Origin of the sequence: Streptomyces sp. NRRL S-87, from assembly GCF_000719335.1 — a bacterium.
GTDB lineage: Bacteria > Actinomycetota > Actinomycetes > Streptomycetales > Streptomycetaceae > Streptomyces.
The window spans coordinates 229,496-285,130 of sequence record NZ_JOGB01000003.1 but is presented as its reverse complement, the minus strand read 5'-3'; the positions used below and the strand labels follow the sequence as shown (position 1 = coordinate 285,130).

General features: G+C 72.4%; 53 protein-coding genes, 4 tRNA genes, 1 other RNA gene and 2 pseudogenes (2 of these 60 only partly in view). 39 read left to right on the top strand and 21 right to left on the bottom strand.

Going from position 1 to position 55,635, the window contains the following annotated elements:
* A protein-coding gene (locus IF43_RS0103520) for a DNA polymerase III subunit gamma and tau (RefSeq protein WP_030193583.1) crosses the window boundary here: on the bottom strand, positions 1 to 267 show its 5' portion. Its footprint begins 2,007 nt before the window's first position; 267 of the gene's 2,274 nt are visible here — the first part of the coding sequence; it begins with the start codon at positions 265 to 267; its stop codon lies beyond the left edge, outside the window.
* A 114-nt stretch (positions 268 to 381) separates the two neighbouring features.
* An RNA gene (ffs, locus tag IF43_RS38650) (signal recognition particle sRNA small type) lies at positions 382 to 480 on the bottom strand.
* A gap of 97 nt (positions 481 to 577) precedes the next feature.
* On the opposite strand from ffs, the gene IF43_RS0103515 reads away from it, so the two are divergent.
* The 16 genes and pseudogenes from IF43_RS0103515 to IF43_RS38895 form a co-directional block, all read left to right on the top strand.
* Positions 578 to 665 (top strand) — tRNA-Ser (locus tag IF43_RS0103515).
* 885 nt (positions 666 to 1,550) lie between these two features.
* Positions 1,551 to 1,814, top strand: a complete 264-nt coding sequence (tvaA, locus tag IF43_RS0103510) for a thioviridamide family RiPP peptide (RefSeq protein WP_107048385.1) — start codon at positions 1,551 to 1,553, stop codon at positions 1,812 to 1,814.
* A gap of 176 nt (positions 1,815 to 1,990) precedes the next feature.
* On the top strand, positions 1,991 to 2,989 hold the full coding sequence (locus IF43_RS0103505; protein ID WP_030193576.1) for a phosphotransferase family protein: 999 nt from the start codon (positions 1,991 to 1,993) through the stop codon (positions 2,987 to 2,989).
* Positions 2,986 to 3,993, top strand: a complete 1,008-nt coding sequence (locus tag IF43_RS0103500) for a T3SS effector HopA1 family protein (protein ID WP_030193573.1) — start codon at positions 2,986 to 2,988, stop codon at positions 3,991 to 3,993. Before IF43_RS0103505 ends, IF43_RS0103500 begins: the two co-directional genes overlap by 4 nt.
* A complete protein-coding gene (locus tag IF43_RS40355; RefSeq protein ID WP_107048384.1) occupies positions 3,990 to 4,934 on the top strand; it encodes a phosphotransferase in 945 nt (314 codons plus the stop codon). Before IF43_RS0103500 ends, IF43_RS40355 begins: the two co-directional genes overlap by 4 nt.
* Positions 4,931 to 5,536, top strand: coding sequence for a flavoprotein (locus tag IF43_RS40350; RefSeq protein WP_051794611.1), 606 nt, complete (start codon positions 4,931 to 4,933; stop codon positions 5,534 to 5,536). Before IF43_RS40355 ends, IF43_RS40350 begins: the two co-directional genes overlap by 4 nt.
* Before the next feature lie 7 nt (positions 5,537 to 5,543).
* A complete protein-coding gene (locus IF43_RS0103485; RefSeq protein ID WP_234331922.1) occupies positions 5,544 to 6,761 on the top strand; it encodes a 50S ribosomal protein L11 methyltransferase in 1,218 nt (405 codons plus the stop codon).
* Positions 6,762 to 6,798: 37 nt separating this feature from the next.
* Entirely contained in the window at positions 6,799 to 8,151 is a 1,353-nt protein-coding gene (locus tag IF43_RS0103480; RefSeq protein ID WP_030193566.1) for a YcaO-like family protein, read from the top strand.
* A gap of 14 nt (positions 8,152 to 8,165) precedes the next feature.
* Positions 8,166 to 8,855 carry a TfuA-like protein gene (locus tag IF43_RS0103475; protein WP_030193564.1) on the top strand — a complete coding sequence of 230 codons (690 nt, stop codon included), beginning with the start codon at positions 8,166 to 8,168 and terminating at the stop codon, positions 8,853 to 8,855.
* Positions 8,855 to 9,733 (top strand): phytanoyl-CoA dioxygenase family protein, encoded by an 879-nt coding sequence (locus tag IF43_RS0103470; RefSeq protein WP_051794609.1) that lies wholly within the window; start codon positions 8,855 to 8,857, stop codon positions 9,731 to 9,733. Before IF43_RS0103475 ends, IF43_RS0103470 begins: the two co-directional genes overlap by 1 nt.
* Positions 9,730 to 10,560 (top strand): C1 family peptidase, encoded by an 831-nt coding sequence (locus IF43_RS0103465; protein ID WP_078909879.1) that lies wholly within the window; start codon positions 9,730 to 9,732, stop codon positions 10,558 to 10,560. The genes IF43_RS0103470 and IF43_RS0103465 overlap by 4 nt, the downstream gene beginning before the upstream one ends.
* Before the next feature lie 146 nt (positions 10,561 to 10,706).
* Entirely contained in the window at positions 10,707 to 11,543 is an 837-nt protein-coding gene (locus tag IF43_RS0103460) for a hypothetical protein (protein WP_234331921.1), read from the top strand.
* 323 nt (positions 11,544 to 11,866) lie between these two features.
* The gene (locus tag IF43_RS0103455; RefSeq protein WP_030193556.1) at positions 11,867 to 14,293 is read left to right on the top strand and encodes a helicase C-terminal domain-containing protein; all 2,427 of its coding nucleotides are present in this window, start codon (positions 11,867 to 11,869) and stop codon (positions 14,291 to 14,293) included.
* A gap of 94 nt (positions 14,294 to 14,387) precedes the next feature.
* Positions 14,388 to 14,603: a type II toxin-antitoxin system VapB family antitoxin gene (locus IF43_RS0103450; protein ID WP_030193554.1), complete on the top strand. Its 216-nt coding sequence runs from the start codon at positions 14,388 to 14,390 to the stop codon at positions 14,601 to 14,603.
* Entirely contained in the window at positions 14,600 to 15,022 is a 423-nt protein-coding gene (locus IF43_RS0103445) for a PIN domain nuclease (protein WP_030193552.1), read from the top strand. Before IF43_RS0103450 ends, IF43_RS0103445 begins: the two co-directional genes overlap by 4 nt.
* Positions 15,023 to 15,258: 236 nt before the next feature.
* Positions 15,259 to 15,511 (top strand): annotated as a pseudogene (locus tag IF43_RS38895) (ArsR/SmtB family transcription factor); the annotation flags it as partial.
* Between the two features lie 106 nt (positions 15,512 to 15,617).
* On the opposite strand, the gene IF43_RS0103435 reads toward IF43_RS38895, so the two are convergent.
* Positions 15,618 to 16,415, bottom strand: coding sequence for a VOC family protein (locus IF43_RS0103435; protein WP_030193551.1), 798 nt, complete (start codon positions 16,413 to 16,415; stop codon positions 15,618 to 15,620).
* Between the two features lie 121 nt (positions 16,416 to 16,536).
* On the opposite strand from IF43_RS0103435, the pseudogene IF43_RS0103430 reads away from it, so the two are divergent.
* Together IF43_RS0103430 and opcA are read left to right on the top strand one after the other, a co-directional pair.
* Positions 16,537 to 17,118, top strand: a pseudogene (locus IF43_RS0103430) (HhH-GPD-type base excision DNA repair protein); the annotation flags it as partial.
* 196 nt (positions 17,119 to 17,314) lie between these two features.
* A complete protein-coding gene (opcA, locus tag IF43_RS0103425; protein WP_030193548.1) occupies positions 17,315 to 18,238 on the top strand; it encodes a glucose-6-phosphate dehydrogenase assembly protein OpcA in 924 nt (307 codons plus the stop codon).
* Between the two features lie 12 nt (positions 18,239 to 18,250).
* Here the strand turns inward: opcA and IF43_RS0103420 are convergent, their stop codons facing one another.
* Complete coding sequence (locus IF43_RS0103420) at positions 18,251 to 19,882, bottom strand: helicase HerA-like domain-containing protein (protein ID WP_030193546.1); 1,632 nt, start codon at positions 19,880 to 19,882, stop codon at positions 18,251 to 18,253.
* Positions 19,883 to 19,970: 88 nt separating this feature from the next.
* Here IF43_RS0103420 and IF43_RS0103415 point away from each other — a divergent pair, with 88 nt between their 5' ends.
* Positions 19,971 to 20,267, top strand: coding sequence for a type II toxin-antitoxin system VapB family antitoxin (locus tag IF43_RS0103415; RefSeq protein WP_003955420.1), 297 nt, complete (start codon positions 19,971 to 19,973; stop codon positions 20,265 to 20,267).
* A 104-nt stretch (positions 20,268 to 20,371) separates the two neighbouring features.
* On the top strand, positions 20,372 to 21,010 hold the full coding sequence (locus IF43_RS0103410) for a LytR C-terminal domain-containing protein (protein WP_037887244.1): 639 nt from the start codon (positions 20,372 to 20,374) through the stop codon (positions 21,008 to 21,010).
* A gap of 4 nt (positions 21,011 to 21,014) precedes the next feature.
* On the opposite strand, the gene upp is transcribed toward IF43_RS0103410, so the two are convergent.
* Complete coding sequence (gene upp, locus IF43_RS0103405; RefSeq protein ID WP_030193540.1) at positions 21,015 to 21,650, bottom strand: uracil phosphoribosyltransferase; 636 nt, start codon at positions 21,648 to 21,650, stop codon at positions 21,015 to 21,017.
* Positions 21,651 to 21,790: 140 nt separating this feature from the next.
* Here upp and IF43_RS0103400 point away from each other — a divergent pair, with 140 nt between their 5' ends.
* From IF43_RS0103400 to IF43_RS42010, 9 genes are all read left to right on the top strand, one after another.
* Complete coding sequence (locus IF43_RS0103400) at positions 21,791 to 21,994, top strand: hypothetical protein (protein ID WP_030193539.1); 204 nt, start codon at positions 21,791 to 21,793, stop codon at positions 21,992 to 21,994.
* A gap of 436 nt (positions 21,995 to 22,430) precedes the next feature.
* Positions 22,431 to 22,982, top strand: a complete 552-nt coding sequence (locus tag IF43_RS0103395) for a hypothetical protein (RefSeq protein ID WP_030193538.1) — start codon at positions 22,431 to 22,433, stop codon at positions 22,980 to 22,982.
* Positions 22,983 to 23,062: 80 nt separating this feature from the next.
* On the top strand, positions 23,063 to 23,491 hold the full coding sequence (tadA, locus tag IF43_RS0103390; protein ID WP_030193537.1) for a tRNA adenosine(34) deaminase TadA: 429 nt from the start codon (positions 23,063 to 23,065) through the stop codon (positions 23,489 to 23,491).
* A 115-nt stretch (positions 23,492 to 23,606) separates the two neighbouring features.
* Positions 23,607 to 23,691: transfer RNA gene (locus IF43_RS0103385), tRNA-Ser, on the top strand.
* Between the two features lie 79 nt (positions 23,692 to 23,770).
* Positions 23,771 to 24,055, top strand: a complete 285-nt coding sequence (locus tag IF43_RS0103380) for a hypothetical protein (RefSeq protein ID WP_030193536.1) — start codon at positions 23,771 to 23,773, stop codon at positions 24,053 to 24,055.
* Between the two features lie 474 nt (positions 24,056 to 24,529).
* Entirely contained in the window at positions 24,530 to 24,691 is a 162-nt protein-coding gene (locus IF43_RS42015) for a hypothetical protein (RefSeq protein WP_199922668.1), read from the top strand.
* 209 nt (positions 24,692 to 24,900) lie between these two features.
* The gene (locus tag IF43_RS0103370) at positions 24,901 to 25,758 is read left to right on the top strand and encodes an RNA polymerase sigma factor SigF (RefSeq protein WP_078909889.1); all 858 of its coding nucleotides are present in this window, start codon (positions 24,901 to 24,903) and stop codon (positions 25,756 to 25,758) included.
* Positions 25,759 to 25,978: 220 nt separating this feature from the next.
* Positions 25,979 to 26,818 (top strand): RNA polymerase sigma factor SigF, encoded by an 840-nt coding sequence (locus IF43_RS0103365; RefSeq protein ID WP_030193534.1) that lies wholly within the window; start codon positions 25,979 to 25,981, stop codon positions 26,816 to 26,818.
* A gap of 254 nt (positions 26,819 to 27,072) precedes the next feature.
* Positions 27,073 to 28,065: a hypothetical protein gene (locus IF43_RS42010; protein ID WP_051794603.1), complete on the top strand. Its 993-nt coding sequence runs from the start codon at positions 27,073 to 27,075 to the stop codon at positions 28,063 to 28,065.
* Between the two features lie 37 nt (positions 28,066 to 28,102).
* Here IF43_RS42010 and IF43_RS0103355 read toward each other — a convergent pair whose 3' ends face one another.
* On the bottom strand, positions 28,103 to 28,300 hold the full coding sequence (locus IF43_RS0103355; RefSeq protein WP_030193532.1) for a hypothetical protein: 198 nt from the start codon (positions 28,298 to 28,300) through the stop codon (positions 28,103 to 28,105).
* 154 nt (positions 28,301 to 28,454) lie between these two features.
* On the opposite strand from IF43_RS0103355, the gene IF43_RS0103350 reads away from it, so the two are divergent.
* Together IF43_RS0103350 and IF43_RS0103345 are read left to right on the top strand one after the other, a co-directional pair.
* Positions 28,455 to 28,874 carry a MarR family winged helix-turn-helix transcriptional regulator gene (locus tag IF43_RS0103350; RefSeq protein ID WP_030193531.1) on the top strand — a complete coding sequence of 140 codons (420 nt, stop codon included), beginning with the start codon at positions 28,455 to 28,457 and terminating at the stop codon, positions 28,872 to 28,874.
* A gap of 85 nt (positions 28,875 to 28,959) precedes the next feature.
* On the top strand, positions 28,960 to 30,564 hold the full coding sequence (locus tag IF43_RS0103345) for an MDR family MFS transporter (protein ID WP_030193530.1): 1,605 nt from the start codon (positions 28,960 to 28,962) through the stop codon (positions 30,562 to 30,564).
* 42 nt (positions 30,565 to 30,606) lie between these two features.
* Here IF43_RS0103345 and IF43_RS0103340 read toward each other — a convergent pair whose 3' ends face one another.
* The 5 genes from IF43_RS0103340 to IF43_RS0103320 all read right to left on the bottom strand — a co-directional run bounded on the left by IF43_RS0103340 (position 30,607) and on the right by IF43_RS0103320 (position 37,372).
* Positions 30,607 to 31,209: a TetR/AcrR family transcriptional regulator gene (locus IF43_RS0103340; protein WP_030193529.1), complete on the bottom strand. Its 603-nt coding sequence runs from the start codon at positions 31,207 to 31,209 to the stop codon at positions 30,607 to 30,609.
* A gap of 95 nt (positions 31,210 to 31,304) precedes the next feature.
* The gene (locus IF43_RS0103335; RefSeq protein ID WP_030193528.1) at positions 31,305 to 33,569 is read right to left on the bottom strand and encodes a glycosyltransferase family 39 protein; all 2,265 of its coding nucleotides are present in this window, start codon (positions 33,567 to 33,569) and stop codon (positions 31,305 to 31,307) included.
* Positions 33,566 to 34,861: a glycosyltransferase gene (locus IF43_RS0103330; protein WP_030193527.1), complete on the bottom strand. Its 1,296-nt coding sequence runs from the start codon at positions 34,859 to 34,861 to the stop codon at positions 33,566 to 33,568. The genes IF43_RS0103335 and IF43_RS0103330 overlap by 4 nt, the downstream gene beginning before the upstream one ends.
* A gap of 202 nt (positions 34,862 to 35,063) precedes the next feature.
* A complete protein-coding gene (locus tag IF43_RS0103325) occupies positions 35,064 to 36,602 on the bottom strand; it encodes a cell wall metabolism sensor histidine kinase WalK (protein WP_051794600.1) in 1,539 nt (512 codons plus the stop codon).
* Complete coding sequence (locus tag IF43_RS0103320) at positions 36,602 to 37,372, bottom strand: response regulator transcription factor (protein ID WP_030193525.1); 771 nt, start codon at positions 37,370 to 37,372, stop codon at positions 36,602 to 36,604. Before IF43_RS0103320 ends, IF43_RS0103325 begins: the two co-directional genes overlap by 1 nt.
* 167 nt (positions 37,373 to 37,539) lie before the next feature.
* Here IF43_RS0103320 and IF43_RS0103315 point away from each other — a divergent pair, with 167 nt between their 5' ends.
* Together IF43_RS0103315 and IF43_RS0103310 are read left to right on the top strand one after the other, a co-directional pair.
* A complete protein-coding gene (locus IF43_RS0103315; RefSeq protein ID WP_030193524.1) occupies positions 37,540 to 37,878 on the top strand; it encodes an antibiotic biosynthesis monooxygenase in 339 nt (112 codons plus the stop codon).
* 76 nt (positions 37,879 to 37,954) lie between these two features.
* Positions 37,955 to 38,815, top strand: a complete 861-nt coding sequence (locus IF43_RS0103310; protein ID WP_030193522.1) for an amidohydrolase family protein — start codon at positions 37,955 to 37,957, stop codon at positions 38,813 to 38,815.
* A gap of 2 nt (positions 38,816 to 38,817) precedes the next feature.
* Here the strand turns inward: IF43_RS0103310 and IF43_RS0103305 are convergent, their stop codons facing one another.
* Positions 38,818 to 39,723 carry a DUF2797 domain-containing protein gene (locus tag IF43_RS0103305; RefSeq protein WP_037887242.1) on the bottom strand — a complete coding sequence of 302 codons (906 nt, stop codon included), beginning with the start codon at positions 39,721 to 39,723 and terminating at the stop codon, positions 38,818 to 38,820.
* A gap of 27 nt (positions 39,724 to 39,750) precedes the next feature.
* On the opposite strand from IF43_RS0103305, the gene IF43_RS0103300 reads away from it, so the two are divergent.
* Positions 39,751 to 40,602, top strand: coding sequence for a helix-turn-helix transcriptional regulator (locus IF43_RS0103300; protein ID WP_030193517.1), 852 nt, complete (start codon positions 39,751 to 39,753; stop codon positions 40,600 to 40,602).
* A gap of 24 nt (positions 40,603 to 40,626) precedes the next feature.
* Here IF43_RS0103300 and IF43_RS0103295 read toward each other — a convergent pair whose 3' ends face one another.
* Entirely contained in the window at positions 40,627 to 41,061 is a 435-nt protein-coding gene (locus tag IF43_RS0103295; protein WP_030193515.1) for an Lrp/AsnC family transcriptional regulator, read from the bottom strand.
* 110 nt (positions 41,062 to 41,171) lie between these two features.
* On the opposite strand from IF43_RS0103295, the gene IF43_RS0103290 reads away from it, so the two are divergent.
* Both IF43_RS0103290 and IF43_RS42005 read left to right on the top strand, forming a co-directional pair.
* A complete protein-coding gene (locus IF43_RS0103290; RefSeq protein ID WP_030193513.1) occupies positions 41,172 to 42,110 on the top strand; it encodes an SMP-30/gluconolactonase/LRE family protein in 939 nt (312 codons plus the stop codon).
* Between the two features lie 111 nt (positions 42,111 to 42,221).
* The gene (locus tag IF43_RS42005) at positions 42,222 to 42,746 is read left to right on the top strand and encodes a hypothetical protein (protein WP_199922667.1); all 525 of its coding nucleotides are present in this window, start codon (positions 42,222 to 42,224) and stop codon (positions 42,744 to 42,746) included.
* A 218-nt stretch (positions 42,747 to 42,964) separates the two neighbouring features.
* Here the strand turns inward: IF43_RS42005 and IF43_RS0103280 are convergent.
* A tRNA-Arg gene (locus tag IF43_RS0103280) sits at positions 42,965 to 43,037 on the bottom strand.
* Positions 43,038 to 43,462: 425 nt separating this feature from the next.
* Positions 43,463 to 43,553: transfer RNA gene (locus IF43_RS0103275), tRNA-Ser, on the bottom strand.
* Between the two features lie 279 nt (positions 43,554 to 43,832).
* Here IF43_RS0103275 and IF43_RS0103270 point away from each other — a divergent pair.
* The 3 genes from IF43_RS0103270 (at position 43,833) to IF43_RS0103260 (ending at position 49,365) form a co-directional block, all read left to right on the top strand.
* Complete coding sequence (locus tag IF43_RS0103270) at positions 43,833 to 44,345, top strand: SSI family serine proteinase inhibitor (RefSeq protein ID WP_030193509.1); 513 nt, start codon at positions 43,833 to 43,835, stop codon at positions 44,343 to 44,345.
* 125 nt (positions 44,346 to 44,470) lie between these two features.
* A complete protein-coding gene (locus IF43_RS0103265) occupies positions 44,471 to 48,724 on the top strand; it encodes a hybrid sensor histidine kinase/response regulator (RefSeq protein WP_030193507.1) in 4,254 nt (1,417 codons plus the stop codon).
* Positions 48,725 to 48,738: 14 nt separating this feature from the next.
* On the top strand, positions 48,739 to 49,365 hold the full coding sequence (locus IF43_RS0103260) for an antibiotic biosynthesis monooxygenase (protein WP_078909874.1): 627 nt from the start codon (positions 48,739 to 48,741) through the stop codon (positions 49,363 to 49,365).
* Between the two features lie 94 nt (positions 49,366 to 49,459).
* Here IF43_RS0103260 and IF43_RS0103255 read toward each other — a convergent pair whose 3' ends face one another.
* The 6 genes from IF43_RS0103255 to IF43_RS0103230 all read right to left on the bottom strand — a co-directional run.
* Positions 49,460 to 51,109 (bottom strand): long-chain fatty acid--CoA ligase, encoded by a 1,650-nt coding sequence (locus tag IF43_RS0103255; protein WP_030193504.1) that lies wholly within the window; start codon positions 51,107 to 51,109, stop codon positions 49,460 to 49,462.
* Between the two features lie 207 nt (positions 51,110 to 51,316).
* A complete protein-coding gene (locus tag IF43_RS0103250) occupies positions 51,317 to 51,847 on the bottom strand; it encodes a SigE family RNA polymerase sigma factor (protein WP_030193502.1) in 531 nt (176 codons plus the stop codon).
* A 170-nt stretch (positions 51,848 to 52,017) separates the two neighbouring features.
* Positions 52,018 to 53,184, bottom strand: a complete 1,167-nt coding sequence (locus IF43_RS0103245) for a lipid-transfer protein (protein ID WP_030193500.1) — start codon at positions 53,182 to 53,184, stop codon at positions 52,018 to 52,020.
* A complete protein-coding gene (locus tag IF43_RS0103240) occupies positions 53,181 to 53,654 on the bottom strand; it encodes a MaoC family dehydratase (RefSeq protein WP_051794597.1) in 474 nt (157 codons plus the stop codon). Before IF43_RS0103240 ends, IF43_RS0103245 begins: the two co-directional genes overlap by 4 nt.
* Complete coding sequence (locus tag IF43_RS0103235) at positions 53,651 to 54,706, bottom strand: acyl-CoA dehydrogenase family protein (protein WP_030193497.1); 1,056 nt, start codon at positions 54,704 to 54,706, stop codon at positions 53,651 to 53,653. The genes IF43_RS0103240 and IF43_RS0103235 overlap by 4 nt, the downstream gene beginning before the upstream one ends.
* Positions 54,706 to 55,635, bottom strand: the 3' portion of a protein-coding gene (locus IF43_RS0103230; protein ID WP_051794638.1) for a bifunctional MaoC family dehydratase N-terminal/OB-fold nucleic acid binding domain-containing protein. The gene runs 9 nt beyond the window's last position; the window shows 930 of its 939 coding nt (coding positions 10-939); its start codon lies off the right edge, out of view; the stop codon is at positions 54,706 to 54,708. The genes IF43_RS0103235 and IF43_RS0103230 overlap by 1 nt, the downstream gene beginning before the upstream one ends.

The following is a 55,635-nucleotide window of genomic DNA, read 5'->3' as shown; positions in this document are numbered from 1 at the left end:
CGAGCCCGGTCCGTTGCGCGCCAGGTCGCGGCAGGACTGGCACTCCCCGCAGGGGGTGGGGGTGGGACCTTGCTCACAGTTCAGGCAGCGGGCCAGGATGCGCGCACTGGTCGTCTTTCCGCAGCCGCGCGGACCGCTGAACAGGTACGCGTGGTTCACCCGGTTGTTCCGCAGGGCCTGCATCAGGGGTGCAGTGACATGCTCCTGCCCGATGACCTCGGCGAACGACTCGGGGCGATAGCGGCGGTACAGCGCAAGGGACGACACGTTTACGAGGTTATCCGGGCCCGCCGACAACCGGCTCCCGCCGGCGCCCCTCGACCCCTCGACGCCCGTACGTCCGGCACGCGACCGCCGGCCCCGCGGTGCGGGCCGCCCGGGAACGCAAGCGCCCCCCACGCACCCGCCAGAGCCCACTTACCCTTGCTGCCTTCCGGCCCTGGGGGAGTTGGGTGAGATAGCGCCACGTGAGGGGCTGGCCCCAGAGTAGCGGATGAAACGCCCGGCAATCGAGCCTCCCGCCCTCCCGAGCGATCACGTTCGCGAGCACCCCTCAACGTCTTGTATTGTTTGCCGCGGAGGATTCGCCTAGAGGCCTAGGGCGCACGCTTGGAAAGCGTGTTGGGGGCAACCCCTCACGAGTTCGAATCTCGTATCCTCCGCCACGGCTGACCAGCCGAAACGAAGGTCCCGACCGCACTGCGGCCGGGACCTTCGTCGTTCCGTGGTTGCAGTTTTGGTTGCAGTTGCCGATCTACGCCCTCGCTGCCTCGGGATGGCCGAGGCCCGGCAGGGTTCCCAGGCCGCCGACGCGTTCCGCCAGAGCGACACATCAGCTTGCAGCACCCGACGCATGGACCGGCCACAGCGCACCCCAAGGCGCACGCGGCGATCTTGGCGGCCCGCAACGGCGCGAGGTCACGCTCCATCGCCTTGGCCGATCGGGATTCCAGGGCCTGTCACCAGGACACCGATGACGTGGGCCAGATCCCAGGTGGAACGCGCCGCCCGTCCTGACCCGTTGTGACGCCGCCCACACCTGCACATGAGGTGGCTGAAGGATCAATCAGATGCCCAGTCGGCAGCCGTATGTCACTTTCAGTCAAATTGGCTACGTGCACAGCCCGTCATGCCTGCACAGCCAGCAGGAACCGAGGAGCACACGCCAAGGAACGTCTTAATCTTTACGGCCCGACCGATAAGCCCCCTACCGGAGGGAATGGCCTGCGCATAGCCTCCAGGGGATGACTGGGTCATCCAACGGGGGCTTCTGATGACTTTCTCGCCATGCGTGCAACTAGATTTCTGGCCACCCTTGGCCTTGTGAGCCGTGCGGCCACGCAACCCTTTACCCACACTTAAATACAGAGATCTATAAGTGCCCGCCGAAAGCGATGTCGGCAGGCCCGTTCGCATGTCCCGAATAAGGCATCCATGACATAAACGGAACCCTTGAAACCTGTTGACAGGCCGGGGCGGAATTCTGTTTAGATCATGACCGTCCATTCGATTCCCCGGCCAACCGGCAGGGGACGAATCAGGAGGATCAAATGTCTGAAGCAATGGCTTCCGCGGTCGACGAGGCCGCGTTCGCCGACCTCGTCAGTAAGATCCAGGCCGCCGAGGCGTCGATGACCGACGAGCAGCGCGCGGTCATCGACCCCGCGGCTGGCGAGAAGGCCCTGGAGGAGCTCGCCGGCGTCAGCCCGGAGGAGCTGCAGGCCTTCCTCGAAGAGAAGGCGGGCATCTCGCCCGACGAGGAGGCGCAGGGCAGCGTGATGGCCGCTGCCGCCACGGTGGCCTTCCACTGTTGATCTGAGTCGTTCACCTCATGATGACCAGCGCTTCGCACAGCCCGGCCGGCATTGCGTCACCGGAGGGCGGCAGTACCTCTTCGCCTTGGCGCGGAGCGCTGCCGAACGAGTCCGGGCCCTCAAAGGCCCGGACTCGTTCCTGGCTCGCTTCGCTCGGTATCGACCGAGGCGCCATTGTGCATATCCAGACCTTCGCGGCACGCAACAGCGTAGCAATGCTGCACTTCGAGGACGGCACCGCACTCTTCCTGAAACAGGTGGATCCGGCAACCGCCAGGGCCGTTGGTACGGCAACGGGTAACGAGGAGACCATGCTGAGGCTGATACCCGAGGCTGGCATTCCATATTTCGCCGGCTCGGCAGTTCCTCGTTTCATCGCAACTGACCCGGACACCGAAACCCTCATCATGGAGGGGAAGACCGGCTTCACGTCGATGCGGGAAGCCACTCGGAACTCCCCGGAAATCCCTGTCCAGGTGCTGGCCGCACTGGCATCAGTGACAGCCGGGATTCATTCCACACCCGTGGACCACATCATCGCGGATTCGAGATTCAGCGAGCAGCTCATCGTCTTCCCCTTCGCGTCCTTCGTAGCGCTAACCCCTGGCGAACTCGCGAGCGGGCCCGGAATGGACTACTCCGACTATGCGGCTGCCATGCAGTCGGTCGACGAAAGCGTGGCGCAGCTGCGGGACGGATGGGGCCCGAAGGGATTAGTCCACTTCGACCTGCGAGACGACAACATCCTGCTCAAGGACGCCGACAGTAGGCATCCCACGGTTGCACTGGTCGACTGGGAGCTGGCCGGGTTCGGCGACCCGATGCTGGACGTGGGCACGATCGTCGGCCAACTGCTGATCCAGTGGCTGCACACGCTGCGGGGCGATGCCGGCCGTCTCTCCGACTCAGGCAGCTGGACCACCGTGCGACGCAACGTCGGCCTCTTCCTCGCCGCCTACGAACACAGCACTCCGCTCTCGGCCGAGCAGCGGGCTGCGGTCTTCCGCTACGCCGGGTTATCCACCCTGATGTACGCGGCCGGGCGGCTCGAACAGATCGGCTCACTGGGCCGGATCGGGCACCTGTGCCTTCTCGTCGGCTGCAAGTTGTTGAACGACCCACAGGGCCTGGCCAGGCTCCTCGCGCCCGGCCGACCCCGGGAGGCGCAGGCGTGAACCAGTACAAAGCAGCGTTCTCCTTGATCGCCCAAGACGTGGAGGTCCTGAGCGAGTCGGCCTTCCATCACCGCGAGTGGGGCGAGCTCCGGCCCGCACCCGGCGTCGAGTCCGCCCCCGGGGACCTCCCCGTCCTGCCTCACCTGTCCCGCTTCCTTTACCTGAGCTACTACGCCGGTGATACCCGCGCTGCGCGCTGGCTGATCGACGGCGCGCCAGTGGTGCTGGGCACCCGAAGGCGTGAGGACCCAGCCGTGGCACGCGCGCTTGCCGAGGCCAACCAAGGCAGCGGCTACTGGGACGCCGGCTGGGAGGCGGTCGCGTCTGGGCCCGAGGGCTGCCGCCGGGTGCGTAAGAACGGCCTGACCCTGACCGTCACCGCGGAGGAATCTTTGCCCTCGGCAGCCGCGCTCGGTCAGCGGGTGAGTGTCAGGTTCCCCCCGGACCGCCCATACACGTATCCCGGCTGGTACCTCGCCATCGGCGACGAGGGCATGCCCCACCACGGCGACAGACCCGTCGTGCGCCTGTACTACGCGCCCCGGGACTCCGCGGCCGCGGCAAGCCTGATCCGCGAGATCACCGGGCGGCTGTGCACCGCGCGAGTCCCGTACCAGCTGAAGGCGGCCAACCATCCGGAGGGGTATGAGCGGCGGGATGCGGTGGTCCTCTACCTGTACCGGGACGACTGGCACCGCCAAGAGCGGGAGCTGGCGGACATCCACCGCGACCACATCGACGCACTCCGCGACACAGGACCCGCACTCGCGCTGGAACTGGGGAGAGGCTGGTGGCTGGCGGACGAGCCCGAACAGCGCCAAGGCCGGCTCATGAGCTTCGGACAACACCGCTGTCTGCTGGTCGCCGAGGGGCTGGTGACGGCCTGGCGGAACGGCCGCACGACTGCGTCAGACCGGCTACGCGCCATTGAGGACCGATACCGAGCGGAGCGACTCGACCCCGCGAAGCCCTACCTCAACGCCCCAGAGAGCAGCGCCCGATGACCCAATCCGCCGTGCGGACCGGACAGCCGGTCCGTTCGCTTCCCGGCCCGTTCGTCAACCGCGTCTGCCTCCGGGTCGACAGTGGTTACCGCTGGGGAGAAAGCGTCCCTGTAGCCGCACCCGCCTATCTCGACGCAGCGGCCTTGCGCAATCTCGCGGAAGCGATCGCTCCGACGCAGGCCGCCCAGTACGCATGTATCCCTGCGCTGATCGACGACCGCACGGCCATCCACCCGGTGGTGACCACCCCCAGGCTGCTCAGCGACACCGTGTTCGAAAGCCCGGCCAGCGCTGTTGTCCCGCAGGTGGAGCAGACCTTCAGCGAACTCGGCGGCTTCCTCGCCCGGCTGCATTCCATCCCTCTCGAGCGGGTGGCGGCCCTGCCCACCCGAACCCGTCCGGCCTGGCTGCAAGCGGCGCCACAGGCAGCGGACGGTATCCGCGCCGCCCGCGACCGCCTCGACAAGGACGCGGCCCCAGGGATCCAGCGTCTCGCCGGTGCAGGGGCAGCGGAAGCGCCCGAGGTGTTCCCACGGACCGTGGTGCACGGTCGGCTGTCGACCGCTTCCTGCGTCCCCGGCCCGGCACCGCGCGTGCTCGGCTGGCGGGAGGCCGGCATCGCCGACCCCATGGCCGATCTCGCGTTCCTGCTGCGAGACCTCGTGCAGTCGGCAGCGGCCATGGGCGCGCAGCAGCTCCAGGAACAGCGAGCCCGGCTCACAGCCGAGGGCTACGAGGCGGCCCGAGGCACCCAGCTGAGCGACGACGAGCACACACGTCTTGCAGGTCACCTCGCCTCCGGCATCCTCCAGCACGTAGCCCTGCGCGCCTGGTCGGCGTCCGACCCAGAAGGTGCCGATGCGCTCCTGCGACGGGCCGAACGGTCTCTTCCGGGCATCCTCGGCGCCTTCGGAGCCCCCCGGGAGGTGACCGGCCGATGACCGACCACGCCACCGGCCCGCAGCAGGCACTGGCGGGGGTTCGGTTGTTGTGGGGCGTGTGCGGCTCCTTCTCCGCTGTTGCGGTCCCCCACGTGAACGCATGGCTGCGTGGCACCGTCGGGGTCCGGGAGATCCGCACCATCATGACCACGCAGGCACACGCCCTCATGGGGCCGCGCATGATCGAGGCTGTCACCGGCCATATGCCGGTGACCGGCTGGGAGGACCACAAGGGCGGAGGCGCCGCCCACGTCGCCCTCGGCACCTGGGCGGACGTGCTGGTGGTCTTGCCGGCCACCGCCAATTTCCTGGCCAAGGCAGCACACGGCATCGCGGACGACGTCCTGACAGCCACACTGCTCGCCACCGAGTGCCCCGTGGTGATCGCCCCCGTCATGAACGCGGCCATGTGGTCCAAACCCGCCGTACGCCGCAACGTCGATCAGCTCCGCGAAGACGGCTACCAGATCGTCGAGCCGAAGGAGGGCATCTCCCTCACCGAGGGCCGACGGGAAGCCGGTTCACTCGGCGACTTCCAGCCGGCAATCTCCGCCGCTCTGGTCCAGGCAGCTGCACGACGCACCCACCCACAAGGACAGTGATCAGCACATGCCGAAACTCTCACCTGACACCGTGCTCCACAGGACGCCCTCCTTCATAGCCGAGGTCGACACCAGTAACGAAGTGAAGATCCACTTCGAGAGTCGGATTCTCAAGCTGGGCCATGACGCGCTCGGGCTCCTCGATCTCTTCCACCAGCCGCGCACGGTCGGACAGGCACTGACCCTGCTCGGGCCCCGGCTGAAGGGGCCCCGGGCCGCGCAGGAGGCGCTGGCAACCGTGGTCTCACTCCACCAGGCCGGGCTGCTGCGCAGCGAGCCGACCGAGGGCTTCAGTAATCAGCCCTTCCCCAAGGGGGGGTACGACGCCGCGCTCGTCCACATCGCCATGTTGGAAGATCCAGTACGCAAGGCCGCCTTCCAGCAAGCGGTCCGAGAAACGGTGCGTGCGGGCGATGTGGTCCTCGATCTGGGAACCGGGTCCGGCATCCTGGCAATCACCGCGGCCCAGGCGGGGGCCCGCAAGGTCTACGCGGTCGAGCCGGCCGGCATGGTCCACCTCGCCCAGCGGATCGCCGAGCGCAACGGTGTGGCCGACCGCATCGAGTTCATCCGCGGCTGGTCGCCCCAGCTCGAACTCCCCGAGCGGGCCGATGTCCTGCTGACGGACATCGTCGGCAACGAGGCGCTGGACATGCAGATCTGGGAGACCGTTCAAGACGCCCGGCGTCGGCTGATGAAGGATTCATCCCGCCTGGTCCCCGGGCGGCTGACGTCCTTCGCGACGCTGACCCGGATACCGGACGACGTGCTCGACAAGCACCGCGTCACCCAGGACCACCTCGCGCGCTGGAAGGAGATGTTCGGCATCGACTTCGGCCCCATGGCGGAGTCCGAGAGCCGACGCTCCATCGGCTTCTACGAGCGACCTGAGACCGTCCAGACCTGGGACTTCCTCTCCAAGCCTTCCGAGTTGTACCAGGTGGATCTGGAGCAGGACATGACGGGCGCGCTGGAAACCCGCTGCGCTCTCACCGCCGACCGCGCCGGCGAAGCCAACGGCGTCGTCGTCCACTTCGAAGCACAACTCGCACCGAACACCACACTGTCGACGGCCCCCTGGCTGGGCTGCGCCCGCAGCCACTGGTACACCGCCGTCTGGGCGCTCCCCGAACCCGTCAAGGTCGCTCCTGGCCAGGGACTCTCGTACTCCTACCGGTACTTCGGCGACGGCACCTCCCACCTCGAACCCGCCAGCGGCCAGTGACCGGCCCGGCGAACAGCGCACCAAAGGAGTCCCTGCGTTGAAGCTGCGTTCCAGCGTCCCCAAGATCACCGGAAACGGCCCACACCGCGAGATCACTGCCGAGACCACGTACGCCCGCATGGCCCCCCACCTCAAGCGGATCGGGGTGACCAGGGTCGCCGACATCACCGGTCTCGACCGGGTCGGCATACCCGTGTACAACGCCATCTCCCCGAGGTCGTTCGACATCATCTCCGTCTACAACGGCAAGGGCGCCACGAAGATCGACGCCAAGACGTCGGCCATCATGGAGGCCGCCGAGCGCTTCGCCGCCTCCCTGCCCATGCGGCCGGCCGCCATCGCCTCGTATCCGGAGCTCAAGAAGTCCGGTCGCCGCGTTCTCGACCCCGAATCGTGCAACTTCGAGCTGCACCACGCCTACAGCATCGACACCCCCATCTCCTGGGTCGAGGGCTTCGACCTGATGCACGAGTGCAGCATCCTCGTGCCGCAGTTCCTGGCCGGCTACTACATGAGCTACCACGAAGTTCCCTGCTACCCGGTCTCCACGACCAACGGCATCGCTTCGGGAAACTCTCTGGAAGAAGCCATCTGCCACGCCCTGTGTGAGCTCGTCGAACGCGACGACTGGACGATGGCCGACCTCATCTCCAACCGACTCGGCAAGTTCGCCGCCGACGACGAGGCCGGACCCGTCGGGGACGCCATCCGCGCCTGGGCACAGGAGCGCCACCCCAGCCTCGACCCGTCGACGCTCCCGCCACGGGCTCAGTTCTTCATGCAGAAGTTCCTCGACGCCGACATCGCCATCGAGGTCAAGAACATCACCTCCGCGACCGGCATCCCCAGCTTCCAGGCCGTGGTGTCGGAGTACCTCGCCGACTCGTTCTCCCGCTCCCACCACGGCATCGGCACGCACCCGGACGCCGAGGTCGCGGTCGTGCGGGCCATCAGCGAGGTCGCCCAGTCCCGTGTGGTGGACATCCAGGCCATGCGCGAGGACATCACCGCCGCCGGACAGCCCGTGGAGAAGGCCCTGTACCACGTGCGGCGCAGCAACCGCGCGAACCCCGAATCGTGGGCCATCAAACCCTCCGCCCGGCCTGTCCGCTTCCAGGACGTCCCGTCCCACCCGAGCACGGACGTCATGGACGACGTCCGTCTGCTGCTGGACCGACTGCGCGCCCGCGGACTCGACCAGGCCATCGTCGTCGACCTGTCCGCGCCCGGCGTACCCGCCACGGTCGTACGCGTCATCGTGCCCGGCGTCGAGTCGTGGACCGTCGACCGCAACAAACTCGGGCCCCGAGCCACGCAGGCGTGGAACAGCGCCCTGGCAGCCATCCACTCCGCTCAGCAGCGACTGCGGACAGCCGGTTCCGCCCAGTGACGGGAGAAGAGACCATGCGTACGGTCGTTTTCGTCGGCCCCAGCCTGCCGCCCGAGGAGGCAGCGGCCCATCTGCCCGGCGCCGAGTTCCTGCCGCCCATCGAGCGGGGCGACATAGACGCCCTGATGGCACAAGCGCAACCGCCGCAGCGTATCGGCATCATCGACGGAAAGTTCCTCCAGAGCTTCTCGATCTCTCCCAAGGAGATCCTTCGGGCCATGGACCGCGGCGTGCGCCTCTATGGCTCCTCCAGCATGGGAGCTCTCCGGGCCGCCGAACTCGACGTCTACGGCATGACCGGCGTCGGCACCGTCTACACCATGTATGCCTCGGGCACTCTGGAAGACGACGACGAGGTCGCCATCACCTTCGACAGCGAGTCGCTGCGCCCGGTGTGCGAACCCATGGTCAACATCCGTGTCGCGATGGATGCGGCGCTGCGCCGGAGGGTGGTGAACAAGGAGAACGCGGAGCTGTTCCTGAAGACCGCCAAGTCCCTGTACTTCCCGCAGCGCACCAGTGCCGCCGCTCTGCACCGCCTCAAGGGCGTCATGCGTGAACCCGAGCGGCAGCGCCTTGCCGGCTACCTGCGTTCACCCGAAGCCCCCGACGCCAAGCGGGACGACGCGATCGCCCTGCTCACCAGGATGCAGCAGGACGCCGAAACGTACGAGTCCGCGCCCACTCCGGAGGTGGCTGTCTGATGACCACGATCGCCCCTGATCTGGCAGAGCGGTTCCGTACAGACGGGTTTGCCTTCCCGGTGAACGCCCTCACGCCGACCGAGGCCGAGCAGGCCCTGGCCGGGTGTCACGCCTATTTGCGGACGGTGAGCGCAGCAGGCGGCGCGCTGGCCCGGTACGCCACCTTCCCGAAGATCCATCTGGTGTCCACCTGGGCTGACCGGATCGTGCACCATCCCGCGATCCTCGACGCGGTCGAAGCACTGCTCGGACCGGACCTTCTGGTCTGGTCCACCAACCTCTTCGTCAGGCCCGCGCACAGCGGAAGTTCACTCGCGTGGCACCAGGACGCCGTCTACCTGGGGCTGAACGGAGTCCAGCAGCACGCGGCGCGTGTCTGGGTCGCGCTCACCGACACCACCGTTGCCAACGGCACCATGCGCTACGCCCGTGGCTCACATCGAAGTGGGGCGCTGCCGCACCGGTTCGCGGGTTCCGAGCTCGAGGACATCATGCGTGGCGAGGAAATCGCCGTCGACATCGACGAGGCGGCCGCTGTCGATGTGATCCTCAAGGCCGGCCAGTGCTCCGTGCATCACCTGGCCATGGCCCACTGCTCGGGCCCCAACCACACCGCCGACGGACGGTTCAATCTCGCGATCGATTACGTCAGCCCCCAGGTTTCTCCGTCCGCGGGTGAGGACAGCGCACTGCTGGTCCGGGGGACGGACGTCGGCGCCTTCCTGCCCGAGGCCAGGCCCACGGAGGACTTCGCCAGGACCGCGCTGCAGCACTTCTACGCCGCCGTCGCTCGCCGCCAGAAGCGAATCGACCAGGTGGTCCTGAGTCGGAGCAGCGAGGACGATGGCGACGCGGACCGAGTACGGGACCAGGCATGACGAAAGCGGGAGCAACTGACAAGCGCGCTGCCCCCGAGTCCGCCGTTGCCGATGCCACATGGCTGTCCCGGGTCGCGCCCCCGTGGTGGACGAGCGGGCGTGTACCTGAGCGGATGGACCTGTCCAGCTGGATGCCCCCTGTGATCGACCAAGGTCAGGTTCCGCTGTGCACCGCTGTGGTGACGACAGCAATCGCCGGCTACTACGCCCGCCGGGCCGAGCACATGGAGTTCACCGCCTCCGTCCTGTTCAACTACCGCCTCTCTCGCTCGCTTGCGGGTTCCGCCGAGCGCAAGGGCTCCCGGCTGGAGCACAGCTTCCGCGCCTGGGCGGAATCCGGGTTGTGCGAGGAAGCGGCCTGGCCGTACGACGAACACGGCCTGACCAGGGTCGACCGGGATCCACCCGAGCACTGCCGTACCAATGCCAGGCGCACCACACCCGTCGCGTGGCCTCTCTCCGCACCGGACGGAGCCGGCATGCTCGAACTGACGCGCCGTGCGATCGCCCTGGGCATCCCCGTGAGCGTGGAGATCCGGCTCTGCCCGTCGATCTCCATGTCCCTCGTCAACGGCGGCGTCATTCCAGTACAGCTCACGACAGAGCAGTCCGTAGGACCCCACGTGGTCCTGCTGACCGGCTACGACGACCAGGCCGACACCGCTCCATATGACCGCGGCGCCGGACCGGGCGCCTTCCAGGTACGCAACAGCTGGGGGACCAGCTGGGGCAACAGGGGATACGGCCTCCTGCCCTACGCCTTCTTTGAGCAGCAGCTGACTGGCGAGAGCTGGGTTGTCGTGGAACGGGACTGGCAGAAACCGTGACATCGCCCGACGCGGCACGCCCCTTTGCTGCGCACTACGCACGGTCGGATACGGCCAGCGGAGGACTAACTGTCCCTTTGCAGCGGAGAAGGTGCAGGGATGATTGTCAGAGCACCGAGCGCCCCCGCACAGAAAGGTGAATGACGTTGCGAAAACTCCTGGCGACCGCTGCCCGATGGGCCGCACCGACCGTCGTCCTCGCCCAGATCTGCCTCGTCTGGACTGGTGTGTTCAGCCTGGGCGAGGCGGTGGCGGTGGGACTGGCCCTCGAACTCCTCCTCGCCGGGATCGTCATCACCGAAATCACCCTCGCCAGACGGGCCTTCAAGACCTCCCGGAGCCAGGGCGCCGACGGACAGGAGGCCCTCAACCAAGCACTGTCCGCGGTCCTCCCCGCGCCCGTGGCCAAAGCAATGGGGATGGAATTCGGACTTTTCCGGGCTCTTTGGCGCTGGATCCGCCGCAAGCCGGACGCACCGGAGGGCCACGTGATCCTGACCTACGGCTCCGAAATCAAGCCAATCATGTGGGTGATGGTCTTCCTCGTGCCGCTGGAGATCCTTGCCGTCGAATTCCTGATCCCCTGGTCAGTGGTGCGCATCATCCTGCTGGTTCTCTCCGCGTACGGAACGGTGTGGGTGCTCGGCTTCATCGCCGCGCTCTCCATCCGCCCCCACACCGTCGGCGACGGCAAAGTGGTGCTGCGCTTCGCTCACTTCACCCAGATCGTCATCCCACTCGAACTCGTGGAGTCGGTGCGCACTACCCGGCACAGTGGCTACCGCAGGGCGATCCAGATCGACGACGGTGTACTGGCGATGCCGATCGGCGACTCCACCACCCTCAGCTTCAAGCTACGTGAGCCCTACCCCTTGGCGCCCAAGCCCGGGAAGCCGACGCAAGAGGTGCGAGAAGTCCGCTTCGCCGCGGACAATACCCGCGAAGCGGTCCGCGTCCTGACAGCGGACATCGCCGGCGACTGACGTCCACCTTGCTCCTGCCGTTCGCGAAAGCCGTGGGCACTCTCGTGAACAGCGGTTCGGGACGACGCCCACACGCCGCGGTGCTGGTGAGAGTGACCCGATCAGGGCTGTTGTCCATGCCACCTCCGCTGGGGCTCTCATCCGGAGGCGACGGTGAAGGGCGCGTTCGGCACCATTGCGTGCGGCGCCGCTCGCGAGATGCCGACACCCGCGGGGGAATCCATCACGTACGGCACCGGCGGCCGAGGCGGATGCGTCAGGCTGGGAACCTGTGCCGGGGCGGCTCCGGTGCTGTTGCGGACCGGCCCGACGAGGTGCACCCCATGAAGTCCCCATCAACGCTGGCAGCCTGGCTGGGCCGTCTCGACGCCCCGCGCCTGGCGCGCGTACTCGCGGCGCGGAACGACGCGACATCAGCTCCGGAGCCACGCACGGTGGGGGAACTGGCGGACCGCCTCCAGCGCCCGGGATCGGTGGCACTGGTCCTGCCGCGGCTCGCGCTGCCGCACCTCCAGGTGGCCGAAGCGCTGGCGGCGCTGGCGGTGCCCTCGTCGGCCGCTGCCCTGGCGGAGCTGTTGGGCGCCGTCGACGACGAGAGCGCCCGCGAACTGGACGCCGTGCTGGAGGCTTTGGTCGACCATGCCCTGCTCTGGCCCGACGGCGCGGGGAAGCTCCGCATGGCCGGACCGCTGCGGCAGGCCTGGGACGCGCCCCTGGGCCTGGACGCCCCGTTGGAGGAACTGCTCGCGGGCACGACCTCCGACGAGCTGCGCGGCATGCTGACGGCACTGGGCGTCAAGCCCCCTGGCACCAAGTCGCAGCGCCTGACCGCACTGGTGGAACACCACGGCGACCCGGAGCGGATCCTCTCCGTGGTCGCCAAGGCCCCAGCGGCGACCCGGAAGCTGCTCGAAGGCCGGGCGGAGGCCGCGCCGGAAGACCCCTCGCGGTTCATCATGTTCGGGCATCCGAGCCCCGGCCTCGAACCGGGCGCTCGATGGGCACTGGACCGGGGGCTCCTGATCCAGGACCGTCATCGCTACGGTCCGTCCCGCATGCCCGCCGAGGTGACGCTCGCGCTGCGGGGGCCCGGCTGGCACGCTCCGTTCCAGCCCGTCCCGCCCTCCGTGGGCCTGGCGCCCGTCACCCCGCGCGCGGTCGACCGCGAGGCGTCGGCCGCCGCCTCGGCGTTCGCTGCCGGTGCCGCCTCGGTCCTGTCGGCCTGCTCGGCGGCCGCGCCGGCCCGACTGAGGTCCGGCGGTATCGGTGCGCGCGAACTGGCCCGGATCGGCAAGGCCGCCCAGGCCGACGACGCCGTCGTACGCCTCACCCTGGAGACCGCGTACGCCGTCGGCCTGCTGGCCAGGGACGGCGATCGGGTGGCACCCACCGGGGCGTACGACGTCTGGGCGGAGCAGGAACCCCCGGAGCAGTTCGCCGTACTTCTCCGGGCATGGCGGGACCTGCCGCTCACCCCCACCCAGGCCCGCGACGAGGACGACAAGGCTCTCCCCGCCCTCGCCGGCGCACCGCCCTGCAGCGGCTGTGTGCAGGCCCGCCACGGGTTGCTGGCCGCAGCCGAGCGCCTCCCGGCAGGGCAGGGCGTGGGGGTCGTATCGGATCTGGGGCCGCTGGTCGCCTGGTACCGCCCCCTCGCCGAGTCGTCGCCGGACGGACCGCCGTTCGCCACCGTGATCCGGGAGGCCGAGCTCCTCGGCGTGCTCGCGCGCGGTGCTCTGTCCGCCCTCGGCATCCACCTGCGGACCGGCGACACGGAAGGGCTGGGCATCGAGTGCCGGCGGCTGCTGCCCTCTGCCACCGCGACGGCCCGGATCGGCGCCGACCTCACCGCCGTCGTCACCGGCACACCGACCGCGCGGCTGGCCTCCCTCCTGGACTCCGCCGCCGACCGGGAGACCAGCGGCACGGCGTCGGTGTGGCGGTTCAGCGCCGGCAGTGTCCGACGAGCTCTGGACGCCGGCCGTTCGCCCGAGGACATTACCGCCGACCTGGCCACTGTCGCCGCCGGACCGCTGCCACAGCCGCTGTCGTACCTGATCGCCGACACCGCACGCGGCCACGGGCGGGTACGCATCGCCCCCGCCGCCTGCGTCCTCCACGGCGAAGACCCCGCACTCCTGGCCGAACTCGCCGCCCACCGCAGGCTGGCCAAGCTCGGACTACGGCAGCTGGCGCCGACGGTGCTGATCAGCCGCAGCCCGCTCGACACGACTCTCGCCGCGCTCCGGGCCGAGGGATACGCCCCCCTCGCCGAGACCGCCGACGGCACGGTACGGATCGAGAAGACCCCGCCTCGGCGGGCCGCCGCTCGCGTTCCGGCTCCGCGCGGCCCCAGGGCCAGGGGCAGCGCCCGGATCGCTGCCACGCACCCGGCGAAGGAATCCGCCGCCCTCGACCCGAGCGCTTTGGCGGCCCGGCTGCTGGCCGCCCCGGCCACGACTCCCGAACCAGCGACGTTCGACGGAGGAGCACCCTTCGCCACGGACACCGAGGAGGTCGTCGCGGGATGGGCCAAGCGTCTCCCGTACAGCGACATCCGCCAGCTCGCCCACGCCATCGACACCGATCAGGCCATCACCATCGAGTACGTCGCCACCTCGGGCAACCGGACCGTGCGCACCCTCAGCCGCCTGGACCTCGATCCGCCCTACCTCGAAGCCTGGTGCCACCTGCGAAGCGACGAACGCGTCTTCACGCTCTCCCGCATCCACAGCGTCATGTCGGCATAGCCCCGCGGACGCGACCCGAACCCGTACATCCCATGAGACCGATGAACCATGGGAGGTATACTTATCTCCATAGTTGATATACGGGAGGCGTACAATGAGTCGGACGGTGATCGACCTCGATGACGAGCTGGTAGCAGACGTAGCCAAGGCTCTGGGGACCAGCACCAAGAAGGAGACCGTCAACACGGCCTTGCGCGAGGTGCTGGAGAACAGGCGGCGCGCGCTGGCTTTGACCCGCCTGCGTGCAGCCGCCGCCGAGGACGCGTTTGACCTGACACTCTTCGAGGACAAGCGGAACTACCGACGGTGAACGCCGCTCTCTACCTGATCGACACCAGCGCCCTCGCCCGGTTCATGCGGGGCGACGCCGAGCAGTACGGCTGGGACCAGGCGGCAGCCGCCGGCCTCATCGCCACGTGCCCCGTCACGGAGCTGGAGTTCTTCTACAGCGCCCGATCGGCCGCCGACCGGGCGCGCGGCATCGAGGACGTCCGTCTGATCTTCGGCTGGGTTCCGGTCGACGACCGCGCCTACGACCGGGCCTGGCAGGTCCAGGAGGCCCTCACCAAACAGGGCAAGCACCGCAGCGCCGGTGCAGTGGATCTCGTCGTCGCCGCGACTGCCGAGTTGCAGGGACTCACTCTCCTGCACTGCGACCACGACTTCGAGTGCATCGCCGCAGTAACCGGCCAGCCCCTCCAGTGGTACGGCCCCGAGGGGCGTAAGTAGCCGAGTGCTGGTTGCAGTTCTGGCGGCATTCACCCCAGCCCGGAGCCGTCCGTCAGGTACGTGCTCGGCAGCGCCCTGCGGTCGGTCCACGATGCCGTCGGCTCGGCAAAACCGGGACGGTGCATCCTGATGCGCGGCCACGACCCACGTCCAGCTGAACGCCCCCTGGTAGCGGCCGCGGGCGTGGGCCGGCGCCAGGTTCGCGGTCACCGCGGCGCCGATGCCCGCCACGACCACCTCGCCCGACCGGTGCCGCCGAAGCGGTGGCAGCGGTCCTCGGCCGTTCCCGGACCCTGCTCCTGACCGAGCTGGACACCCCGGCCTCGACCACCGAACTCGCCCGCGTCTCGGGCCTGTCGGCGGCCGGCGTGTCGCACACCTGACGCCTGCACGACGCCGGCCTGGTGACCGCCCACCGCAGCGGCCCGCTCGGTGCTGTACGCCCGCACGGCGGTCGCCGACGCGCTCCTGACCCCGACCGGCGGCTGACCCGGCAGCGCGGGCCGGCGCGGTGGTCCCCCCGCGTCAAGCGCCGAGGGGGACCCGCACACCGTCCCAGGCCCCGCCCGCCGCGCCCCGTCCCAGACCCCGCCCGCTACGCGTCCGACATGTTCGGCATCTCGCCCTCGGTGGTCGTCATGTCGATCACCGAGAAGTTCGCGCCCTGCGGGTCGGTCAGGGCCGCGAAGCGGCCGAAGGGGCTGCCCATCGGGCCGAACTGGAGCGTCGCCCCGCGGTCCGTGGCCCGCTTGACCGCCGCGTCGCAGTCGTCCACCGCGAAGTAGACGCACACGTACGACGGGACCTGCGGCGGGAAGTCGTCGCCCATCTGCATCCGCCCCAGCACCGGCATCTCGCCGCCGAGGTCGAACACCTTGTAGTCCATCCCGGGGTCGTCGATCTTCTTCGCGTTGTACGGGAAGACGGCGCGCAGGAAGTCGTCGGTCCGGCCGGGCTCGCGGCTGAAGAACTCGGCCCAGGCGAAGGAGCCGGGCTCGCCGGACTTCTCGAAGCCCTTGTGGTCACCGCTCTGCCAGGCGCCGAAGACCGCCCCGCCCGGCTCCGTGGCGAGCATCATCGAGCCGAACGTACCGACCTGCATCGGCTCCATCAGGAGCGTGCCGTCGGCCGCCTTGACCTTCTCCGCGGTCGCGTTCACGTCGCGCGAGGAGAGGTAGAGGCACCACGCCGAGTGGCCCTCGGAGCCGGGCATGGGCGGGACGATCGCCGCGACGGCCTTGCCGTCCGAATAGGCCTGCGTGTAGTTGCCGTACTCGCTCGCGCTCTCGCCGAACGTCCAGCCGAGGACGTCCCCGTAGAAGCTCTTGGCACCCTCCAGGTCGGCGAACATGGCGTCCGCCCAGCACGGCGCGCCTTCCGGGAAATCAGTCATTGCTCTGGCTCCGTCTCGTCCGATCGCGATCACCGAATGCGGCAATTCGTCCCGGTCCATCACGCTAGCCACCCCGAGTCGCGCCCGCGCGGTGGAACGCGGAAGCACCGACCATGGAGACATGGACATCCAGATCCACCTGGCCCAGCAGCCCGAGGCCGACGCCCTGCTCGGCCGCAGCCCGCTGGCCGCCCTGACCGGCATGCTGCTCGACCAGCAGGTGCCGATGGAGTGGGCGTTCTCGGGTCCGTACACGATCGCCACCCGGATGGGCGCGGACGACCTCGACGCGCACGCGATCGCCGCGTACGACCCGGAGTCGTTCGCCGCGCTGCTGTCGGAGAAGCCGGCCGTGCACCGCTACCCCGGGTCGATGGCGCAGCGGATCCAGCAGTTGTGCCAGTTCCTGGTGGAGCACTACGACGGGGACGCCGCCGCCCTCTGGGAGAGCGCCGGCAGCGGCACGGAGCTGCTGGCCCGGCTCAGGGAGCTGCCCGGCTTCGGCGAGCAGAAGGCGAAGATCTTCCTGGCCCTGCTCGGCAAGCAGTACGGGGTGCGGCCGAGCGGGTGGCGGGAGGCCGCGGGGACGTACGGCGAGGACGGCTGCTACCGCTCGGCGGCCGACATCACCGGCCCCGAGTCACTGGCCCAGGTACGGCTCCACAAGCAGGAGATGAAGGCGGCGGCCAAGGCCGCGAAGGCCGGCACGGCCGCCGCCGCACGGGCGGCGAAGTCCGGCGCGGCCGTCACGGCCGGGCAGACCTCCGCGCCCCGCACCGGCCGGGCCGCCACCGGGTACGGGGCCGCCAAGGCCGCCCAGCCGGCCAGGCCCGCCCCGGCCTCCGCCGAGACCACCAAGCGCACCTCCTGACCACGGAAGGACTGCGAGACTCGCGACCATGAAGACCGAACTCACCGACACCACCTCCAGCAAGGTCAACGCCGCACTGCTCGAGGCGCGCCGTGCCATCGGGAGCCCGACCCTGGGCATGGTCCTCACCCTCCTCATCGTCACGGACGAGGAGAACGCGTACGACGCGGTCCGTGCGGCCTCCGAGGCCTCGCACGAACACCCGTGCCGGATCATCGCCGTCATCAAGCGCACGGCCCGGGCCCACCACCTGCAGCGCCAGACCCGGCTCGACGCCGAGCTGCGCGTCGGCTCGGACGCCGGCAGCGGCGAGATCGTGCTGCTGCGGCTGCACGGCGAGCTCACCCGGCACACCGGCTCCGTCGTCCTGCCGCTGCTGCTGCCGGACGCCCCCGTGGTGGCCTGGTGGCCCGCGGACGCCCCCGCCGACGTGGCCCGCGACCCCCTGGGCGCGCTGGCCCAGCGGCGGATCACCGACGCGTACGCCAACCCCGACCAGCTCGGCGCGCTGGAGGATCGGGCCTCCTCTTACGCGCCCGGCGACACCGACCTGGCCTGGACCCGGCTCACGCTGTGGCGCTCGCTCCTGGCGGCCGCCCTGGACCAGCAGCGGCAGCCGGTGACCGGGGCCGCGGTGGAGAGCGAGGCGGAGAACCCGAGCGCCGAGCTGCTGGCCCGCTGGCTGTCGGGGCGGCTCCAGGTGCCGGTGGAGCGGGTGGTCACCGAAGGGCCGGTGATCACGCGGGTTCGGCTGCGGACCGGGGCCGGCGACATCTCGGTGGACCGGCCCCAGGGCGCCCTGGCCGTCCTCGGGGTGCCGGGCCAGCCCGACCGCAAGGTCGCCCTGAAGATCCGTTCCACGGCGGAGCTGATCTCGGAGGAGCTGCGGCACCTGGACGCCGACGAGGTCTACGGGGCCGCGCTGCGCCGGAACCTCTCCGAGCCCGAGTAGCGCCGGACCCCGTCACCGCCGCCGGCGGGCCGTCCCGAAGATCGAGCGGGAGATCTCCCGGCCGAGCTGCGTCCCGACCGACCGGGCCAGCGACGTGAAGATCCCGCTGCGCACCACCTGCTCGACCACCGACGGCGGCTCCTCGGGCGTGCTCCGCGCGGCCGGCCCCGCCCGCTTCCCGGCGCGCGCCGCCTCTTTCCCGGCGCGCGCCGCCTGCTTCTCCGCCTCCGCGGCCTGCGCCGCCGCCAGGGCCGCCGCCTCGGCCGCCGCCTGTTCGGCGCTGATCTTCTCGTACGCCGACTCGCGGTCCACGGCCTCGGCGTACCGCGCGTACGACGGGGAGCCCTTGACCGCCCGGTCCAGGGCCGCGGGGTCGACGGGCCCCATCAGGGACCGCGGCGCGCCCAGCCGGGTGGCCGCCACCGGCGTCGGGGCGCCCTTCTCGCTGAGCACGGTGACCACGGCCTCGCCGGTGCCGAGCCCGGTGAGCACCTCCTCCAGGTCGTACGCGGAGACGGGGAAGGTCCGGACGGTGGCCCTGAGCGCCTTGGCGTCGTCGGGGGTGAAGGCGCGCAGGGCGTGCTGCACCCGGTTGCCGAGCTGCGCGAGCACGTCCCCCGGGACGTCCTTGGGGGTCTGGGTGACGAAGAAGATCCCGACGCCCTTGGAGCGGATGAGCCGCACCGTCTGGACGATCGACTGCAGGAACGCCTTGGACGCGCCGTCGAAGAGGAGGTGCGCCTCGTCGAAGAAGAAGACCAGCTTCGGCCTGTCGACGTCGCCGACCTCCGGCAGGTCGTGGAACAGGTCCGCCAGCAGCCACATCAGGAAGGTGGAGAAGAGCTGCGGCCGGTCCTGCACGGCCGGCAGCTCCAGTACGGAGACCAGGCCCCGCCCGTCGGGCGCGGTCCGCAGCAGCTCGCCGGTGTCGAACTCGGGCTCCCCGAAGAACTCGGCCGCCCCCTCCTGCTCGAAGGCGGTCAGGGCCCGCAGGATGACGCCGGCGGTCACCGTCGACAGGCCGCCGATGCCCTTGAGCTCCGCCTTCCCCCGGTCGGAGACGAGGAAGGCCACCACGGCCCGCAGGTCCTTGAGGTCGACCAGCTCCAGGCCCTTGGCGTCGGCGTAGTGGAAGACCAGCCCGAGGGACTGCTCCTGCGTCTGGTTCAACTGGAGGACCTTCGAGAGCAGCACCGGGCCGAAGCTCGTCACGCTCGCCCTGACGGGGATACCGGACCCGACGCCGCCCAGCGCGTAGAACTCGGCGGGGCACCCCGCCGGCCGCCATTCCTGGCCCACCTCGGCGGCCCGCGCCGCGATCCGGTCGTTCGGGGCACCGGGCGCCGAGACGCCCGAGACGTCGCCCTTGATGTCGGCGAGGAAGACCGGTACGCCCTGGGCGGACAACTGCTCGGCGATCAGCTGGAGGGTCTTGGTCTTGCCGGTACCGGTCGCGCCCGCGACCAGACCGTGCCGGTTGAGCATCGCGAGGGGGATGCGGATCCGGTGCTCCGGGAGGCAGGAACCGCCCCAGAGCAGGGCGCCGAGCTCGAGCGCGGGCCCGTCGAACGCGTAACCGGCGGCGATCTCCGCAGCCGGGCCCGCACCGCCCGAGGGGGTGCTTTCCGGGGTGCTGTCCGACATAGATCACTCCCTAATTGGCGGCATTTGCCACTTTCGCACCGCCGTCCCGAGGCTGCGCCCGCGGGCACCGGCCCGGTAGGCTTTCCGTGTGATCTTCAAGCGCATCGGAAACGGGCGGCCGTACCCCGACCACGGCCGGGAAAGCACCCGGCAGTGGGCGGACGTCGCGCCGCGCCCGGTCCGCCTCGACCAGCTCGTCACCACCAAGGGCCAGCTGGACCTCGAGACGCTCCTCGCCGAGGACTCGACGTTCTACGGCGACCTCTTCGCGCACGTCGTGAAGTGGCAGGGCGATCTCTATCTGGAGGACGGGCTGCACCGAGCGGTGCGCGCGGCCCTCCAGCAGCGCCAGGTGCTGCACGCCCGCGTGCTCGAACTGGGCTGAGTTCCCGCCGCCCGAAAGGCGCGGGTTGCGCCTTTCGGGTCTCCCGTGGGCTATTCATAGATCATTTAGTAGGCATCGTCACCAGGTCGCACTACGCTGCGCCCATGAGCATGCTCACTCCCCCTGGCATGGGCGGAAAGTACCGCGTCACGGGTACCGCTTACCCCCGCATGCGCCGCCCCCGACGCCGCCGGGTCGTGCTCGCGATCCTCGGTTCGATCGTGGCCCTCGGCCTGCTCGGATACGGGACCCTGCAGCTCATCGACGTGTTCCGGGGCGGCGACAAGAAGACCGCCGCGGGCCACGGCAAGGACTGCACCGGCACGACCCGGGCCCGTACGGCGGCCGCCTCCGCGGCACCGGCCGTCGCGCTGCCGAAACCGGCCCAGATCACGGTCAACGTCTACAACGCCACCCCGCGCAGCGGTCTGGCCAAGTCGGTCGGCGACGAACTCCGCAAACGCGGCTTCAAGGTCGGCAAGGTCGGCAACGCCCCCGCCACCTTCGACAAGAAGGTCGCCGGCACCGGGATACTGCTCGGCTCGCCCAAGACCGACAAGGCGGCCTACTCCGTGCTCGGCGCCCAGCTGACGGGTGCCACACAGCAGAACGACGCCCGCGCGACCGCGGACGTCGACCTGATCCTGGGCACGGCCTTCAAGGAGCTCAGCAAGAAGGAGGACGCGGACAAGGTGCTGGCCGCACTGGCCCACCCCGCTCCCGCGCCCTCCTCGAAGTGCTGAGGCGCTACTCGGCCGCGCCGTACATGCGGTCGCCGGCGTCACCCAGGCCCGGCACGATGTAGCCGTGCTCGTTGAGGCGCTCGTCGATCGACGCCGTCACGACCGTCACCGGCTGGCCGGCCAGGTCGCGCTCCATGACCTCGATGCCCTCCGGAGCGGCCAGCAGCACGACGGCCGTGACGTCGTCCGCCCCGCGCTTGATCAGCTCCTGGATCGCCGCGACGAGCGTGCCGCCGGTGGCCAGCATCGGGTCCACCACGTACACCTGGCGGCCGGAGAGGTCCTCGGGCATCCGGGTCGCGTACGTGGAGGCCTCCAGGGTCTCCTCGTTGCGGACCATGCCCATGAAGCCGACCTCGGCGGTCGGCAGCAGCCGCACCATGCCGTCGAGCATGCCCAGGCCCGCCCGCAGGATCGGTACGACCAGCGGACGCGGGTACGACATCTTCACGCCCGTGGTCGGGGCGACCGGGGTCTCGATGTCGGCCTGCTCGGTGCGCACGTCCCGCGTGGCCTCGTACGCGAGGAGGGTGACCAGTTCGTCGGCGAGCCGCCGGAAGGTCGGGGAGTCGGTGCGCTTGTCGCGCAGCGTGGTGAGTTTGTGCGCCACCAGCGGGTGGTCGACGACGTGGATCCGCATGGACCCAACAGTAACCGGGCCGGGCCCTGCCGAGTGCTGTCCGGCACTGGCGTCAAAGGGCCTGTCCGGGGGAAGGTGGGAGCGGGGGGTCTCCCTCGCGACGCGACGGAGGACGACGGAACCAGCCCGGGGTGGTGCCGATGCCCGACCAGAAGCAGAGGGAAGCGACGGACCGGACGGACGCGGGTCCCGAGGAGACGGCGGCTCAGCGCAGACAGCGGCGCGCCCAGTTTCTCCGCGAGCTCCACGAGGCCCGCGAGCTGCGCGACCGCGTCCAGCCGCGGCGGGCCCGCGCGGCCCGGATGCGCCAGCAGATGCGCATGCGTACGTTCCGCTGGTTCTAGGACACGACCGTGGGCTCCCGGACCCGACGACGGCGACGTCCCCCGGCACCGGGGACCGCGCGCCGCGCCCCGTGGCGTGCGCCGGGCCGTCCGGATCCGCCCCGCCGATCCGCCGGCGATCCCCTTGCCGACCCCCTTGTCGACCTCCTTGCCGGTCCCCCCGCCGATCCCGCCGTGGCGGGCCGCGGAAAGGATTTCGCACGGTGTTCGGAGCCGCTCGCCGGGCCCCCGGACCGGGCCCCACCTGCCCTGACCCGGCCGAAGACCGGCGCGGCGCCACGCGGCGCAAGCACGGAAGACCTCTCGCAACGCCGCCGTTTCTGCCACGATGCCGATTGGGCGGGGCACGGAACGGCATGACGGCCGTTCCACCTCGCCCGACCTCCGGCCGGGGGGACCCCCAACCGGCACGCCTATGACCAGTGGGAGAGTCACGGTGTACTTCGCCGCACTGCTCGCGCGCACCGAAGACGGGTGGGAAGCGAGCGACACGGATCTCGACGACGTCGAGACGCTGTCCGATCTGACTGAACTGGCCCGTGAAGCCTCGGCCGACGACGAGGAGACCGTCCTCGTCTTCATCGAGCAGGAGGACTCCTGGTTCGCCCTCGTCCGCCTCGACGGCGAGGACGACCCCCGCATCTACGTGTCGGACGCGGCCGCCGCGGCCCGGAGTTCGTACGGGGAGATCCTGCTGACCGACGAACTGCTCGGCCGCGACCCGGGTTCCGACGACGACCTCGACGACTTCACCGACCTCGACGGCACGGAGGACGGCGAGCCCGCGGCCGCCGCCGGGTTCGACGAGGACGGGGACGAGGGCGGGGAGACCTCCGAGGAGGCCGTCCCGGCCGGGCCGATCGGGGACCTGCACATCCTCGCCGACCTCGGCATGTCCCAGAAGGAGCTGCTCTCCCTGACCGAGGACGCCCTCGCCGAGATCGCGGACGCGCTGGGCGCCTCCGAGGTACTGGAGACCGTCCGCTAGTGAGCACCGAGGAACGGCCCGGTCCGCCGCGGACCGGAACGGCGCAGGCCGATCCGGTCCGCGACCCCTGGCACGGCGCGATGCGCCGGGCGATGGACGAGGCCGTGGCGGCGGCGCGGGCCGGCGACGTGCCGGTCGGTGCCGTCCTCCTCGCGCCCGACGGCTCCGTCCTGGCGACGGGGCACAACGAGCGCGAGGCGACGGCCGACCCGACCGCGCACGCCGAGGTCCTGGCGCTCCGGCGGGGGGCCGCGGAGCTCGGCGAGTGGCGGCTGCCCGGGTGCACCCTCGTGGTGACCCTGGAGCCGTGCGTGATGTGCGCCGGGGCGATCGTCCAGTCCCGGGTGGCGCGCGTGGTCTACGGGGCGGTGGACGAGAAGGCGGGCGCGGCCGGCTCGCTGTGGGACCTCGTCCGCGACCGGCGGCTCAACCACCGGCCCGAGGTGATCGCCGGAGTGCTCGGGGACGAGTGCTCGGCCCAGCTGACGGCCTTCTTCCGCGACCGCTGACGGCCCTTCGAGGGCCTGCGCGGACGGTCGCCCGGGCGGCCGCGGGACCACCGTGAGGAGGGCCACTCGGGGCGGATTTGCAAACCACTCCCCACCGTGGGCTAGGATCTCTCTCGGTGGTGTGTCCGAGTGGCCGAAGGAGCTCGCCTCGAAAGCGAGTATGGGGCAACCCATCGGGGGTTCAAATCCCTCCACCACCGCTCTGGAACGAGAGCCCCGGTTCGGAAGAATCGGGGCTCTCGTGCGTTTCCGTTGCCGGGGCACCCGCGTTGACACGGTATGACCAAGACCCAGCGCCTGCTCGCCGCCGTCGCCCTCGCCGGTGCGGCCGCCGGCCTCGCCGCCCCCGCCGCCTCCGCCGCGCCGCTGCCCCTCCTGCCGGACCTGCCGACCGCGGCCGCGACCCCGGACATGCCGGCGGCCGCCCAGCCCTCGGTCCAGGAGATCGGCGGACACCTGAACGAGCTGAACCAGCTCAACCAGGCGATGCAGGTCATGGACGGGGCCCAGCAGGTACTGGCGCCCGCCGAGCCGGTCCTGGGACTGCTCGGCGCCGTCGGATAGCGCCGCACCGCCCCGCCCCCTCCACAAGCCCCCCACGGCCCTCCACGCGCCCTCCACGCCCTCCGCACGCGCCTGCACGTGCCCGCGACGCCGCCGCGGTGCACGAGGGCGCCGTACGCACGACGAGGCCCCGACCGCAGGGGTCGGGGCCTCGTCCGCACGCGAAGGACGGGGGAAGCGGCGCCGGGGGGACGGGCCGCTTCCCCCGACATGGACGGAACCTGCAAGTCCGGGCCGCGGTCAGGGGGAAGCGCGCGGCCCGGACCCCGCAGTGAGGCCCTGTCCCACACCCACCGGTTTCCTGCCAGAACCGGTGGGCTCGTCAACCATCCTGCTCCGGTCACTCCCGCGGGTGCAGCGTCGAAGGACCCGGATCCCCGGGTCGTTGGTCCCTAAAGGTCTGGTCAGGGCATCCGCCCGACCCGATAGACTCACGCGACTTCGCAGGGCGCGGCAGGGGAGGCCGATTCGACCGTGGACACGAAGAAGGTCATTTCGGGGGCCCTGCTCATTTTTGTCCTGTACACGATCATCACCCAGCCGACCAAGTCTGCCGACATCGTCCTGATCGGCTTCCAGGGGATCTCGGACGCCGCCCACGGAATCGGTGAGTTCATGACAGAACTGGTGCGCTGACCCCGTACGCCGAAGCGGTTCGCCGGACATCCGGCCCCCCATCCGACGGGTGGGGGGCCGGATGCGTTCCGGCACCCCCGACCCGAACGCCCGCGCTGTCCAACTTGCCCTCAACACGGCGATATACGGTGCTTGCACACAGTGCGCATCTCTTGTGATGCTATGACCGCTTTTGATCGTTGAGTGGACAATGAAGGGGTGGCGTGACCGTGTCGGCCAGTACTGCGCCTCAGGTGCCGCCCCAGCAGGAGCCCCAGGTGCCACCCCAGCAGGACGAGCCCCCGCCGCGGGAGCGCACCCAGAGCCGGGGGGCGGACACCCGGGCCCTCACCCAGGTGCTCTTCGGCGAGCTGAAGAGGCTCACACCCGGCACCTCCGAGCACAACCGGGTGCGCGGCGCCCTGATCGAGGCGAACCTCCCCCTCGTCCGGTACGCGGCGGCCCGCTTCCGCAGCCGCAACGAGCCCATGGAGGACGTGGTCCAGGTCGGCACGATCGGGCTGATCAACGCGATCGACCGGTTCGACCCGGACCGCGGGGTGCAGTTCCCGACCTTCGCGATGCCGACCGTGGTGGGCGAGATCAAGCGGTACTTCCGCGACAACGTCCGCACCGTCCACGTGCCGCGCCGGCTGCACGAGCTGTGGGTCCAGGTCAACGCGGCCACCGAGGACCTCACCACGGCCCACGGGCGCACTCCCACCACCCCCGAGATCGCCGAGCGGCTGCGGATCAGCGAGGAGGAGGTGCTGTCCTGCATCGAGGCCGGCCGCTCGTACCACGCGACCTCGCTGGAGGCCGCCCAGGAGGGTGACGGGCTGCCCGGGCTGCTCGACCGCCTCGGGTACGAGGACCCCGCCCTGGTCGGCGTGGAGCACCGCGACCTCGTCCGACACCTGCTCGTCCAACTGCCGGAGCGCGAGCAGCGCATCCTGCTGCTGCGCTACTACAACAACCTGACACAGAGCCAGATCAGCGCCGAGCTGGGCGTATCACAGATGCACGTGTCCCGGCTGCTCGCCCGGAGCTTCGCTCGACTGAGATCCGCAAACCGTATCGAGGCGTAACTCGAACGGGTGGAGATCCACTAGCACGTTTCCCGACAGAACCGGGCCATACCCCCTTGTTGCTGGGCAGATATGTCGACTTGGCGCTACAGCGCGTTGCCGACATGTGACATTCTGCGGAAACGGCGTTTGCCGCGGCCCCGCCTCCGGTATTCAGGTGGAGGCTGCGTTCCTCGACGGGCGCGCCGACCGCGACCGTCCGCGACCTCAAGGGGGTGGCATGTCCGCAGAACAGGGCAGCTCCAAGGTGCTTACGCTTGTGAAGAGCGAGGCTCCTGCAGTGCTCGACCGCTCGGAAGCCATCGACACCCGCACCCTCTCCCGCTCCCTGTTCACGAGGCTGGCCGCCCTCGACGCGGACAGCCCCGAGAGGGCGTACGTCCGGGACACCCTGATCGAACTGAACCTGCCGCTCGTGCGGTACGCGGCGGCCCGCTTCCGCAGCCGCAACGAGCCCATGGAGGACATCGTCCAGGTCGGCACGATCGGGCTGATCAAGGCCATCGACCGGTTCGACTGCGAACGGGGCGTCGAGTTCCCGACGTTCGCGATGCCGACCGTCGTCGGCGAGATCAAGCGGTTCTTCCGCGACACCTCGTGGTCCGTCCGCGTCCCGCGTCGGCTCCAGGAGCTGCGACTGGCGCTGACCAAGGCCAGCGACGAGCTTGCCCAGAAGCTCGACCGCTCGCCGACGGTCACCGAACTGGCCGCGGCGCTCGGCGTGTCGGAGGAGGAGGTCGTCGACGGCCTCGCCGTGGGCAACGCGTACACCGCCTCCTCGCTCGACTCGCCCTCGCCCGAGGACGACGGCGGCGAGGGCTCCCTGGCAGACCGTCTCGGGTACGAGGACACGGCGCTCGAGGGCGTCGAGTACCGCGAGTCCCTGAAGCCGCTCCTGGCGAAACTCCCGCCCCGCGAGCGCCAGATCATCATGCTGCGCTTCTTCGCCAACATGACCCAGTCTCAGATCGGCGAGGAGGTCGGCATCTCGCAGATGCACGTCTCCCGTCTCCTGACCCGCACCTTGGCCCAACTCCGCCAGGGCCTCATCTCGGACTGACCACCCACCCAGTGCCCCGCCCACCAGGCGGGGCACACCCCTCACGCCCACCCTCTGAGGCGCGGGGTCTGGGGCGGAGCCCCAGGAGGGCCGGCGCGCAGCGCCCGGCCCGGGACCGGGGCGGAGCCCCGGGGAGCGGCGTCCGTGGTCGCAAGCCACGGTTGCGGGAAGGGGCGGGGAGGGGAAGAACCCCACAACCCCGCCAAGCCGCACGCGGGGTTCACAATTGACGGTACGTCAGCAACACTGGCGCGATGCCGAACCCCGGACCCCACGGCCTCCGCACCGCCGCCCTCACCCTCCCGACGGCCCTCCTGTGCGCCGTCCTCGCGGGCTGCGGATCCGACACCCGGCCGGGCTACGTGGCCGTGGCCGGCGCCACGGAGCGGGTGACCCCGGCGGCACCGGAGGGCGGCGTGGAGTACCAACCCCTCCCGGGCCGGAACACCGCCACGGCGAAGGTCGCGGCCACCACCTCCCCCACCCCCACGCCGGCCGGCAGCACGGGCACCTCGACGCCCGGCACGACGACCGGCGGCAGCGCCGGCGGCACGTCGGCCTCAGGCGGCACCGGCACCTCGGGCGCGGGCGGCAGCACGTCCGGCACCTCGGGCAGCACCGGCACCACCACCGGCACGACCACCACGGGCGGCTCGACCGGCTCGACCGGCTCGGGCGGCTCCGGAACGTCCGGAGGAACGAGCGGCACGGGCGGCTCGACGGCATCCGGCGGCACCACCGGAAGCGCAAGCGGATCCGGCGGAACGGGCGGCACCGACGGCGGAGCCGGCGCCACCGGAGGAACGGGCGGCACCGGAGGAACCGGCGGCACCAACAGCACCGGCGGCACCGGCGGCACCGGCGGCACGACCGGATCGAGCACGTCCGGCACAGGCGGCCCAGGCGGCACGGTCGGCACCGGCGACCCCGGCGGAACCACCCCCGCCCACCTCACCCTCGGCACCCCCCACCGCTCCGCCACCGACGACCGCTGGTGCGAACACGTGGCCATCGGCTTCCGCAACACCGGCGGCATGCCGGCCCGCTCCGGCACGGTCACCTTCGCCACGCACGTCATCGGCGCGCTCGGCATCGACTGGGCGACCCTCACCTCGGCGCAGCCGCTGCCCGCACCGATCGCCGGGGGAACGCTGAAACGGCACACCTACCTGGTGTGCGTGGAAGCCTGGCGGGTCCCCCTGGGCATGCACATCGAGACCCAGGAGGTCACCGCGACCTGGAAGTGAGCGGGCGCGGAGCCCGCCGCGCAGCGGGAGCCGCAGATCAGGAGAGCGCGAGCCAGGCCACCCCGGCGAGCACCGCGACGACCGCGATCACGCCGAGGATCAGGCCCACCCGCGGGCCGGACTGGGTCGCGGCCGCGGCGGGGCGCTGCGGCTCCTCGTCGACGAACGCGCGGAACATCTGCGTGCTGCCCGACGGGTCGTAGTTGCTGTCGGGGCCCTGAGCGTTGTGTGACATGGGCAAGGACCCTAGCGAACCGCCCCGCCCGCCCCCAAGCCCCGCCCCGGACAACCTTTCCCATCCCTTTACCGGATCCCCACCCCCTTTAATTTGCCTGTAGCAACCAATCGCTTCTATGGTTGCCGCAAGCAACAAGATGGGGGGACTCGTCATGGCCACCAGCCTCCGCTACGAGGAGCTCGCCCGGCAGCTGTCGGCCGTCGGCGCGGTCAAACGCGGCCTCGCCCGCACCCTCCCCCACGACTGCCCGCCCGGCTCCGCCGCCGTCCTGACCGTGCTCGACCGGCACGGCGAGATGCGGATGAGCCGCCTGTCCGACCTCCTCGGTGTCGACATGTCGGTGACCAGCCGCCACGTTGCCCACGCGGCGTCCCAGGGGTGGCTCGACCGGCTGCCCGACCCCGGCGACGGCCGCTGCCGGATCCTCCGCCTGACCCCGATCGGCCGGGAGCTGCTGACCGACCTCTCGGCACGCGCCTCGGCCGCGCTCGAGAAGGCCCTGGCCGACTGGTCCGACGCCGAGGTCGACGTACTGAACACCCTGCTGGCCCGCCTGCGGTCGAGCTTCTGACGCCCGGCCCCCCGGACCCCCCGCCTACCAGGCCCCCAGCCCCCCAACACCCGAACACCCGAACCCCCGAAACGGAGACCCACACATGGCGACGACCACGCCCCCGGACGTGCAGGGAGGCCGGTCCGACACCACCGCCCCCGCGATGACCCACGCACAGATCATGAAGGCGCTGTCCGGGCTCATGCTCGGCATGTTCGTGGCGATCCTGTCCTCGACGATCGTCTCCAACGCCCTCCCCGAGATCATCAGCGACCTCGGCGGCACCCAGTCCTCCTACACCTGGGTGGTCACCGCCGCCCTCCTGTCGATGACGGCCGCCACCCCCCTGTGGGGCAAGCTCTCCGACCTCTTCAGCAAGAAGCTGCTGGTCCAGATATCCCTGGTGATCTACGTCCTGGGCTCGGTCGTCGCCGGGCTCTCGCAGAACACCGGCATGCTCATCGCCTGCCGCGTGGTGCAGGGCATCGGCGTCGGCGGTCTGTCCGCGCTGGCCCAGATCGTGATGGCCGCGATGATCTCCCCGCGCGAGCGCGGCCGCTACAGCGGCTACCTGGGTGCCGTGTTCGCCGTGGCGACGGTCGGCGGCCCGCTGCTCGGCGGCGTCATCACCGACACCGACTGGCTGGGCTGGCGCTGGTGCTTCTACGTGGGCGTGCCGTTCGCCGTCATCGCACTGATCGTGCTGCAGAAGACCCTCCGGCTGCCCGTCGTGCGCCGCGAGGTGAAGGTCGACTGGGCCGGCGCGTTCTTCGTCTCCGCCGCCGTCTCGGTGCTGCTGATCTGGGTGACCCAGGCGGGCAGCTCGTTCGACTGGCTGTCCTGGCAGACCGCCGCCATGACCGGCGGCGCGGTCGCGCTCGGCGCGCTCTTCCTGCTGGTGGAGTCCCGCGCCAGCGAGCCGATCATCCCGCTGCGGCTCTTCCGCAACCCGACCATCTCCCTGGCCTCGGCCGCCTCGCTCTTCGTGGGCGTCGCGATGTTCGCGGGCACGGTGTTCTTCAGCCAGTTCTTCCAGCTGGCCCGCGGCGAGTCCCCGACCATGTCCGGCGTCCTGACCATCCCCATGATCGGCGGCCTGTTCGTCTCCTCCACCGTCTCCGGCCAGGTCATCACCAAGACCGGGCGCTGGAAGGCGTGGCTGGTCTCCGGCGGTGTGCTGCTGACGGCCGGCATGGGCCTGCTGAGCACCATGCGGTACGACACCCCGTACGGCCGGATCGCCGTCTACATGGCCCTGATGGGGCTCGGCCTCGGCATGATGATGCAGAACCTCGTGCTCGCCACCCAGAACCAGGTGGCGCCCGAGGACCTGGGCGCGGCCAGCTCGGTCGTCACGTTCTTCCGCTCGCTCGGCGGCGCCGTGGGCGTCTCCGCACTGGGCGCCGTGATGGCCAACCGGGTCACGCACTACGTCAAGGACGGCCTGGCCGAGCTCGGCCCCAAGGCGGCGGCCCTCGGCCACGGCGGCACGGGCGGCGGCGGGATCCCCGACCTGGACAAGCTGCCCGCGCCGTTCCGGACGATCATCGAGAGCGCGTACGGGCACGGCGTCGCCGACGTCTTCCTGTACGCCGCCCCCGCCGCCCTGGTCGGCCTGCTGCTCTGCGTGTTCATCAAGGAAGTGCCACTGAAGTCCAAGCCGGCGGCCCACGCCCCGGCGGCCGAGTCCGAGGCCGCAGCCGCGTGACCCGGGCCGCAGCCGCGTGACCCTGCCCTCCCGTCCCCGGTGTCAGGGCACCGCGGGCGCCGCGTGCGCCTCGATGCCCGCCACCAGGACGTCGAGGGCGAAGTGGAAGTCGCCCTCGGGGGCCTGACGGGCCGTGCCGCAGCCGTGCAGGAACCGGGAGACCGCCAGGTGCGCCCCGGTCCGCGCGGGTGCGGTCAGGCCGGTGGCCGCCAGCACCCGCATGAGGGCGGAGTCGAAGGCCCGCGCGTGCGGACCGATGTTGGGGTACTCGGCCGACAGCGCCGGCAGCCACGGGTGGGCGGCCAGCAGCCGGCGGTGGCCGCAGGCCAGCGCCCGCAGCCGGTCGGACCAGTGGCCGGCGTTCTCCGGGGGCAGCGGGAACTCGCCGAGGGCCGCGTCCAGCGCGAGTTCCAGCAGGTCGTCCTTGGTGTCGACGTACCAGTAGAGGGACATGGCGGTGACCCCCAGCCGACCGGCCAGGCGCCGCATCGAGAACCCCGCCAGGCCTTCCGTGTCGAGCAGCCGGACGGCGGCCGTCGTGATCCGCTCGCGGTCCAGTCCGGCGGGCAGCTCGCTGCGCCGCCTGCTCGGGGCGGCTGGCTTGGACGCCAGCCAGACGCTGGTGCGGTCGGCCGCGGTCCCCATGAGGCACCCTCCGTCTCCGGCAGGCAGGGCCCGGAATGCCCGGTCCGCCCGTCTTGATGCTAGAGGGTGCCCCCTGCGTAGGCGTGCCTTTCGGGTCAGGCCTTCGGGGCCGTCAGGTCGTAGAAGGTCGCCCCTTCGATGGTGACCTGCGTGAAGTTGGCGGTCACCCAGGAGGAGATGGCGCTGCTGGTGCCCCCGCCGGGGCCGCCGGCTCCGCCGCCCTGGTTGGGGCCGCCCTGACCGGCCTGGCCGGGCTGGTTGGCCTGGCCCCCCTGACCGGCCTGGCCGGGCTGGTTGGCCTGGCCCCCCTGACCCGCTCGACCGGTCTGACCGGTCCCGCCGTCGCGGGACTCTCCCACGAGCCCGCCCGAGGCGATGAAGTAGTGGATCTTCCCCTGGGCGACGTACTCCTTGAACCGGGCGAGGGTCGGCGAGGGGTCGCTGCCGTTGAAGCCGCCGACGGCCATCACCGGCTTCTCGGTGGCCAGCTGGTAACCGGCGGCGTTCTGGGAGCCGATGGCAGCGGCGACCCACGTGTACTTCGCCGCGTCCTCGGTCAGTGCCGCCTCCGCCGCCGCGCTGACGCGGGTGCCGCCGAGGAGCCCGCCCATCCCGCCGCCGGGGCCGCCGCCCCACGCGCGCTCGCCGGTTCCGGTGCCCGTGCCCGGCATGCCGGGCGGGAAGCCCTGGTTGCCGCCCTGCCCCGGGTTGGGCAGGCCGCCCGTACCACCGGGAGCCTGCCCGGGGCCCGGACCGCCCGGGAATGCCCCGCCCGGGAACGCCCCGTGCCGGCCGGCGTCGGCGCCCGTCCGGCCGCCGCCGCCCGGGCCGCCGGGGAAGCCCCGGCCGCCGGCCACCGCGGGACCCGCCGTCGGGATCGACCCGGTGTGCCCGCTGGAGACGGTCGTCAGGCAGTACGCCAGCGGCCCGGCCAGCGCCAGGGCCAGTCCGAGCCCGGCCGCCGCCGGCGCGGTGCGGCGCAGCAGCAGGCCGGCCGCCGCGAGCACGCCGCCCACGAGGACCGTCCAGCGCAGCCACGGCAGGTAGTCCGTGGCGCGGCCGAGCAGTACGTACGACCACACGGCGGTCAGCAGCAGCGTCCCGGCCAGCGCCGCCCGTGCCGGCAGCGCCCCGCGCTCCTCCCACAGCACGCGCGCGCCCATCCCGACGAGGGCCGCGATGTACGGGGCGAGGGCCACCGTGTAGTACTCGTGGAAGATGCCCTGCATGAAGCTGAACACCAGCGCGGTGATCAGCAGGCACCCGCCCCAGGCGAGGAAGGCCGCCCGGGCCATGGACTCGAGCCGGTCGGTGGCGCGGCCCGCGCGCCAGGTGAGCACCAGCCCGGCCACCAGCAGCACCAGCGCCGCCGGCAGCAGCCAGGCGACCTGGCCGCCGACGCCGTCGGAGAAGAGCCGGTCGATGCCGGTCTCGCCCCACATCCCGCCGCCGCCCGCGCCCCCCGCGCCGCCCGCGCCGCGGCCTCCGACGCTGCCCGTCTCGTTGCCGTTGATCCGGCCCAGGCCGTTGTAGCCGAAGGTCAACTCCAGGAACGAGTTGTCCTGCGAGCCGCCGATGTACGGGCGGGAGGACGCGGGCCACAGCTCGACGACCGCCACCCACCAACCGCCGGAGACCACCAGGGCCAGGCCGGCGAGCGCGAGCTGGCCGAGCCGGCGGCGCAGCCGCGTCGGGGCGCAGACCGCGTACAGGACGGCCAACGGCGGCAGGACCACGAAGGCCTGCAGCGTCTTGGTGAGGAAGGCCAGGCCCACGGCCGCGCCCGCCGCCACCAGCCACCGGGTGTGCGCACCCTCCAGCGCCCGCAGCACGCAGTACACGGCCACCGTCAGCAGCAGGGTGAGCAGTGCGTCCGGGTTGTTGAAGCGGAACATCAGCGCGGCCACCGGGGTGAGCGCGAAGACCGCTCCCGCGATCAGGCCGGCCACGGCGCCGAACTGCCGGCGGACGCTCGCGTGGAGCACGGCCGCGGTTCCCACGCCCATCAGCGCCTCCGGGGCCAGGATCTGCCAGGAGCCCAGGCCGAAGAGCCGCACGGACAGGGCCATCGGCCACAGCGCGGCCGGGGGCTTGTCGACGGTGATGGAGTTCGCCGCGTCGGAGGAGCCGAAGAAGAAGGCCTTCCAGCTCTCGCTGCCGGCCTGGACGGCGGCGGAGTAGAAGGAGTTGGCGTACCCGGAGGAGCTGAGGTCCCACAGGTACAGGGCCGCGGTGGCCAGCAGCAGCACGGCCAGCGCGGGGCGCTCCCAGCGGGCGGCGGCGGAGCCGGCCCGTACGGCGGCCGGTCGGGCCGGCGCCGCCCCCGGAGGGCCGGCGGGGGTCGCGGTGGTGGCGGTCATCGGGTGACGTCCTCGAGGTCGGTGGTGGTGCGCCGTTCCGGGAAGACCCAGGCGCGGAAGAGCAGGAAGCGCAGGACGGTGGCGGCGAGGTTGGCGGTGATCAGCACGGCCAGCTCGGTGCCGTGGGACGGGGTGGCCGTGGCCGCGTCCAGGGCGGCCAGCGAGCCGCTGGTGAGGGCCAGGCCGATGCCGAGGACCACGAGCCCCTGGGCCTGGTGGCGCACGGCCCGTTCGCGGCCCCGCACCCCGAAGGTGAGGCGGCGGTTGGCCGCCGTGTTGGCCACCGCGGAGAGCAGCAGGGCGGCCGCGTTGGCGGCCTGCGGACCGGTCCCGGCCCGCAGGGCGGAGTACAGCAGGAGGTAGAGCAGGGTGCTGAGGGCGCCGACCGCGCAGAAGCCGACGAGCTGGCGGGCGAGCCCCCGCGGTACGCCCGCCAGCGTGCGGTCGCGCGGGTCGTCGCCGAACGGGCGGGCGAGCCGGTCCAGCGGCAGCGCCCCGACCGCCAGCGCCCGGCCCACCCGCCAGACGCCCTTGAGGTCGTCGGTGGCGGTCCGGACGATGTGGACGGTGGAGTCGGGGTCGTCGACCCAGTCCACCGGTACCTCGTGGATGCGCAGTCCGGCGCGCTCGGCGAGGACGAGCATCTCGGTGTCGAAGAACCAGCCGGTGTCCTCGACCAGCGGCAGCAGCCGTTCGGCCACCTCGCGCCGGATCGCCTTGAAACCGCACTGGGCGTCGCTGAAGCGGGCCGCGAGGGACGAGCGCAGGATCAGGTTGTAGGCCCGGGAGATGAACTCCCGCTTGGGCCCGCGGACCACGCGCGAGCTGCGGGCCAGCCGGGTGCCGATGGCGAGGTCCGAGTGGCCGGAGATGAGCGGGGCCACCAGGGGCAGCAGGGCGTTCAGGTCGGTGGACAGGTCCACGTCCATGTAGGCCAGGACGGGCGCCTCCGACCGGGACCAGGCGGTCCGCAGCGCCCGGCCGCGGCCCTTCTGCTCCAGCCGGTGGACGCGGACGCCGGGGACGGTGTCCGCCAGCTCGCGGGCGACGTCCGGGGTGCGGTCGGTACTGGCGTTGTCCGCGACGGTGATGCGGAACGGGTACGGGAAGGTGCGGGCGAGGTGGTCGTGGAGCCGGCGGACGCAGGGCGCCAGGTCCTGCTCCTCGTTGTGGACCGGGACGACCACGTCGAGGACGGGGGCCGGGGCCTGGCTCCGGGCCGGCAGGTGCCGACGGGCCGGAAGGGTGCCGGGGGAGAGGCGGTCGGTCGCGGCCGCCGATTCGGTTCGCATGGCCCGAACTTCCCGGGCGGGGCTGTCACGGCCGTGTGCCGAGCCTGTGGCGGGGCTGTGAGTCCTGTCCCGCCCCTACAACCGTGGTCCCGGCCCCGTAGGCGATGCCTACGCCGCGGTCCCGGCCCCGTACGCAGTGCCTACGCCGCGGTCCCGGCCCCGTACGCAGTGCCTATGCCGTGGCCCCGGCCCCTACGCCGTCCTACGCCGTGGCCCCGGCCGCGTACGCCGCACCGTGCCGCTCGTACGGGCCGGCCGCGGGCAGGGTGACCTCGAAGCAGGTGCGCCCGGGCTCGCTGTGCACGCCGACCCGGCCGCCGTGCGCCGAGACGACGGCCTGCACGATGGCCAGGCCCAGGCCGGTGGAGCCGGCCTGGCGCGAGCGCGAGGCGTCGCCGCGCGCGAACCGCTCGAAGACGTGGGGGAGCAGGGCGGCCGGGATCCCGGGCCCGTCGTCCTCGATCCGGATGCGCACGGTGGACGTTTCACGTGAAACACCGCTCGCGCCCTGCGCGTCGCCGGACGTTTCACGTGAAACACGGGCGGTGACCGTGGTGTTGGGCGGGGTGTGGTTGCGCGCGTTGCCGAGCAGGTTGATCAGCACCTGCTGGATGCGCGGTGCGTCGGCGACGACGAGCGCGGGTTCGTCGGGCAGTTCCAGCCGCCACCGGTGTCCGGGGCCGGCCGCGCGGGCGTCGCTGACCGCGTCCACCACGAGCGGGACCAGGTCGGTGCTCTCGCGCTCCAGCGGGCGGCCCGCATCGAGGCGGGCGAGCAGCAGCAGGTCCTCGACCAGCCCGGTCATGCGGGTGGCCTCGGACTCGATCCGGCCCAGGGCGCGCCGGGTGTCGGGGCCGATGTCCTCGTGGCCGCGCCGGGTCAGCTCGGCGTACCCGCGGATGGAGGCCAGCGGGGTGCGCAGTTCGTGCGAGGCGTCGGCGACGAACTGCCGTACCCGCGTCTCGCTCTCCTGGCGCGCCGTGAGGGCCGACCCGACGTGCCCCAGCATGCGGTTGAGGGCGGCGCCGACCTGGCCCACCTCGGTGCGGGGGTCGGCCTCGGCCTGCGGGACGCGCTCGTGCAGGGACACCTCACCGCTGTGCAGGGGGAGTTCGGAGACCCGGGTCGCGGTGGCGGCCACCCGGCGCAGCGGGCGCAGGGCGACGCCGACGAGGGCCTGCCCGGCCAGGCCGGCGGCGATCAGGCCGGCCGCGGTGACGCAGACCTCCACCACGATCAGCGTGTTGACGGTGGACTGCACCTCCGACAGCGGGAAGCCCAGCACGAAGCTCCCGTCGGGCGCGGTCAGCACGCGGTAGTCGCCCAGGCCCGGCAGGCTCACCGTGGTGGCCCGGTCGGTGCCCGGCGGGGCCGCTTCCAGGTCCGCGGCCGCACGCAGGACCTCGGTCTGGGCGGCGGTCAGCGCGGTCTTGTCCTCGGGCGTGGGGCCTCGGGAGACGCTCCGGCCCCCGTCGGTGACCTGGCCGTTCCCGTCGAGGCGTACGCCCACGGTGCCCAGCGGACTGCCCGGCGCGGAGACGAACCGCAGCGGGGCGCGGCCGGACTCGCGGTCGTGCATCGACATGCCCACCGCGGTGCGCAGCTGCCCGTCGAGCTGGCCGCTGAGGTACTGGCGCAGGGCGAGCGCGGTGACCGTGCCGATCACGGCGCCCACGACGGCGATCAGCGCGACGGCCGAGACCACCAGCCGGGTGCGCAGCGACCAGGGTCGGCGCGGCACTACTCGCCCGGCTTGATCAGGTATCCGGCCCCGCGACGGGTGTGGATCATGGGCGTGCGCCCGGTCTCCAGCTTGCGCCGCAGGTAGGAGATGTACAGCTCGACGACGTTGGCCTGGCCGCCGAAGTCGTAGGACCACACCCGGTCCAGGATCTGCGCCTTGCTGAGCACCCGGCGGGGGTTGCGCATCAGGTAGCGCAGCAGCTCGAACTCGGTCGCGGTGAGGTGGATCCCGTCGCCGCCCCGGGTGACCTCGTGGCTGTCCTCGTCGAGCGTGAGGTCGCCGACCACCAGCACCGACTCGCTGCGGGCGGCCGCGGCGGCGCCGGACCGGCGGACCAGTCCGCGCAGCCGGGCGACCACCTCCTCCAGGCTGAAGGGCTTGGTGACGTAGTCGTCGCCGCCGGCGGTGAGCCCGGCGATCCGGTCCTCGACGGCGTCCTTGGCGGTCAGGAAGAGGACGGGGACGTGCGGCAGCTCGCGGCGCAGCCGGCCCAGGACGGTGAGCCCGTCCATGTCGGGCAGCATGATGTCGAGGACCACCACGTCGGGCTTGAACGTGCGGGCCGCCCGGAGCGCGCCCGCGCCGTCCGCGGCGGTGCGCACGTCGCAGCCCTCGTAGCGCAGGGCCATCGAGAGCAGCTCGGACAGCGCCGCCTCGTCGTCCACGACGAGCACCCGGCAGGGGCCGCCGTCGGGGCGGACGAGCTTGCCGTCCCGGGTCGCGGAGGCGGACGGGGAGCGGTGCGTGGAGTGGGTCGTCGCCGTCATGCCGCCAGGCTGGTCGGGGCCGCTGAGAGCCCTCTTGCCCTTGTCTGTGAATCTCCTGAGAAAACGGGCGGGGCCTTGCGCGGACGGACCGGTTCCAAGGTCAAATCTTGGATCCCTTCGCCCTCGGGTGTGGACACCGGGCGCGCCGCCCGCCGATCGTGTTCGGCATGAGCATCCAGCCTGTTCCGGCGTTCGAACCGCCTTACCTGATGACCGTGTTCACGTCCGTGCGCACCGAGAACCCCGACGGCTACGGGGAGACGTCGGTCCGCATGAACGAGCTGGTCAAGGACATCCCCGGCTACCTCGGCCACGAGAACGCGCACACCCCCGGCGGCCTCAGCATCACGGTCGCGTACTTCCGCGACGAGGAGTCGCTGCAGGTCTGGCGCACCAACCTGGAGCACCAGCAGGCCCAGAAGAAGGGCCGCACCGACTGGTACGAGAGCTACACGCTCCACGTCGGCCGGGTCGAGCGGAGCCACGGCTTTGTGCGTGGAGCCTGAGGGGACCGGAGGGTCCCCCGGCGCGGGCGCGGCGGCGGGCACGGACCCGGTCGCGACCGCCGCCACCGCCGCGGCCGTGCGGCGCCTGTGCGACCGGCTCGGGGTCCCGGGCCCGATCGACGTGCACACCCACTTCATGCCCGAGCGCGTGCTCGCCAAGGTCTGGGACTACTTCGACGCGGTCGGCCCGCTGACCGGCGTCGAGTGGCCCATCGCCTACCGCCACGAGGAGGCCGAACGCGTCGCGCTGCTGCGGCGGTTCGGAGTACGGGCCTTCACCTCCATGGTCTACCCGCACAAGCCCGCCATGGCCGCCTGGCTGAACTCCTGGGCCGCGGACTTCGCCGCCCGGACCCCCGACTGCCTGCACACCGCGACCTTCTTCCCGGAGGAGGGCGCCGACCGGTACGTCCGCCGCGCCCTGGAGGCCGGCGCCCGCGTCTTCAAGGCCCACGTCCAGGTCGGCGGGTACGACCCGAACGACCCGCTGCTGGACCCGGTGTGGGGACTGCTCGCCGAAGCGAGCACGCCGATCGTGGTCCACTGCGGCTCGGGACCCGCTCCCGGCAAGCACACCGGCCCGGAGCCGGTCGCCCGCCTGCTCGCACGGCATCCCCGGCTGCCCCTGGTCGTCGCGCACATGGGCCTGCCCGAGTACGAGGACTTCCTCGCGCTCGCCGAGGCGCACCCGGCGGTGCGCCTGGACACCACGATGGCCTTCACCGACTTCGCCGACCGACTGGGCGGCGACTACCCGCCCGGGGCCCTGACCCGGCTGGCGGACCTCGGCGACCGCGTCCTGCTCGGCACCGACTTCCCGAACATCCCGTACCCGTACGAGCACCAGCTCACGGCCCTCGAGCGACTCGGCCTCGGCGACCCGTGGCTGCGCGCGGTCTGCCACGACAACGCGGCCCGGCTCTTCGGACTCGACTGACGTCAGAACAACCCCGGCTGCTCCTGCCCCGCCGCCGGGTCCGGACCGACGGGGGCGACCGGCACGGAGGTGCCCGCCGCCGCCTCCCCCGGAGCGGTGAGCACCCATCCGCACAGCAGCCGGGTGTCCACCACCAGCCCGTCCGCGAGGTGCAGGTCCGGCCCGGCGGCCGCCACCAGCCGCCCGGCCACCGTCCCGCCGTCCACCAGCTCCGCCACCACCCGCGTCGGGCGCGGCAGCCCGGCGAGCCCGAAGACCTCCGTGTGGTCGGCGACCACGCAGGGCAGGGGTTCCAGCGTCTCGGTCCACCCGGGCAGCCCGAGGGCCCGGGCGTGCAGCTCGGCGAGCTCCGCCCGCCGCTCCGCGACCGGCGGCAGTCCGGCCCGTACCGCCCGCTTGTGCGCGTACGGGATCCGGTCCGGCACCCCGAGGGCGGCCCGCAGCACCTCCTCGGTGCGCCGGGCCGCCATGAGCGGACCGCGCCCGAGCCAGCTGTGGGCGACCGCGCCCTGTTCCAGCAGCCGGGCCGGGCCGCGCTCCTCGGCGGTGATCCCGACCTTGGTCAGGCCGGGCCCGAACCAGGCCAGGTAGACGCGGTACGGGCGGGGGTCGGCCGCGTTGGTGTCGGCGGCCACTGAGAAGGAGCGGTCCAGCCTTGCGCACTCGGGGCACTGGTCGCGGCCCGCGCGGGCCGGGACCTCCCGCCCGCCCGGGCAGGGCGTCCACCGCCCGGCCCGGCGGACGCCCACGCAGCGGCGGGTGCCGCGGGCCGCGAAGGCGAGCGGCCGGCCGTACGCCAGCGGGCTCTCGCGGGTCCGCCCCGACCCGCCCGTGTGCTCGGACCCGACCGCGTACCAGGTCAGGGCGGGCCCGGCGGCCCGCCAGCGGAGTCCGGTGCAGCACCACACGGCCGAGCTGTCTCCTACGATCTAGGGATGGATAGGAAAGCCGAACTCGGAGCCTTCCTGCGGTCCCGGCGGGCCCGGCTCAGCCCCGAGGAGGCCGGGCTGCCCCGGTTCGGCGGGCGCCGGCGCGTACCCGGCCTGCGCCGCGAGGAGCTCGCCCGGCTGGCGGGGGTGAGCACCGACTACTACGTGCGCCTGGAACAGGGCCGCGCCGACAACGTATCGGACGAGGTGGTGGCCGCCGTGGCGGCCGCGCTCCGGCTCGACGGGCCCGAGCGCGCCCATCTGCACCGTCTCGTGCGCGGCGCACCCGCCCGCCCCGCCGGCTCCGCCGGACCGGCCGCCCCGCAGACGGTGCGGCCCGGGCTGCGGCGCCTGCTGGAGTCGATGCCCGGCACCCCGGCCTGCGTCCTGGGGCGGCGTACCGACATCCTCGCGTGGAACCCGCTCTACGCGGCACTGTTCACCGACCTCGACGCGCTGCCCGCAGAGCGGCGCAACAAGCTCTGGCTGCTGTTCACGCACCCGCAGTGGCGTGACCGGTTCGCCGATCCGGAGGCCAAGGCCGCCTGCCTGACCTCGTTCTTCCGCCTGGAGCGCGGCCGGCACCCGGACGACCCCGGGTACGACGCGCTGGTCGCCGAGCTGTCGGCGCAGAGCCCGCGGTTCCGGGCCCTGTGGGCCGAGCACGAGGTGTGCGACAGCACGCACGGCAGCTGGACCCTGCGCCACCCGGCGGTCGGCGAGGTCACGCTCGCGTACGAGACCCTGCGCCTGCCGGACGACCCGGACCAGCTGCTGATCACGTACACGACCGAGCCGGCCTCCCCGTCGGAGTCCGCCCTCAGGGCGCTGGCGCCGCCGCTGCCGGTCGACGCGTAGGCCGGGACGCGGGGGACGGTCCCCTCAGGGCCGGGGCGGCCGTTCGAAGAACGTCTCCAGCGAGACCGTGGCCTGCGTCCCGCTCACGCCCTCGATCGCGTACAGCCGCCGCAGCACGTCCTGGAGCTGTTCGGTGGTGCGCGTGCGCACCTTGACCAGCACCGAGGCCGCTCCCGCGATGACGTGCGCCTCCTGGATCTCGGGGATGGCGGCGAAGGCCTCCGCCGAATCCCCCATCCACGCGGACGACTCGACCATCACGAAGGCGAGCACCCCCTGGCCGAGCGCCACGGGGTCCACGTCCACCGTCGTACGGCGGATCACCCCGCGGTCGCGCAGCTTGCGGACCCGCTCGTGCGCGGCGCCCGCCGACAGGCCGACCGCCTTGCCGAGGGCCGCGTAGGGCTGGGTCGCGTCGCGCTGGAGCAGCGCGATCAGCTCCCGGTCGATCTCGTCCACGGCGCTCCGTCCCCTCTGTCCTCCGGCGATCCCTTGCCAAGACCGTATCCCATCCTGCAATCTCCATACCGAACCGAATGAAGTTCGGAATTCCTCACGGGAGTAGGATGATGTCTTCCATTGCCGACCCTTCCCTGTACGAGATCCTGGACGACCGCTTCCGCACCGGACGGTGCGCCAACGGGGACATGCGGCTGGAGCGGCTGTACGACGACTGCCGCTGGGCCGAGGGGCCGCTGTACCTGCCCGCCTGGGGCCAGCTGGTCTGGAGCGACATCCCGAACGACCGGATCCTGCGCTGGGACGAGGCCACCGGCGCGATCGGCACCTTCCGCTCCCCGGCCGGCCACAGCAACGGCAACACCCTCGACCGCGAGGGCCGGCTGATCACCTGCGAGCAGGGCGGCCGGCGCGTCACCCGCACCGAACCCGACGGCTCCCGCACGGTCGTCGCGGACCGCTTCGAGGGCCGGCGCCTCAACAGCCCCAACGACGCGGTGGTGCGCTCGGACGGGTCCGTCTGGTTCTCGGACCCCGACTTCGGCATCACGAGCGACTACGAGGGCCACCGGGCGCCGGCGGAGATCGGCGGGTGCCACGTCTACCGGGCGGACCCGGCCACGGGCGAAGTCCGGCTCGTGGCCGACGGGTTCGCCGGGCCGAACGGACTGGTGTTCTCCCCGGACGAGTCCCGCCTCTACGTGTCGGACACCCGGCTGAACCAGATCCGGGTCTTCGAGGTCCGCCCCGGCGGCACGCTCTCCGACGGCAAGGTCTTCGCCGAGGCCCCCACCGACGGCCGGGCCCGCTTCGACAACATCCGCTTCGACGACGAGGGGCGCCTGTGGGCGGCCGCGATGGAGGACGGCGTCCACTGCTACGACCCCGACGGCACCCTGATCGGCCGCCTCCGCGTCCCCGAGCCCGTCTCCAACATCGCCTTCGGCGGCCCCAGGAACAACCGGCTCTTCATCACGGCGACGACGAGCCTCTACTCGCTCGTCCTCTCGGTCACGGGGCTCCCCCGCGTCCACCGCCCGACCCCTTGACCCGACGGACCGGCCCACCAGCCTGAGGCCCTTACGCGTCAGAGCCCCCGGCCGTATGTTCCTCCTGACAGATACATGCTAGGCGGGGACATGTCAGGACAATTGTTCACCTTGATCGGTGTGCTCGTCGGCGCGGTCGCGTCGTACGTCGGTGGAGCCCTGACGGAGAGAGCTCGGTGGCGGCGCCAACTTTCCACACGGTGGGACGAACGTCGCCTGGAGTGCTATCTCCGGTTTGCCGACGCGGTCAAGAGGTTCACCTCGCTGGCAGGTCGTCTGGCGGCAGGCAAGGGACTCTTCGACCTGCCTCAGCCACTCGCCACTGAGGCCGGCCTGGAGCTGCTGGCCGAAGCCGAACTTGAGCGTGGCTATGCGTTCGAAGCCGTGCTCCTTATGGGAGACGCGGAATCCATCTCGGCAGCCAGATCGCTACAGCGGCACGCCTGGGTACTGGAACAGTTCGTTCGAGACATGCGCCCAGGTACGTCAGACGACTGGATGAGGGCGTTCCGGGAGTTTCAGGAGAAGCGTGACGAGTTCTACATCGCCGCACGCAACAGCCTCGGCGTCCATGCAAAGTTCCGACTGCGATCCGAAGATCCAGCCACCCTCAGCCCGGACGCCCGCCACTCGTAGTCAGTACGGCACCCCGATCGAGCCGGGGAGCCTCACCCGGATGTTCGCCCTGCGGGCCCGTCGCGCCGGCGTCCGCGGGGTCTACGCCGAACCAAGCGAAGGCGGTACCGCCACCGGCTGACGGCGACTGGCAGCGATCAGTGCGGTTGCTGCACTTCGCTGCTGTACGGGCCCAACGCAAGAGGCCCCGGACTCTCGTCCGGGGCCTCTCACCTGTGTGCACTCGGCAGGATTCGAACCTGCAACCTTCTGATCCGTAGTCAGATGCTCTATCCGTTAAGCTACGAGTGCTTGGGCTTCCCGGGTTTTTTTCGCCCCGTTGGCCTTGCGAGAACAACAATACATGGACCTCGCCGGGACGCGAAATCCGTTAACCAAACCACCTCTGACCTGCGAAAACGTCGCGGACGGGGCGGTTGGCGCCCAGGCGGGGCGGGGCGCACGGGGGCGTTCAAGGCGCGAAGCCGACGCGAGAAGTGCGCCCGGGCGGGCGGCTCCGGAGAGTGAGCGCCTGGAGAGCGGGCGGGCGGGCGCCGCGGTGACGCGTGCGGCCGGGCCGGCCCGTACGGCGGTCCGGGGCGGGCCGGTACGGCGGTCCGGGGCGGGCCGGTCGCCCAAGGGGCGCGCATCCGGTCGCAGGACCCCGCGCGCTCTCGCAGGTGGCGCGCAAACGACCGAGGCCCCGGTCCTGTGGGGACCGGGGCCTCAGTGCAGTGCGGAGGCGGAGGGATTTGAACCCTCGATGGGCTTTAAGACCCAAACCGCATTAGCAGTGCGGCGCCATAGACCGGACTAGGCGACGCCTCCAGCTCACCCTCGCGTACGGGGGTGCGTGCAGATGATGACACAGCTCACTGCCTGGTCACCAATCCACCCCCACGGTACAAGGAGCGGGCCGCGCAGGGCAAAGCCTTAGCGGGCGTGGGCGGGAGGAGGTCGAGCGTCCCTCCGGCGGGAGGAGGTCGAGCGTCCCTCCGGCGGGCGGTCCCGGCGCGCCCACCGGAGTGTGCGGAGCCCGCCGCGCGCAACGTCGGTCGCGCCGGCTCGTTGGGGAGACGTACGACCGCCTGCCCTCCGGGAGACGCCATGCTGCGCCGCATCGCCCTCGCCGCCGTCAGCTCCGCCCTCGTCGCCGCACCCCTGGCGGCCCCGGCCCTCGCCGCACCGGCGCTCGCCGCGGCGCCCGGGCTCGCCGCCGGACCGCTGCCGCCGCTGCCCTCGCTCGGACTGCTGGACCCCGAGCCCGCGCCCGTGGACGGGCCCGACCGGCTCACCGTGACGGTGGCGGAGACGGGGAGCTCGTACCAGGGCTCGTACACGCTGGAGTGCCACCCGGCGGGCGGGACCCACCCGCAGGCGGCGCGCGCGTGCGACCGCCTCGACCGGCTCTGGGCCGACGGCAAGGACCCGTTCGCGCCGGTCTCCAGGCGCCAGATGTGCACGATGGTCGACGGCGGCCGGGCCACCGCCGACGTCTCCGGCACCTGGCGCGGCCGACAGGTCGACGCCCACTTCAACCGGAAGAACGGCTGCGAGATCAGCCGGTGGGAAGATTTGGAACCTGTGCTTCCGAGCGCGGCGCCCCGTTCCCGCGCCTGACCAGGCACGGTGTCCCCGCGGGCCCCCGATCCGGTGAGAGCTCCCCCTCATCCACCGCCGCCGGCCGGGGCGAAGCCCTTAGACTCCTCCCGAGCCATGCCAGTAGTCAGGGAGGAAGCGTCCACGTGAGCAGCAGGCCATCCCGAGGCGCTGCTCGCCTCGCAGCCATACTCGACGCCCTGCCGGACGCGCTGCTGCTCGTCAACGCGAACGGCACCGTCGTCAACGCCAACTCCATCGCGCTCGGCGTCTTCGAGTCCCCCGGCACCGGGCTGGTCGGCCGCGGTCTGCTGTCCCTGCTGCCGGAGTTCGACCCCCAGCTCATCCCCGGCTCCATGCGCCGCCCCGGCGACGCGGAGCCGAGCCGTACCGAGCCCAAGCGGATGACCGCGCGGCGCACGGACGGAACCGAGTTCCCGGTCGGCGTGACCAGCGCGAGCCTGGAGGACGGCCGCGACGCGTACGCCGACCAGCACCGCTACACCGGCGACGAACTGCTCATGCTGGTCGTACGGGACCTTTCGGGCACCGTGGACACCGAGGCGGAGCTGGCCCGTTCGCAGCGTCAGACCGAGATGATCCTGCGCGCGGCGGCCGAGGGCGTCGTCGGCACGGACACCGACGGCCGCGTCGTCCTGGTCAACCCGGCGGCCGCCCAGATCCTGGGCTACCGGGCCACCGAGCTCGGCAACCGCGAACTGCACTCACTGGCCGTCCACTCGCGCGCCGACGGCTCGCCGTTCCCGTACGAGGAGTCCCCGCTCGCCGACACCCTGCGCTCCGGGCGCAAGCACCGGGTGCGCGGACAGGTGCTGTGGAACAAGGCCGGGCTGCCCGTGCCCGTCGACCTGACGACCTCGCCGGTCCGGGACGGCGACCAGCTCGTCGGCGCCGTGATGACCTTCACCGACCGCCGCCCGTACGACGCCCTGGCCGCGCGGCACGCCCAACTGCTGGCCGTCCTCGGGGACTCGCTGCGCGGCCCGCTGGAGGAGCTGCGCCAGGAGCTCGGCACGCTGGCGGCGGACGACGCGGGCCAGCTGTGGCCGGAGGCCAACCAGCTGCTGCACCACCTGGCGGCCGGGTACTCGCGGATGACCAAGCTGGTCGACAACGTGCTGGGCTACCAGCGGCTCGACGCCGGCACCGACAAGCTCGCCAAGGAGAAGGTGCTGCTCGACGGGGTCGTCTCGGCCGGTGTCGACGGCGCGGTCGAGCTGATCGGGCCCGGCCGGGCCCAGTTCGCGGTGCACGCCCCGACGATCGAGGCCGAGGTCGACCCGGCGCGGCTGGCGACGGCGCTCGCCCACCTCATCGCCGACGTGGCCGGCGTGGACGCCACCGGCAAGGCCCCGGTGGCCGCCGGCGGCTACCTGGACTCCACCGTGGTCGTGGCCGCGGCCCAGCGAGGTGACGTCGTACGGATCGAGGTGCGCGGCCCGTACGAGGGCGGCGACCCGGTCCACGAGCCGATCGTGCGGGGCATCGTGACCGCGCACGGGGGCGTGCTGCAGACCGTCGAGGTGCCGGGGGCGCCGGGCGGCGCGTACGTGCTGGAGGTGCCGCTGGGCGCCGGGGCCGGCATGGTGACCCTGCCCGAGCCGGAGCCCGAGCCCGAGCCCGAGTCCGGTATCGAGTCGGCCGGCGACGCCGCGGCCGGTTCCGCTTCCGCTTCTGCTTCCGCTTCTGCTTCCGCTTCTGAGGGCGGAGTGCAGGTCGCGGTGGGTGGCGCGGCCCCGCGCGGGCGGCGGGCCCGACGCGGTGTGGACGCCTTCCTGGAGGACGAGGCCGCGGCCCCCGAGCCGAACGGGGGCGGCGCCCTCGCGCTGCCGTCCGGCCGCCGGCGCGCCCCCGCCGCCGAACCCGCCGCGCCTGGCGGGCCGGTGGCTGCCGGGATGCCGGGCGGACCGGCCGCGCCGGGGCTGCCCGCGGTGCCGGCGGTGCCCGCCGCCCAGTCCGGGCCCGCGGAGTTGGCGCAGTCCCCGGTGAACCCGGCCGGGCTCGCGACCGGGCGCCGGCGCGGACGGCCGGGCGACGAGCCCGAGGCCCCGCAGCTGCCGGCGCTGCCGACCGCGGGGCCGGTTCCGGCATCGGTTCCGGTTCCGCCTGCGGGGGGCGGACGCCGGCGGGCCCTCGCGCTGTCCCCGGCCGAGTCGCAGCCCGAGCCCGAGGACGCTCCGCGCGGGCGTCGGCGTGCGCTGCCAGTGCCGGGCGCCGATGGCGGCCCGGGGGGCGCGACCGGGCCCGTACCGCTGCCGGGCGCTCCGACACCTGTGGCCGGTGGGCCGGTGCCCGCGCCCGGTGGACCCGTGCCCATGCCGGGGGCTCCGGTGCCCGCGCCCGGTGGACCGGTTCCGGTTCCGGCGGCCGGTGCACCCGTTCCCGCTGCGGGCGGGGCCCAGGCGATGCCGGGTGGACCGGTCGCGATGCCCGGCGGCGGACCCGTGGCGACGCCCGGTGGGACCGTTCCGGTACCGGGAGGGCCCCTGGCCATGCCCGGCGGACCCGTGGCCATGCCCGGCGGGGCCGTGGCCATGCCCGGCGGGGCCGTGGCCATGCCCGGCGGGGCCGTGCCGCCGTCGGGCGGGCCGATCGCCATGTCCGGTGCGCCCGTTCCGCCGGCCGGCGGGCCGGTGCCCGTTCCCGGTGCGCCGGTGCCGGGGGCGCCGGTGCCGCCGATGCCCGCGGTCCCGCCCGTCGTGGGAGGTCCCGTACCGGCCGCCGGGGCCGCTGCCTTCGCGCTGCCCGGGGCTCCCGTGCCGCCGGGCGGCCCCGTCCCGGCCCCGGGTGACACCGGCGGCGCCGGGATCCCCGTACCGCCCGGGCCGACCGGAGCGGCCGACGCCCCGCAGGCCCCCGCCGGCCCGAACGGCGCCCCCTTCGGACTGCCCGGCCAGGCACCCGGCGCCCCCGCCGGCCTCGGCCCCGCGCAGCCGCTGGGCGCGACCGGGCACGTACCCGCCGACCACGAAGCCCCCGCTGCGCAGGGTCCGGACGGAGCCGGTGCCGGTACGCCCGCCGCGGGCACCGCGGTCGGGACCGCCGAGCAGGGTGCCCCCGGCGCCGAACCCGCCGGCCTCATGGCGATGCCCGTGCCCGCCGGCGCCGCCGCCGGAACCGGCCGGCGCGGCCGCCGCGCCCTCGGCACCCCGGACCCGGAGACCCACGGCACCGCCCTCGCCGAGGACGAGCACACGCCGCCGCAGCCGCATCCGCTGCCCGCCTCCGGCGGCCGCCGACGCGCGCTGCAGACCACCCCGGCCTGGCCCGTGCCGGGCGCCCGCACCGCTCCCGAGGACGCGGACCCGGCGGGCCCCGTACCCCTGCCGGCCGCCCGCCAGCCCCAGGACAACCCGGCCGGGCCGATCAGCGTCCGGACCCTGGGCCAGGGCGTGGCGCTGACCTCCGCCCAGCAGGAGGCCCTCGCGCAGCAGCCGGGCACCCCGCAGGCCGGGGAGCCCTCGTCCGGCGCGGCGGACAGCGGCTCCGGCCGCCGGCGTCGGCTGGCCGAACAGGCCGAAACCGGCCGCGCCTTCGCCATAGGAGCACCCGCGGACGACGCCGCCGAGGGCCCCGAGCCGCTCGACGGCCCCGGCGGAGCGGTCGAGATCGTCAACCGGCCCGTCCCGCAGCCGGTCGACGACGAGCTGCCGCCCGAGCCCCTGGACAACCCGCGCCGGCTGCTCGTGTGGCCCGCGCCCGACGTGCAGACCCAGCAGGCGCTGAGCGAGCGCGGCTACCGGCCCGTGATCGTGCACTCCCGCGAGGAGGTGGACGCCCAGATCGCCGCCTTCCCGGCCGCGCTGTTCGTCGACCCGCTGACCGGGCCGATCACCCGGACCGCCCTGCAGTCGCTGCGCCAGGCCGCGGTGGCCGCCGAGGTGCCGGTCCTGGTGACCGCCGGCCTCGGGACGGCCACGCGCGAGGCGGCGTACGGGGCCGACCCGGCCGTGCTGCTCAAGGCGCTCGCGCCCCGCGACAGCGAGCAGCACCCGCCGCGGGTCCTGCTCATCGAGGAGCACGAGGCGATCGCCGGCGCCCTGACCGCCGCGCTGGAGCGGCGCGGGATGCAGGTGGCGCGGGCGGGCGCCGACTCCGACGCGGTGCAGCTGGCCACGCAGATGCGGCCGAACCTGGTGGTCATGGACCTCATGCAGGTACGCCGCCGACGCGCCGGCATCGTGGACTGGCTGCGCGCGAACGGGCAGCTCAACCGCACCCCGCTGGTCGTCTACACCTCCACCGGCATCGACAAGGCCGAGGAGGAGCTGGCGCGGCTCGCCTCGGGCGAGACCGTGCTGTTCCTCGCGGAACGCTCGACGACCGCCGAGGTGCAGGGCCGCATCGTGGACCTGCTGGCGAAGATCGGCACCAATTAGCCACTCTGGCTGCCATGCGCAGAACAGAGGAGCGGGACACGACGGACCGGCGCCCGGCGGGTACGGGCCCGGAGCAGGAGCGGCCCACCACCGTGCCCGCCGACGACGGCGAGGTGACGCTGCTGATCGCGCGGCAGGTGGAACCGGGCTGGGAGGCGCCGTTCGAGGAGTGGGCGCGCGGGATCCTGGAGACCGCCGCCCGCTTCGACGGGCACTTGGGCTACGGGCTGTTCCGGCCCGCCAACGAGGGCTCGCCCTGGTTCCTCGTGCACCGGTTCGCCGACCACGCGGCGTTCGAGCGCTGGCAGGCCTCGCCCGAGCGGGCGCAGTGGTTCGCGAACTGCCAGGGCCACCACCACACGGAGATAGCCCGGCGCGAACTGACCGGCATGGAGACCTGGTTCGCCAAGCCGGGTACCACCCGGCCCGCGCCGCCGCGCTGGAAGATGGCGATCAGCTCGGGGCTGGCCATCTTCCCCATCTCGCTGGCCGGCAACGCGCTGCTCGGCCCGGTCCTGGTGGACCTGCACGTCGTGCTGCGCACGGCGGTGTTCGCCGCCGTGTTCAGCACCCTCATGACCTACGTGGCGATGCCGGCGGTGAGCCGGCTGCTGCGCACGTGGCTCACGCCCGGACCCTGAGGCGGCGGCAGTGGAGCCGGCCGTGGGACCGGGGCCATGGCGCCGCGGCCGTGAAGCCGGGGCCGTGAAGCCGGCCCCGGCGCGGCCCGCCGGCTCAGGCCAGCTTCGTGACCTCCAGCTCGCCGTCCGCGTACTGCCTGCGGATCACCTTCTTGTCGAACTTGCCGACGCTGGTCTTGGGCACGGCGGGGACCAGGGCCCAGCGCTCGGGCAGCTGCCACTTGGCGACCGACCGGCCGAGGAACGCGTGCAGCGCCGCGTAGTCCGCGGTGGCGCCCTCCTTCAGGACGACGGTGGCCAGCGGGCGCTCGCCCCACTTGTCGTCCGGGACGGCGACCACGGCCGCCTCCGCGACATCGGGGTGGGCCATCAGGGCGTTCTCCAGCTCGACGCTGGAGATCCACTCGCCGCCAGACTTGATGACGTCCTTGGCCCGGTCGGTCAGCGTCAGGTAGCCGTCGGGACTGATCACGCCCACGTCGCCGGTCTTCAGCCAGCCGTCCGCGCTGAACTTGTCCTCGGGGCGCAGCGGCTCGCCGTCGGCGCCGCCGTAGTAGGCGCCCGCGATCCAGGTGCCGCGCACCTCCAGCTCGCCCGCGGACTCGCCGTCCCAGGGGAGTTCGTCGCCGCCGGGACCGATCAGCCGCCCCTCCACACCGGCCGGGAAGCGGCCCTGCGTGATCCGGTACGGCCACTCCTCCTCTTCGCTGAGGCCGTGCGGCGGGTGGGCCATGGTGCCGAGCGGGGAGGTCTCCGTCATGCCCCAGGCGTGGCAGAGGCGGACGCCGAGCTTGTCGTACGCCTCCATGAGGGAGGGGGGACAGGCCGAGCCGCCGATGGTCACGCTCTTCATGCAGGAGATGTCGCGCGGGCGGGCGGCGAGCTCGGCGAGCAGGCCCTGCCAGATGGTGGGGACGGCCGCGGCGTGCGTCGGGCGCTCGGCGACGATCATCTCGGCGAGCGGGCCGGGCTGCAGGAAGCGGTCGGGCATCAGCATGTTGATGCCGGTCATGAAGGTGGCGTGCGGCAGGCCCCAGGCGTTCACGTGGAACTGCGGGACCACGACGAGCGTGGTGTCCGCGTCGGTCAGGCCCATCGACTCGGTCATGTTGACCTGCATCGAGTGCAGGTAGACCGAGCGGTGGGAGTAGACCACGCCCTTGGGGTCGCCGGTGGTGCCGGAGGTGTAGCACATGGCCGCGGCCTGGCGTTCGTCCAGCTCGGGCCAGGCGTAGTCGGTGGCACGGCCGGCCAGCAGCTCCTCGTAGTCGTGGACCCGTACGTCCAGTCCGTCGAGGGCGGAGCGGTCTCCGGGGCCCGAGACGACGACGTGCTCGACCGTCGGCAGGTGGGGCAGCAGCGGGGCGAGCAGCGGCAGCAGCGAGCCGTTGGCGATGACGACCCGGTCGGCGGCGTGGTTGACGATGAAGACCAGCTGCTCGACGGGCAGGCGCAGGTTGAGCGTGTGCAGGATCGAGCCCATGCTCGGGATCGCGAAGTACGCCTCCACGTGCTCCGCGTTGTTCCACATGAGCGTGGCGACGCGGTCGTCGGGGCGGACGCCGAGCTCGTCGCGCAGGGCGTGGGCGAGCTGTGCGGCCCGGTCGCCGATCTCGGCGAAGGTCCTGCGGTGCGGCTCCGCCTCACCTGTCCAGGTGGTGACGGTCGACGTGGCGTGGACCTTGCGGCCATGCTCCAGGATGCGCGAGACGAGCAGAGGGACATCCTGCATGGTGCTGTACACCGGAAACCTCCCGAGGGTTGGTGTCGTCCGGCGATTCTCGCTACGTACCACTCGGTATGTCACTACCCGGGAGTACAAACGGCGGCCGAAAACGGTGCACACGTCGAGGAAAGGCTTCTGACCTGCAGAGATCTGAGGTCGGTGCTACTCGCGGTAGCTCCCGCGGCCGTTGTTTCACGTGAAACGTGCGCGTACGGCCGGGGCGGATCAGCGGACGGGTACGAGTTCCGGGTCCTCGCGGAGCTTGCCCAGCGCCCGCGAGACCGCGCTCTTGACCGTGCCGACGGAGACCCCGAGCAGCTCGGCGGTCTGCGCCTCGCTGAGGTCTTCGTAGTACCGCAGCACGACCATCGCCCGCTGCCGGTCGGGCAGCCGGGTCACCGCGCGCCACATCGCGTCGCGCAGGGCCTGCGCCTCGGCGGGGTCGGCGGCGGGGAGGACCTCGGGCTCGGGCAGCTCGTCGCAGGCGAACTCGTCGACCTTCCGCTTGCGCCACTGCGAGGTGCGGGTGTTGACCAGCGCCCGGCGGACGTAGCCGTCGAGGGCGCGGTGGTCCTCGATGCGGTCCCACGCCTGGTACGTCTTGGCGAGCGCGGTCTGCAGCAGGTCCTCGGCGTCACAGGGGTTCGCGGTGAGCGAGCGTGCGGTCCGCATGAGGACCGAGCCCCTGGTCCGTACGTACGACGAGAACGACGGGTACGAGGCGTGCGAGGCGGTCGGGCAGACGGGGGTGGTCATGGCTACACGCTAGGAGCGGGGGGCACCCCGGGGGATCGGCCCGAAGTGCCGAAGCGGGGTCCGTCTCAGGTTGTAGGAAGGGGGTTTCCCCCACCTCCTGAAGTCGGAGGAGGGTGGGGAGACCCCTCTGTCCTCGGCTGGGCCGTCCCGTCCGGACCGAAAGGGACGACCTAGTCGTCCACGGCGAGGACCAGACCGGACGTGGGCACGCCGGTGCCCGCGGTGACCAGGGCGCGGGCCGCTCCGGAGACCTGGTTCACGGCGGTGCCGCGCAGCTGACGGACCGCTTCGGCGATGCCGTTCATGCCGTGCAGGTAGGCCTCCCCGAGCTGGCCGCCGTGGGTGTTGAGGGGGAGGGCGTCCGCGGCGACGTACGCCGCCGCCTCGCCGGGCCGGCAGAAGCCGAACGCCTCCAGCTGCATGAGCACGAATGGCGTGAAGTGGTCGTAGAGGATCGCCACGTCGATGTCGGCCGGGCCCGACCCGCTGGTCCGCCACAGCTGGCGCGCGACCACGTCCATCTCGGGCAGGCCGGCGAGGTCGTCGCGGTAGAAGCTGGTCATCCCCTCCTGCATGCGGCCCGCGCCCTGCGCCGCCGCGCTGATCACGGCGGGGGGCCGGCGCAGGTCCCGGGCCCGCTCGACCGAGGTGACCACCAGCGCCTGGCCCCCGTCGGTCTCCTGGCAGCAGTCCAGCAGCCGGAGCGGTTCCACGATCCAGCGGGAGGCGGCGTGGTCGGCGAGGGTGATGGGCCTGCCGTGGAACCAGGCCGCCGGGTTGGTGGCCGCGTGCCGGCGGCCGGTGACGGCGACGTGGCCGAAGGCCTCGGGGGTGAGCCCGTACGTGTGGAGGTAGCGCTGGGCGGCCATGGCCACCCACGAGGCGGGGGTGAGCAGCCCCCACGGCAGGGACCAGCCGAGCGCGGCCCCCTCGGCCGAGGCCTCGCGGTGCTGGACGCCGGACCCGAACCGGCGCCCGGAGCGCTCGTTGAAGGCGCGGTAGCAGACCACCACCTCGGCGACGCCGGTCGCGACGGCGAGGGCGGCCTGCTGGACGGTGGCGCAGGCCGCGCCGCCGCCGTAGTGGATGCGGGAGAAGAAGGACAGCTCGCCCATGCCGGCCGCCTGGGCGACGGTGATCTCGGGGCTGGTGTCCATGGTGAACGTGACCATGCCGTCGACGTCGGCGGCGGTCAGCCCGGCGTCGTCGAGGGCCGCGTGGACGGCCTCGACGGCGAGTCTCAGCTCGGAGCGGCCGGAGTCCTTGGAGAACTCGGTGGCGCCGATGCCGGCGATGGCGGCCCGGCCGCCGAGGGAGTCGCGGGTCCGCACGCTCATGCCCGCACCTCCGCGGCGGCGCCGTCCGCCGTGCCGTCCACCGTGCCGTCCGCCGTGCCGTCCGCCGTCTCGTACGCCGTGCCGTCCGCGGCCGGGAGCTCCGCGGTGACGGTACCGGTCACGTGGTGGCCGAGGCCGTTGGCACCCACGACCCGGATCTCGACCTCCGACTCCCGGACGGCGGTGACGGTCCCGGTCAGGGTCATCGTGTCACCCGGGTAGTTGGGGGCGCCGAGCCTGATCGCGACCTTGCGCAGGACGGCGCGGGGGCCGAGGTGGTCGGTGACGTAGCGGCCGACCAGGCCGTTGGTGGTCAGGATGTTCATGAAGACGTCCGGGGAGCCCTTCTCCCGGGCCAGCTCCGCGTCGTGGTGCACGTCCTGGTAGTCGCGGGAGGCGATCGCACCCGCCACGATCAGCGTGCGGGTCACCGGGATCTCCAGCGGCGGCAGGGTGTCGCCGACGTTCATGCGTGTTCCTCCTCGTGGTCCCCGTCGGCCGCCAGCAACCCGCCCAGTTCGGCCAGGAGCTCGGGACCGCAGCCCAGGTGTGCGTCCAGCTGCCGGCCCCACAGGAAGTGCCGGTGTACGGGGTGGTCGAGGTCGGCGCCCATGCCGCCGTGCAGGTGCTGGCCGGTGTGCACCACCCGCTTGCCCGCCTCGGAGGCCCACCAGGCGGCGGTGAGGGCGTGCTCGGCGGCCGGCAGTCCCTCGTCCGTGCGCCAGGCCGCCTCGTACGCGGTGACCCGGATCGCCTCGGTGTCCATGTAGGCGTCCGCGGCCTTCAGCTGGACGCCCTGGTTCGTGGAGAGCGGGCGGCCGAACTGCTCGCGGGCGCAGGTGTACTCCACCGCCCGCGCCAGCGACCCGGCGCAGACCCCCGCCTGCAGTCCCGCGAACGCGGTCCGGGCGAGGGCGAGCACGTCCGCGTACGCCGCCGGGTCCGCCGCCGCGGACCCCACGCGCTCGGCCGGGGCGTCGTCCAGCAGCAGGCGCCCCGCCGCCCAGGGCGCGGTCGTCTCCACCGGAGCCACGTCCGCGTCGGCCGTCCGTACGAGCCACAGCGCGCGGTCCGCGTCGGGCACCAGGACGTGGGTGGCGTCGCGCAGCCAGGGCACGGCGGGCAGTACGCCGGTGAGCCGGCCCCCCGGGCTGCGCACGGCGCCCCCGCGGGCCGGGAACGCACCGGTCGCCACGGCCGTACCGGCACGCAGGGCAGGCAGCAGCCGCGCGCGCTGCTCGGCGCTGCCGTGCCGGGCCAGGGCGAGGATCCCGTACACGGCGGTGGCGGCGAGCGGCACCTGGGCGGTGGTGCGGCCCTGCTCCTCCAGCAGCAGGACCAGACCGAGCAGCCCGATCTCCTCGACCGCGCCGGGCAGTCCGGCCGCGCACAGGGCCTTCCACAGCTCGGCGTCGGTGCCGGTGCCGGCGGCCGCCAGCCGCTCGTGGGTGGCGAGGTCGCCGAAGATCTGCGCGGCCAGCCCGGCGGCCGCCCCCTGCTCCTCGGTGGGGGTGAAGTCCATCAGCCCTCGCTCCCTCGGAAGACGGGCAGTTCGAGCTCTTCGTCGACGCGCAGGAACGCCAGCCGGACGGGCATCCCGATGCGCACCTTGTCGTACGGGACCCCGGTGATGTTGGTGATCATCCGGACGCCTTCGGCGAGTTCGACGAGGGCGACGGCGTACGGCGGGTCGAAGGCCGGGAACGGCGGATGGTGCATCACCACGTACGAGAACACCGTGCCGGCCCCCTCGGCCTCGACCGCGTCCCAGTCGGGCGAGCCGCAGGCGTTGCAGCCGGGCAGCCAGGGGAAGCGGAGCGTGCCGCAGCCGGTGCAGTGCTGGATCAGCAGCCGGTGCTCCCGCACCCCGTCCCAGAAACCCTGGTTGTCACGGTTGACGACGGGGCGGGGGCGGCGGGCCGCGGGCTTCGCGGGTCCGGGCGGCGCCGGGCGGGCGGCGGGGGCGTACTTGAGGATCCGGAAGCGGTGGGTGCCGGCGAGCCGCCCGCCCGCGCGGACGTCCATGCGGGTGGTCACGAAGTGGCCGGTGCCGAGCTTGGTGGTCTTGCGCGGCGAGACGGACTCGATGACGGCGTCGAAGGTGATCTCGTCCCCCGGGCGCAGCGGGTGCAGGTACTCCTGCTCGCAGTCGGTGGCGACCACGGAACGGAAGCCGGCGCCGTCCAGCAGGTCGAACAGTTCCTCGTAGGCGGAGGAGCGGTCGGCGTGGCCCGACAGCCCGCCCATCGTCCAGGCCTGGAGCATGGTGGGCGGGGCGATCGCGGCGGGGCCGGTGTAGGCGGGGTTCGCGTCGCCCATCGCCTCGCACCAGTGGCGGATCATGGTGGGGTTCACGGGGTCCTTGCCCCGGCCCGCGGTGGCGGCCGGGCGGCCCTCGAACTCCCTGAGCAGGGGGTACAGGTCCTGCTCCGGGCCCTCCCGGGGCCGCTC

What these genes read in the sequence shown, in the direction of transcription:
- tvaA (WP_107048385.1), top strand. Translation starts at nt 1,551, where the DNA reads ATGTCTGAAGCAATGGCTTCCGCGGTCGACGAGGCCGCGTTCGCCGAC.
- IF43_RS40355 (WP_107048384.1), top strand. Translation starts at nt 3,990, where the DNA reads ATGACCCAATCCGCCGTGCGGACCGGACAGCCGGTCCGTTCGCTTCCC.
- IF43_RS40350 (WP_051794611.1), top strand. Translation starts at nt 4,931, where the DNA reads ATGACCGACCACGCCACCGGCCCGCAGCAGGCACTGGCGGGGGTTCGG.
- IF43_RS0103485 (WP_234331922.1), top strand. Translation starts at nt 5,544, where the DNA reads ATGCCGAAACTCTCACCTGACACCGTGCTCCACAGGACGCCCTCCTTC.
- IF43_RS0103475 (WP_030193564.1), top strand. Translation starts at nt 8,166, where the DNA reads ATGCGTACGGTCGTTTTCGTCGGCCCCAGCCTGCCGCCCGAGGAGGCA.
- IF43_RS0103470 (WP_051794609.1), top strand. Translation starts at nt 8,855, where the DNA reads ATGACCACGATCGCCCCTGATCTGGCAGAGCGGTTCCGTACAGACGGG.
- IF43_RS0103465 (WP_078909879.1), top strand. Translation starts at nt 9,730, where the DNA reads ATGACGAAAGCGGGAGCAACTGACAAGCGCGCTGCCCCCGAGTCCGCC.
- IF43_RS0103455 (WP_030193556.1), top strand. Translation starts at nt 11,867, where the DNA reads ATGAAGTCCCCATCAACGCTGGCAGCCTGGCTGGGCCGTCTCGACGCC.
- IF43_RS0103450 (WP_030193554.1), top strand. Translation starts at nt 14,388, where the DNA reads ATGAGTCGGACGGTGATCGACCTCGATGACGAGCTGGTAGCAGACGTA.
- IF43_RS0103435 (WP_030193551.1), bottom strand. Translation starts at nt 16,415, where the DNA reads ATGACTGATTTCCCGGAAGGCGCGCCGTGCTGGGCGGACGCCATGTTC.
- opcA (WP_030193548.1), top strand. Translation starts at nt 17,315, where the DNA reads ATGAAGACCGAACTCACCGACACCACCTCCAGCAAGGTCAACGCCGCA.
- IF43_RS0103420 (WP_030193546.1), bottom strand. Translation starts at nt 19,882, where the DNA reads ATGTCGGACAGCACCCCGGAAAGCACCCCCTCGGGCGGTGCGGGCCCG.
- IF43_RS0103410 (WP_037887244.1), top strand. Translation starts at nt 20,372, where the DNA reads ATGAGCATGCTCACTCCCCCTGGCATGGGCGGAAAGTACCGCGTCACG.
- upp (WP_030193540.1), bottom strand. Translation starts at nt 21,650, where the DNA reads ATGCGGATCCACGTCGTCGACCACCCGCTGGTGGCGCACAAACTCACC.
- IF43_RS0103400 (WP_030193539.1), top strand. Translation starts at nt 21,791, where the DNA reads ATGCCCGACCAGAAGCAGAGGGAAGCGACGGACCGGACGGACGCGGGT.
- tadA (WP_030193537.1), top strand. Translation starts at nt 23,063, where the DNA reads ATGCGCCGGGCGATGGACGAGGCCGTGGCGGCGGCGCGGGCCGGCGAC.
- IF43_RS0103380 (WP_030193536.1), top strand. Translation starts at nt 23,771, where the DNA reads ATGACCAAGACCCAGCGCCTGCTCGCCGCCGTCGCCCTCGCCGGTGCG.
- IF43_RS0103365 (WP_030193534.1), top strand. Translation starts at nt 25,979, where the DNA reads ATGTCCGCAGAACAGGGCAGCTCCAAGGTGCTTACGCTTGTGAAGAGC.
- IF43_RS42010 (WP_051794603.1), top strand. Translation starts at nt 27,073, where the DNA reads ATGCCGAACCCCGGACCCCACGGCCTCCGCACCGCCGCCCTCACCCTC.
- IF43_RS0103355 (WP_030193532.1), bottom strand. Translation starts at nt 28,300, where the DNA reads ATGTCACACAACGCTCAGGGCCCCGACAGCAACTACGACCCGTCGGGC.
- IF43_RS0103350 (WP_030193531.1), top strand. Translation starts at nt 28,455, where the DNA reads ATGGCCACCAGCCTCCGCTACGAGGAGCTCGCCCGGCAGCTGTCGGCC.
- IF43_RS0103345 (WP_030193530.1), top strand. Translation starts at nt 28,960, where the DNA reads ATGGCGACGACCACGCCCCCGGACGTGCAGGGAGGCCGGTCCGACACC.
- IF43_RS0103340 (WP_030193529.1), bottom strand. Translation starts at nt 31,209, where the DNA reads ATGGGGACCGCGGCCGACCGCACCAGCGTCTGGCTGGCGTCCAAGCCA.
- IF43_RS0103335 (WP_030193528.1), bottom strand. Translation starts at nt 33,569, where the DNA reads ATGACCGCCACCACCGCGACCCCCGCCGGCCCTCCGGGGGCGGCGCCG.
- IF43_RS0103330 (WP_030193527.1), bottom strand. Translation starts at nt 34,861, where the DNA reads ATGCGAACCGAATCGGCGGCCGCGACCGACCGCCTCTCCCCCGGCACC.
- IF43_RS0103320 (WP_030193525.1), bottom strand. Translation starts at nt 37,372, where the DNA reads ATGACGGCGACGACCCACTCCACGCACCGCTCCCCGTCCGCCTCCGCG.
- IF43_RS0103315 (WP_030193524.1), top strand. Translation starts at nt 37,540, where the DNA reads ATGAGCATCCAGCCTGTTCCGGCGTTCGAACCGCCTTACCTGATGACC.
- IF43_RS0103300 (WP_030193517.1), top strand. Translation starts at nt 39,751, where the DNA reads ATGGATAGGAAAGCCGAACTCGGAGCCTTCCTGCGGTCCCGGCGGGCC.
- IF43_RS0103290 (WP_030193513.1), top strand. Translation starts at nt 41,172, where the DNA reads ATGTCTTCCATTGCCGACCCTTCCCTGTACGAGATCCTGGACGACCGC.
- IF43_RS0103270 (WP_030193509.1), top strand. Translation starts at nt 43,833, where the DNA reads ATGCTGCGCCGCATCGCCCTCGCCGCCGTCAGCTCCGCCCTCGTCGCC.
- IF43_RS0103260 (WP_078909874.1), top strand. Translation starts at nt 48,739, where the DNA reads ATGCGCAGAACAGAGGAGCGGGACACGACGGACCGGCGCCCGGCGGGT.
- IF43_RS0103250 (WP_030193502.1), bottom strand. Translation starts at nt 51,847, where the DNA reads ATGACCACCCCCGTCTGCCCGACCGCCTCGCACGCCTCGTACCCGTCG.
- IF43_RS0103245 (WP_030193500.1), bottom strand. Translation starts at nt 53,184, where the DNA reads ATGAGCGTGCGGACCCGCGACTCCCTCGGCGGCCGGGCCGCCATCGCC.
- IF43_RS0103240 (WP_051794597.1), bottom strand. Translation starts at nt 53,654, where the DNA reads ATGAACGTCGGCGACACCCTGCCGCCGCTGGAGATCCCGGTGACCCGC.
- IF43_RS0103235 (WP_030193497.1), bottom strand. Translation starts at nt 54,706, where the DNA reads ATGGACTTCACCCCCACCGAGGAGCAGGGGGCGGCCGCCGGGCTGGCC.